Source organism: Kitasatospora sp. NPDC058184 (genome assembly GCF_042883725.1).
Classification (GTDB): Bacteria; Actinomycetota; Actinomycetes; order Streptomycetales; family Streptomycetaceae; genus Kitasatospora.
Genome location: NZ_JBHVVE010000026.1, coordinates 55,188 through 112,858, shown reverse-complemented (window position 1 = coordinate 112,858; position 57,671 = coordinate 55,188). Strand labels below are relative to the sequence as shown.

Genomic DNA, 57,671 nt, shown 5'->3' with positions numbered 1-57,671 from the left:
ACCGCCCGCGCACTGACCGGCCGAGCCGCCGGCACGTCCCCCGTCCCCCAGCCCTGGAGCCCGCCCTGAACCCGCCCATCCCGCCCGCACCGGCCACCCTCTCCCCCGCCGGCGCCCGGACCCGCCCGCGCTTCCCCGCCGACGTCGCCGCCGAGCTCAAGGCGGCCGGCTGGCACCCCGGCCGCTGGCAGATCCGGCAGGCCGAGGAGTGGGCCGACGCCCTGGTCGGGTACGGCGCGCCCACCGGCGTGACGCACGCGGTGTTCCCGGCGGCGGTGGAGGCCTGGGCCGAGTTCGGCGGCCTCGCCTTCGACCTGTCCGGCCCGGGCCGCCAGCTGGCCCGCACCCCGTTCCTGATCGACCCGCTGTGCGGCCTGCACCAGCCGCGCACCCTGCTCGACCTCGGCCGGGCGCTGGGCACCCGGCTGGCCCCGCTCGGCGAGGAGGCGTACGGGCAGGCGCTGCTGGCCGTCGACGAGGAGGGCCGGGTCTACAGCCTGGACCACACCGGCGAGTGGTTCCTCGGGCACGGCATCGACCAGGCGGTCTCCGCCCTGGTCCTGGGCACGGCCCCGGAGCGGCTGCGGACCCCGGACGAGTACTGACGAGTGCTGACGGGCACCGAGGCGTACGGAGGAGGAGCACCGGGAGCGCCGGAGCACCGGGCCCGGCTCAGCGCAGCCGCTCGGCCCGCACCGCCAGCCGGGACGGCAGCACCGCCTCGATCCGGAACCCGCCGTCCGCCTCCGGCCCGGAGGAGAAGGTGCCGCCCAGCGCGATCACCCGTTCCCGCATCCCGACCAGCCCGTTGCCCCCGCTGGGCAGCTTCGCCGCGCCCCGCTCCCCGCCCGGGCAGGCGTTCACCACGGCCACCCGCACCCCGTTCGGCGCGTACGAGAGCAGGACGGACACCTGGGCGCCGCCCGCGTGCTTGTGCGCGTTGGTCAGGCCCTCCTGGACGACCCGGTAGGCGGTCTGCTCGGCCTCGCCGGTGAACTCCTGCCGGCTGCCGCTGACCGTCAGGGTCACCGCCATCCCGGCCACCCGGGACTGGTCCACCAGCCGCGGCAGCCCGGCCAGCGAGTCCGGCTCCGGCTGCCGCTCGTCGTCCATCCGCAGCACCCCGAGGATCTCGCGCAGTTCGTTCAGCGCCTGCCGGCCGACCTCGCCCATCAGCTTGGCGCTCTGCGCCGCCTTCTCCGGGTCCTTGCCGACGATCCGCTCCAGCGCCCCGGCGTGCACCACCATCAGCGACACCCGGTGCGCCACCACGTCGTGCATCTCCCGGGCGATCCGGGTGCGCTCCTCCAGCCGGGCCCGGCGGGCGCGCTCCTGCGCCTGCTCGGCCAGCAGGTCCAGCTCGGTCTCCAGGCCGTGCGCGCGGTCCTTGAGCGACTCGATCAGCCGCCGCCGCGCGCCGACGTACAGTCCGGTCAGCACCGGGGCGACCGTCAGCCCGACCGCCACCAGCAGCGACAGCAGGATCTGACCCCACAGCGGCGGCGGGTCCACCGGCCCGTCCCCGGGCGTCATCAGCGACACCGCCATCACGGCGGCCGCCTCGGCGAAGGCCAGCGCGGACAGCGCGACCACCCGGCGGCGCCGCGAGGGCCACTCCCAGGTCGATGCCAGCGTGTACAGCGCCACCACCAGCAGCACCACGCCCAGCATTCCCGGCATCACCAGCAGCGTCACCAGCACCGGGACGGCCGGCCAGCGCCGGCGCACCACCAGGGAGCCGCCGGCCAGCGTGCCGAGCACGGCTATCCCGACCGCTCCCGCGGTGCTGACGTGGATCCGGGCGGAGAGGAAGGCGATCGTGCTGGCCGCGCACTCGACGGCGGCGAGCAACGCCAGCCCGATGTCCAGGAAAGCGCTGCGCGGCCGCTTCCACCACAAGAACGACCGGACCGGCACGCGCTCCCCAGGCGAGTTGCTCATGCCCCACAGCGTAAGCGGCAACCCCCTCCCCTCCCCACCGGGATCTCCCCGTACACCCCCCTAGGCCGTCAAGTGGTCCAGACCACAGGTGGTTTTCGGCAGCCCTGTCCGCCATCCGGCCACGTCGCGGACAGCACCCTCCCCGACACCTATGCTGGTCGCGTCGGACAGCGCGGTCCGCACGCGTCACACCCGCCACACGCGTGTGGACCTGTGACGATGAGCCGTTGCCGAACCCCACCACCACAGGGAGACAGCCGTGACCGCTCCGGTCCCCACCCCGGCGGACAGCCCCACGCCCGTCGTCGCCGATCCCGACAACGCCGCCCTGCGTGCGGACATCCGCCGCCTCGGCGACCTGCTCGGCGAGACGCTGGTCCGCCAGGAGGGCCCCCAGCTGCTGGGCCTGGTCGAACAGGTCCGCCTGCTGAGCCGCACCGACGGCGAGGCCACCGCCGAACTCCTCTCCGACATCGACCTGGACACCGCCGCGAAGCTGGTCCGGGCGTTCTCCACCTACTTCCACCTCGCCAACGTCACCGAGCAGGTGCACCGCGGCCGCGAGTTCGCCACCCGCCGCGCCCGCGAGGGCTCGCTGCTCGCGCAGACCGCCGACCTGCTCGCCGAGGCCGACGCCAAGCACCTCCAGGACACCCTGGCCCACCTCGCCGTGCGCCCGGTCTTCACCGCGCACCCCACCGAGGCCGCCCGCCGCAGCGTCCTCAACAAGCTGCGCCGGATCGGCGAACTCCTCGACCGCATCCACCGCGACGAGGTCACCTCCGGCCTGGCCGCCGCCGACCAGGCCCGCACCAGCAGCGCCAAGCGCTCCGCCGACCGCCGCCTGGCCGAGGTCATCGACCTGCTCTGGCAGACCGACGAGCTGCGCATCGCCCGCCCCGAGCCCACCGACGAGGCCCGCAACGCCGTCTACTACCTGGACGAGCTCTACCGCGAGGCCGTCCCCGAGGTCCTGGAGGAGCTGCACGAGGAGCTCGCCCGGGTCGGCCTGAGCCTGCCCGACGGCGTGCGCCCGCTCACCTTCGGCACCTGGATCGGCGGCGACCGCGACGGCAACCCCAACGTCACCCCGCAGGTCACCTGGGACGTCCTCAACCTCCAGCACGAGTACGGCATCAAGGACGCGCTCGCCGCGATCGACGACCTGCGCAACACGCTCTCCACCTCCGAGCGGCTGGCCGGCGCCTCGGTCGAGCTGCTCGCCTCGCTCAACACCGACCTGCACCTGCTCCCCGAACTCAGCCCGCGCTACAAGCGGATGAACGCCGAGGAGCCCTACCGCCTCAAGGCCACCTGCATCCGGCTCAAGCTGGAGAACACCCGCGAGCGGCTGGCCGGCGGCACCCCGCACGTCGAGGGCCGCGACTACCTCGGCACCCGCGAGCTGATCGCCGACCTGCGGCTGATCCAGGACTCGCTGCGCTCCCACCGCGGCGAGCTCATCGCCGACGGCCGCCTCGCCCGCGCCATCCGCACCGTCGAGGCCTTCGGCCTCCAGCTCGCCACCATGGATGTGCGCGAGCACGCCGAGGCCCACCACCACGCCCTCGGCCAGCTCTTCGACCGGCTCGGCGAGGAGGCCTGGCGCTACGCCGACATGCCCCGCGAGTACCGGCAGAAGCTGCTCGCCAAGGAGCTCCGCTCGCGCCGCCCGCTCGCCCCCACCCCGGCCCCGCTGGACGAGGCCGGCACCAAGACCCTCGGCGTCTTCAACACCGTCCGCCAGGGCTTCGAGCGCTTCGGCGACGAGATCGTCGAGAGCTACATCATCTCGATGTGCCAGGGCGCCGACGACGTCTTCGCCGCCACCGTGCTGGCCCGCGAGGCCGGCCTGATCGACCTGCACGCCGGCATCGCCAAGATCGGCATCGTGCCGCTGCTGGAGACCACCGACGAGCTCCAGCAGGCCGACCGCATCCTCGACGAGATGCTCTCCGACCCGTCCTACCGCCTGCTCGTCTCGCTGCGCGGCGACGTCCAGGAGGTCATGCTCGGCTACTCCGACTCCTCCAAGTTCGGCGGCATCACCACCTCCCAGTGGGAGATCCACCGCGCCCAGCGCCGGCTGCGCGACGTCGCCCACCGCTACGGCATCCGGCTGCGCCTGTTCCACGGCCGCGGCGGCACCGTCGGCCGCGGCGGCGGCCCCTCGCACGAGGCCATCCTGGCCCAGCCCTGGGGCACCCTGGAGGGCGAGATCAAGGTCACCGAGCAGGGCGAGGTCATCTCCGACAAGTACCTGCTCCCCTCGCTGGCCCGGGAGAACCTGGAGCTGACCCTCTCCGCCACGCTCTCCGCCTCCGCGCTGCACACCGCCCCGCGCCAGGCCCCCGAGTCGCTGGCCCGCTGGGACGCCGCGATGGACCAGGTCTCCGAGGCCGCCCACACCGCCTACCGCGGCCTGGTCGAGCAGGAGGACCTGCCGAAGTACTTCTTCGCCTCCACCCCGGTCGACCAGCTCGCCTCGCTCCACCTGGGCTCCCGCCCGTCCCGCCGCCCCGACTCCGGCGCCGGCCTGGACGGCCTGCGGGCCATCCCGTGGGTGTTCGGCTGGACCCAGTCCCGGCAGATCGTCCCCGGCTGGTACGGCGTCGGATCCGGCCTCGCCGCCGCCCGCGCGGCCGGCCTCGGCGACGTGCTGGACGAGATGTACGGCGAGTGGCACTTCTTCCGCAACTTCCTGTCCAACGTCGCCATGACGCTGGCCAAGACCGACCTGCGGATCGCCCGCCACTACGTCGAGCAGCTGGTGCCCGGCGAGCTGCACCACGTCTTCGACGAGATCAAGGCCGAGCACGCGCTCACCCTGCGCGAGGTGCTCCGGCTCACCGGCGAGAGCGAACTGCTGGAGCACAACCCGGTGTTGAAGCAGACCTTCGCCGTCCGCGACGCCTACCTCGACCCGATCTCCTACCTCCAGGTCGCGCTGCTGCGCCGCCAGCGCGAGGAGCTCTCGGCCGGGCGCCAGGACGACCCGCTGCGCGCCCGCGCGCTGCTGCTGACCGTCAACGGCATCGCCGCCGGCCTGCGCAACACCGGCTGACGGCCGGCCCGAGAACGGCCGAGGGCCGGTGTCCCGTCGGGGACACCGGCCCTCGGCCGTGAGGTTCCTACTCCGCGCTCTCGCCCGCGCGCTTGCGCTTCAGCCACAGCGCCGCGCCGCCGGCCGCGACCACCAGGCCGCCGCCGACCGCCAGCAGCCCCGCGTCGGGGCCCATCGAGTCACCGAGCACCGGGCCGAACTGCGCCGCCGCCGGCTCCGGGGAGACCGCCGGGTCCGACTCGGCGACCGGCTCCGCGTGCGCCACCGCACCGCCCGACAGCAGGACGCCGGCCACCCCCAGTGCACCGGCCGTACCGACCCGCCGGCCGAGCCGCCTCAGCTCGACCCCCCGGCTCCACCGCACTCGGCGGTCCGGACGCAATTCCCGCATCGAGAACTCCCCAGGACTCGTTCGCGTACCAGGCCGACGCTATCCGATCCCGCACAGGTTTCTCACACCGATTCAGGTTTGACGGGCCAAGCGTTGTACGACCGTTGCGTACCCCGCACAGGGTCCTGACGGACGGTCAGGAGGCTCAGGAGTTGTACGTCCCCTGGGCCCGCTCCAGCCCCTCGGACAGCAGCGCCTCCACCGCGTCCGCCGAGCGGTCCACGAACCACTCCAGCTCCTTGCGCTCGGTCGCGGAGAAGTCCTTCAGCACGAAGTCCGCGACCTCCATCCGGCCCGGCGGACGGCCGATCCCGCAGCGCACCCGGTGGTAGTCCGGGCCCAGCGACTTGGTGATCGACTTCAGCCCGTTGTGGCCGTTGTCCCCGCCGCCCAGCTTCAGCCGCAGCGTCGCGTAGTCGATGTCCAGCTCGTCGTGGACGGCGACCAGCGCCGAGGCCGGCGCCTTGTAGAAGTCGCGCAGCGCCGTCACCGGCCCGCCGGAGAGGTTCATGAAGGACATCGGCTTGGCCAGCACCACCCGCCTGCCCGCCAGCCGTCCCTCGGCCACCTGCGCCCGGCTCTTGTGCGCCTTGAACCTGGCACCCATCCGCTGCGCCAGCAGGTCCACCACCATGAAGCCGATGTTGTGCCGGTTCCGGGCGTACTGCTCCCCGGGGTTGCCCAGCCCGACCACCAGCCACGGGCCCTCGTACTCGTCCGCCATGCCGTCCTTCCTCTCCTTCGCGCTCGTCGTCATCATCCCGGACACGCCGCTGCCCCGGGCGCTCCGACGGGAGCGACCGGGGCAGCGGTCCGACTAACGGGGCGAGGCTCAGGCCTCGGTGCCCTCGGCCTCGGCGGCCTCGTCCTCGGCCGGGGCGGCCTGGGCGCCGATGACCTGCAGCACGACGGCGTCGGCGTCGACGGCCAGGGTGACGCCGGCCGGCAGGACGATGTCCTTGGCGTGGATGGCCGCGCCGGCCTCCAGGCCCTCGACCGAGACGGTGACCGACTCGGGCAGGTGGGTGGCCTCGGCCTCGATCGGGAGCGCGTTCAGGACGTGCTCCAGCAGGTTGCCGCCGGCGGCCAGCTCGCCCTCGGTGTGGACCGGGATCTCGACGGTGACCTTCTCGCCGCGCTTGACCAGCAGCAGGTCGACGTGCTCGATGGTGCGCTTGATGGCCTCGCGCTGGACGGCCTTCGGCAGGACGTACTCGTCCTTGCCCTCGATCGGGACGACCAGCAGGGCGTTCGGGGTCTTCAGGGCCATCATCAGGTCGTGGCCGGGCAGGTTCAGGTGAACCGGGGCGTGGCCGTGGCCGTAGACGACACCGGGGACGAAGCCGGCGCGGCGGGCGCGACGGGCGGCACCCTTGCCGAACTCGGAACGGGTCTCAGCGGCAATACGGATCTCGGACACGACTGCACTCCTCGTGGAAATGGCGCGGGGGTGCAGGCAATGCGAAAACCGCCGGGACCACACCCTCAGTACGTTCGGGGGTCACTCGGCGGCAACGGCCTGCCGGTGGACGGGAGTCCGGCACCGGCAGCGCGTCGATCACGGAGCGGGCACCCGGCAAGCAGGCGCACGGCATCCCTCGCCGAGCAGTTTCACGAGTCTAACCGCACGAACGGCCTCCCGCGAAATCGGCGGCGGCCCCGGTCCGACCGGACCGGGGCCGCCTGCACAGGCCTTCGTCAGTGCACGCCCTCGAAGAGGCTGGTCACGGAGCCCTCCTCGAAGACCTCGCGGATCGCGGCGGCGATCGACGGGGCGATGGACAGCGTGGTGATCTTGTCCAGCTGGATCGAGGCCGGGGTGGGCAGCGTGTTGGTGAACACGAACTCGCTCACCCGCGAGTTCTTCAGCCGGTCCGCGGCCGGGCCGGAGAGCACACCGTGGGTGGCGGCCACCACGACGTCCGCGGCGCCGTTGTCGAACAGCGCGTCGGCCGCGGCGCAGATGGTGCCGGCGGTGTCGATCATGTCGTCGACCAGCACGCAGACCCGGCCCTTGACGTCACCGACGACATCGGCCGACAGGATGGTGTTGGCCTGGGTGATGTCGCGGCGCTTGTGGATGATCGCCAGCGGGGCGTCCAGCCGGTCGCACCACTGGTCGGCGACCTTCACGCGGCCGGCGTCCGGGGAGACGACCGTCAGCTTGTCGCGGTCGACCTTCCCGCCGATGTAGTCGGCCAGCAGCGGCAGCGCGAACAGGTGGTCCACCGGGCCGTCGAAGAAGCCCTGGATCTGCGCGGTGTGCAGGTCCACGGCCATCAGGCGGTCGGCACCGGCCTGGCGCAGCAGGTCGGCGACCAGGCGGGCCGAGATGGGCTCGCGGCCGAGGTGCTTCTTGTCCTGGCGGGCGTACCCGTAGAACGGCAGGATCGCGGTGATGCTCTTGGCGGAGGCCCGCTTCAGAGCATCGATCATGATCAGCTGTTCCATGATCCACTGGTTGATGGGAGCCGTGTGGCTCTGCATCACGAAGCAGTCCGCGCCGCGCGCGGAGTCCAGGAAGCGGACGTAGATCTCGCCGTTGGCGAAGTCCAGGGCCTTGGTGGGGACCAGCTCGGTCCCGAGCGCCTCGGCCACCTCCTTCGCCAGCTCCGGGTGGGCACGGCCGGAGAAGAGCTTCAGCTTCTTCTCACCCGACGTCGTGATCCCGCTCACTGCACCGTCTCCTCGCGTTGCGAACGCTGAACCCTCGACCCGGTGGCGGGCAGGCAGGGCCCGCTCGCGGTACGGGTTGGGGAATTGTCGGTACGCCTGGACACGGGCGGTAAGCCCTGTGGCGCACGTATGTCCCCAAGGTTACGCGCCCGCGCAGAAACCGTCCGCCTCGGGACCGTCCCCCGGCCCCGGCCCGCCCGCTCAGGCCTGCTCGGCCCCGTCCGCCGCCGCCTTCGCGGCCTGCGCGGACACCGTCCCGGGGCGCTTGCGCTCGACCCAGCCCTCGATGTTGCGCTGCGTGGCCCGGTTCACACCGAGCGCCCCGGCCGGGACGTCGTTGGTGATCACCGAGCCGGCGCCGGTGTAGGCGCCGTCACCGACGGTGACCGGGGCGATGAACATGTTGTCCGAGCCGGTGCGGCAGTGCGCGCCGATGACCGTGCGGTGCTTGTTCACGCCGTCGTAGTTCACGGTGACGGAGGCCGCGCCGATGTTGGTGCCCTCGCCGATCGTGGCGTCGCCGATGTAGGACAGGTGCGGCACCTTGGCGCCCTCGCCCAGCTCGGAGTTCTTCACCTCGACGTAGGTGCCGACCTTCGCCTTGCGGCCCAGCCGGGCACCCGGCCGCAGGTAGGCGTACGGGCCGGCGGTGGCCAGCTCGCCGATCTCGGCGCGGTCGGCCGTGGTGTTGCTCACCCGGGCGCCGGCGCCGACCAGGGTGTCCTTGAGGGTCGAGTTCGGGCCGACCTCGCAGCCCTCGCCCAGGTGCGTGGCGCCCTGGAGCTGGGTGTTCGGCAGCACCACGGCGTCCGGCTCGTACGTGACCTGCACGTCGAACCAGGTGGTCGCCGGGTCCACCACGGTGACGCCCTCGCGCATCGCCCGCTCCAGCAGGCGGTCGTTCAGCAGCCGGCGGGCCTGCGCCAGCTGGACCCGGTCGTTGATGCCCAGGATGTCCCGGTGGTCCTCGGCCACCACGGCGCCGACCCGGTGGCCCGCCGTGCGCAGGATCTCCAGGGTGTCGGTCAGGTACTCCTCGCCCTGCGAGTTGTCCGTGGTGAGCTCGCCCAGCGCCGCGGTGAGCAGCTTGGCGTCGAAGGCGAAGACGCCGGAGTTGATCTCGGTGATCGCGCGCTGGGTGGCACTGGCGTCGCGCTCCTCGACGATCGCGGCGACGGTGCCGTCCTCGTCCCGCAGGATGCGGCCGTAGCCGAAGGGCTCCGGGACGACGGCGGTCAGCACGGTGACGCCGTTCTGCTGGGCGGTGTGCGCGTCGGCCAGCCGGCGCAGGGTCTCCCCGGTCAGCAGCGGCGAGTCGCCGGCGGTGACGATCACGGTGCCGTCCAGCACGGCGCCGTCGGCGGCCAGCGACTCCAGCGCGGTGCGCACCGCGTGCCCGGTGCCGTTCTGCTCCGCCTGCACCGCGGTGCGGGTGGCCGGGTAGTGCTCCGTCAGGTGCGCCACGACCAGCTCGCGCTGGTGGCCGACCACGACGACCAGCTGGCCAGGCGTCAGTTCCCGGGCCGCCGAGACCGCGTGACCCACCAACGAGCGGCCGCACACCTCGTGCAGCACCTTGGGCAGCTTGTTCGACTTCATCCGGGTCCCGCCACCGGCGGCGAGCACGACAACGGCGGCAAGCGAATTGGCACCCATGCGGGGAGGCTCCTCGGTAGGTTCACAGAGAGGGCAGAGCAGGCCCGGCCCGGACCCAGGCCGGTCGCCATTCGCACAGTCCGCCGAGCAGCACCGACAATACCGGCGCCACGGATAACGCCCGAACCCGAGGCGTGCAGAGGCTCCGCCGCTAGGATTCGAACCCAGACAAAGGCCTCCAAAGGGCCCTGTGCTGCCATTACACCACGGCGGACAGTCGTGTCAGACCCTACCCGAGAGGGCCCTGCCGTGGGTATCGACTTGACCGATCCACGGCCCGGATTCCAGCCCCGGCGGCCGAACCCGCCGGCCCCCCGGTTCATCCATCCAGTCGGGTGAATTCACTCAAGCGCCGCGCGGCGGTGTGTTCCCCTGGACACGGAGCGCAACCTACGATGCCGTAGGTTACGCCAACGTAGCTCCGCTTCGCTCCCGTTCCGGGACGCCGCACAAGGGACGCCCATGACCATCCAGGCAGGCGAGGCGCGCGCGGGGAACGCCGCGTCCCGCACTCCGTCTCCCGACCCCGAACCCGCCGAACCCACCGACCCCGCCGCACCCGTGGAGACCGACGACGCCGTGGAGACCGCCGACCAGACCGCCGGGACCGGCGACTCCGACACCGCCGCCACCCGGCTGTCCGCCACCCGCGGCGGCGAGAAGCAGGGCCCGGCCGAGCGGATCGCGCTCTCCCTGTTCATCCTCGTGCCGTTCGCCGCCCTGGTCGCCGCCGTCCCGGTGGCCTGGGGCCGGGGGCTGGGCTGGACGGACCTCGCGATCACCGTCGGCATGTACTACCTCACCTGCCACGGCATCACCATCGGCTACCACCGCTACTTCACCCACGGCGCCTTCAAGGCCGGCCGCCCGATGCGCCTGGCGCTGGCGATCGCCGGGAGCCTCGCCGTCGAGGGCCCGCTGGTGCGCTGGGTGGCCGACCACCGCAAGCACCACCGGTTCAGCGACAAGGACGGCGACCCGCACTCGCCGTGGCGCTACGGGGAGAGCGTCCCGGCGCTGATGAAGGGCCTCTGGTGGGCCCACATGGGCTGGATGTTCGACGAGGAGCAGACCCCGCAGCTCACGTACGCCCCGGACCTGGTGCGCGACCCGGCCCTGCGGCGGATCTCCCGGCTGTTCTGGCTCTGGACCACCATCTCGCTGCTGCTGCCCGCGCTGATCGGCGGCCTGGTGAGCCTGTCCTGGGAGGGCGCGCTCTCCGCCTTCTTCTGGGGTTCGCTGGTCCGGGTGGCGCTGCTGCACCACGTCACCTGGTCGATCAACTCGATCTGCCACGCCGTCGGCCGGCGCCCGTTCCGCTCCCGGGACCGCTCCGGCAACGTCTGGTGGCTGGCCGTGCTCTCCTGCGGGGAGTCCTGGCACAACCTGCACCACGCCGACCCGACCTCGGCCCGGCACGGGGTGCTCCGCGGGCAGATCGACTCCTCGGCCCGGCTGATCCGCTGGTTCGAGCTGGCCGGCTGGGTCCGGGACGTCCGCTGGCCGGACGCGCAGCGGATCGCCGCCCGCCGCGCCGCATGAGGCGGCGCTTCCAGCATGATGTAGGGGTGAACGGGAGCAGCGCAGACAGCAGGGGCGGTCACCACGGCACGCGGACGGACGCGGCGCCCGCCACGGCGCAGGCCCGTCCGCGGGCCGCCGCACCGGCGGCCGGCACCGACGACGGAGGTCCGGACCGGGGCGCCGGCGGCGGCCCGGCCCCGACGGCCCGCCGCCGGGGCGGCCGGGTCCGGATGACCGGCAAGCAGCGGCGCGAACAGCTGCTGGAGATCGGCCGGACGGTCTTCGCCGAGCGCGGCTACGACGGCACCTCGGTGGAGGAGATCGCCGAGCGCGCCGGGGTGTCGAAGCCCGTGGTGTACGAGCACTTCGGCGGCAAGGAGGGGCTGTACGCGGTGGTCGTCGACCGCGAGATGCAGCTGCTGCTGGACATGGTCACCGGGGCGCTGACCGGCGGGCACTCGCGCGAGCTGCTGGAGCAGGCCGCCTTCGCGCTGATGGACTACATCGACACCTCGACGGACGGCTTCCGGATCCTGGTCCGGGACTCCCCGGTGGCCCAGTCGACCGGCACCTTCGCCTCGCTGATCAGCGACATCGCCACGCAGGTCGAGGACATCCTGGGCCTGGAGTTCAAGTCCCGCGGCTTCGACGCCCGGCTGGCCCCGATGTACTCGCAGATGCTGGTCGGGATGGTCGCGCTGACCGGGCAGTGGTGGCTGGAGGTCCGCAAGCCGGACAAGGCGACGGTGGCGGCGCACCTGGTGAACCTCGCCTGGCACGGGCTGGAGGGCCTGGAGCGGCACCCGCGGCTGGTCGGCGAGCGCAAGGGCTGACCGGCCGGGCCGCCCGGGCCGACCCGGCCCCGCGGCCGCCTCACCCGTACGGCCGTCTCACCCCCGCGGCCGCCTGGTCCCCACGGCGAAGATCCGCCGGAACGGGAAGACCGTCCCGTGCGGCCCGGCCGGGTAGGCCTCGCGCAGCAGCCGCCCGTACTCGGCCAGGAAGGCGGCCCGGTCGGCCGGGTCGGTGAGCCGGGTGAGGACCGGGCGCAGCGCGGTGCCCTTGACCCACTCCAGCACCGGGTCCGGCCCCGGCAGCAGGGTGCGGTAGGTGGTCTCCCAGACGTCCGGCAGGCAGTCGGCGGCGACCAGGGCGTCGAGGTAGCGCTCGGGCGGGTGGACGCCGGCCCGGACGGCCTCCTCGCCGAGCAGGCCCCGCCAGCGGGCGCTGCGGCGCAGGTCGGCGAGCAGGGTGTGGCTGGGGGCGTCGAAGTTGCCGGGCACCTGGAAGGCGAGCACCCCACCAGGTTCGAGGGCCGCCGCCCAGCGCGGCAGCAGCGCCAGGTGCCCGTCCACCCACTGGAGGGTGGCGTTGGAGACGATCAGGTCGGGCCCGGCCGGGGCCGGGTCGTACTCGCGGGCGTCGGCGAGCAGGTACTCGGCCGTGGGCTCGCCCCCGGTACGGGCGGTGGCCAGCATCGGGGCGGAGTTGTCGACGCCGGTGAGGCGGGCGGTCGGCCAGCGCTCGCGCAGCGCGGCGGTGGAGTTGCCGGGGCCGCAGCCGATGTCCAGGATCACCTCGGCACCGGGGTGCGGGAGGGCGGGGACGCGGGCGAGCAGTTCGCGCAGCGGACGGTTGCGTTCGTCGGCGAAGCGCAGGTACTGCTCCGGGTCCCAGACGGGGGTGGTCATGGTTCACCTCGCAGGTATCTCGATATCAAGATATCCAGCGTTAGCCTTGCTGGCACATTTCTCGATGTCAAGAGACTTCACATCGACACATCCACCGATACACTGATCGCCATGGAGGACGAGGTCGACAGGCTGGTCGCAGCGTGGCGCCGGGAGCGCCCCGACCTCGACGTGGAGCCGCTGGAGGTGCTCAGCCGGGTCAGCCGGCTCGCCCGGCACCTGGACCGCGCCCGCCGCACCGCCTTCGCCGAGCACGGGCTGGAGCCCTGGGAGTTCGACGTCCTGACCGCCCTGCGGCGGGCCGGCTCCCCGTACCAGCTCTCCCCCGGCCAGCTGCTCACCCAGACCCTGGTCACCTCCGGCACCATGACCAACCGGATCGACCGCCTCACCGGCAAGGGCCTGGTCAAGCGCCTGCCCGACCCGGACGACCGTCGCGGCGTGCTGGTCAGGCTCACCGACGACGGCCGCGACCGCGCCGACCAGGCGCTCGCCGGACTGCTCGCGCACGAACGCGAACTGCTCGCCCAGCTCACCTCCGGCCAGCAGACCGAACTCGCCGCGCTGCTGCGCGTGCTGGTCGCCCCGTTCGACAACATCCCGGGCTGACGGCTCCGGGCTGACGGCTCCGGGCCCGGGCTTGCGGGTCAGGGCCGTTCGACGGTGCCGACCACCGGGGACGGCGGGGGCGCGGCCGGCTCGGCCGGGCTGACCCCGGCCCGGCGGGCGACCGCGACGGCCGCCAGCGTGGAGTGCACCCCGAGCTTTCCCAGCACGTTCTGCATGTGCGTCCGGACGGTGTGCGGCGACAGGTAGAGCCGCTCCGCGACGGCCTGCCGGCCGAGGCCCGCGACCATACAGCGCAGGATCTGCTTCTCCCGCGGCGTCAGGGTGTCCACCAGCCGCTCGCTCTCGGTGCGGTCCCGCCGGGCGGTGGTGAGCTCGCGGATCACCCCGGTGAGCAGCGCGGGCGGCAGGTGCGTCTCGTCCCGCAGCACGCCCCGGACCACCGCCAGCAGCCGGGCCAGTGAACTCTCCTTGGCCACCCAGCCGGTGGCGCCCGCGTGCAGGGCGCGGGCGGCGCGGTGCGGGTCGTCGGCGGTGGCCAGGACGACGGCGCGCAGCCCGGGGTGGGCGCGGCGGAGCCGGGCGAGCAGGGTGATGCCGTCCGGTGGTGGGGCGGCGGGTCTGAACTGATCGCCCCGCAGCGGGTCCACCACGGCCCGCACCCCGGTCGGCAGCCCGCCCGACAGCGGAACCGGCACCCCCACCGGTACGGCCGGCCGGCGCGGCTGCGGCACGGGCGGGGCACCGCGGCCGCGCCGGGCCTCGTCGCCGTACTCCGCGCCGGGCCGACGGCGGGCCGGCACTCCGCCGCCCGCCTGCGCTCCCGGCACGCCCGCCTGGCCGCCAGTCCCGATCGTCCCGGCCGCACCGACCGTCCCGACCGGCTCGACGCCCAGGTCGGCGTCGATCAACGCCACGTCGTAGGACCGGCCCTCGCCGGCCGCCCGCTCCAAGGCCCGCTCGGCGGCGGCGGCACTGCCGGCCGCCCCCACCTCCACGTCCGGCTCGGCGGCCAGCGCCGCGGCCAGTGCCTCGGCGAAGATCCGGTGGTCGTCGACCACCAGGACGCGAATCCGCCCCATCGTCCCTCCCCCTGCTCGCACCGCCCGAGCCCGGGGGCGGGGACCGGCCCGGCATCCGCGTTCCGGACCCGCCGTTCCGCCCGCCCACCGGTGGCCGGTGAGGCCGAATGGGCGCCGGCCCCCACCGGTACCGCACTCAGCGTACGGGGCGGGATACGCGCTCGTGGCGATTCGGTGAAGTTTCGTCAGAAGGTGCGTGAGTGGCCGGACTTGGACCGTCCGACCCCCACTCCACCACTGCTCACCGGCCGTTGCTCACCGGCCTTTCTCACCGGCCTTTTCTCACCGGCCGTTCTTCGCCAGGGTGAACGTCCAGGCGTCGGCGACGATCTCGTCCAGGTTCGGGCGGCGCGGGGTCCAGCCCAGCGTCTCGTGGGCGCGGGCGGCCGAGGCCACCAGCACCGCCGGGTCGCCGGCCCGGCGGCCCGCGACCTGCACCGGGATCTCCCGGCCGGTGACGCGCTTGACCGACTCGATCACCTCGCGCACCGAGAAGCCGCTGCCGTTGCCCAGGTTGCAGATCAGGTGCTCGCCCGGCTTCGCCGCGTCCAGCGCCAGCAGGTGCGCCTCGGCCAGGTCCGCGACGTGGATGTAGTCGCGGACGCAGGTGCCGTCCGGGGTCGGGTAGTCGTCGCCGTACACCGCGATGTGCGGACGCTGCCCCAGCGCGGCCTGGAAGACCAGCGGGATCAGGTGCGACTCGGGGTCGTGCCGCTCACCGTAGGACCCGTACGCACCGGCCACGTTGAAGTAGCGCAGCGAGACGGCGGCCAGGCCGTGCGCGACGGCCTCACTGGTGATCAGGTGGTCCACCGCGAGCTTGGTGGCGCCGTAGGTGTTGGTCGGCGCGGTGCGGGCGGTCTCGGCGATCGGCACGGCCTCCGGCTCGCCGTAGGTCGCGGCGGTGGAGGAGAACACCAGCTTGCGCACGCCCGCCGCGCGCATCGCGCTGATCAGCTCCAGCGAGCCGGCCACGTTGTTGCGCCAGTACTTCTCCGGGTCCGCGACCGACTCGCCCACCTGCGAGGAGGCGGCGAAGTGCAGCACGCCGTCGAAGGAACCGTCCAGCACCTTGTCGGCCTCCTGGATCCGGCCCTCGACGAACTCGGCACCGGCCGGGACGCCCTCGCGGAAACCGGTGGAGAGGTCGTCCAGGACGGTCACCCGGTGCCCCGCCTCCAGCAGGTGGGCGGCGACCACACTGCCGACGTAGCCGGCGCCACCCGTGACCAGGTACTTACTCATGTTGCGACCTCCAGCGAACGACGGTCCGCCCGGTCGGGCGGAAGCCGTCGACGGAATCCGTACGACTGGGGTCATTCTCCCAATCCCACCGGGGTGCTCCGCGCCACCCGGACGACTGCTTCCAGCCTTCTCACCAACTCCTCAGCCGCCGGCCATCCGCTCCAGCAGACCGGTGCGCGCCGCCACCGCGGCCGCCTCCAGCCGGGTCCGTGCGCCGAGCTTCATCAGCACCCGCTGGACGTGCGTCCGGGCGGTGCTGGCGGCGATCCGCATCCCGGCGGCGATCGCCGCGGTGTCCTCGCCGTCCGCGATCCGGGCCAGCACCTGCACCTCACGGCGGGTCAGCAGCCGCAGCAGCCGGACGGCCTCGTCGTCCGGTTCGGCCGCCGGGCGCAGCAGTTGGTCGAAGGCGCCGCGCAGGATGTCCACCGCGACCGCGGCCTCGCCCGCGCGCGCCCGCCCGATGGCCCGCTCGACCACCTCGATCCGCTCGTCGCTGGGCACGTACCCGGCCGCGCCGGCCGCGAACGCCCCTGCCACTCCGCGCAGTTCACCCACCGGACCGAGCACGATCACGGCCACCTCAGGGCGCTCCCGGCGGATCCGGCGCAGCCCGTCGAAGGCACCCGACTCCCCCGGCGCGGCCACCCCCAGCAGACACACCTCGGGCCGCCGCCCAACCACCAGGTCGGCGGCGACACCGGCCGGGGAACCGACCGCCAGCACCCGGTGGCCGCGCAGCTGAAGTGCGGTGGCCAGCGCTTCGGCCAGCAGCCGGTGGTCGTCCACCACAACGAGTCGAACACCCATGACACCCTCCCGGTCGGGGTTCGGCTCGCGCCCGCACCCCTCGGGCGGGCGGCCGATGACGCACCATCACAGCGCATTCCGTACCCGACCCGCTAGGCCGTGGCGTGTCGGGCCGCGGAACCGGTCGGGAAACGCGAAAGACCCCCGCCGTGAGGCGAGGGTCTTTCAGTGGAGCCCCCATGCGGAATCGAACCGCAGACCTTCTCCTTACCATGGAGACGCTCTACCGACTGAGCTATAGGGGCTTGCCGGGCTTTTCACCGGGCCGGTCGAACAAGGAAGACATTACACGGCTCCGGGCCCGGAAGGGAAATCGGCCTCCGGCCCCCGCCGCCGGTCGGCCCGGACCTCACCGCGCCGGCCCTCCCGGTCCTCACCGCGCGCCGGCTCAGTCCTCGCCGTGCACCGCGTCGAACTCCTCGCGGGCCGCCATCATCCGCCTGGCGCGGTGCTCCGTCCACCGGCCGACCGGCGTGAGCAGCTCGGCCAGTTCGCGACCGAGCGGCAGCAGGTCGTAGACCACCCGCGGCGGCGTCTCCGGGAAGACCGTACGGAGCACCAGCCCGCTGCGCTCCAGGTTGCGCAGCGACTGGGTGAGCATCTTGCGGCTGACCCCGCCGACCCCGCGCTGGAGTTCGGAGAAGCGCTGCGGCCCGCAGCCGAGGAGGCTCATCAGGATCAGCATCGACCACTTGTCGGCCAGCTCGGCGAAGACCGCGCGGCTGGGACAGAGCTGGGCGAACACGTCGTACTCCAGCTCGTCCGACTCATCCGGCTCCCCCCGTGCGTCCCGCGCTTCCTTCGCGTCCCGTGCTTCCTGCGCGGTCCGCACTTCCTTCGCGTCCTGCTCCGCGGGTTGTCCGGTCCCGGCCCGGGCCGCTTGCTCCGTCGTCATGCGTCCAGGGTAGCCCTGCGGTCTCCAATCCACCCTTGGTAACCATTGGAGACCTGGTCTATATTGGAGACCAACGGAGCCGGGGCCCGCCGCCACCGCGGTGCGCCCGCCCCGTCCCGTCCCCACGCCTGCCCGCCGGCCACCGCGCCGGCCCGCACCCGTCCCCTGGAGCGCCGCATGACCGCCGTCCGTCCGACCGTCGCCCTCGCCTACCACTCCGGCTACGGCCACACCGCCGTGATCGCCGAGGCCGTCGCCCGTGGCGCCGCCGCCGCGGGTGCCGAGGTCGTCACGATCGCCGTCGACACCATCACCGAGGAGCAGTGGGCCCAGCTGGACGCCGCCGACGCGATCGTCTTCGGCTCCCCCACCTACATGGGCACCGCCTCCGGCGCCTTCCACGTCTTCGCCGAGGCCACCAGCAAGCGCTGGTTCTCCGACTCCTGGAAGGACAAGGTCGCGGCCGGCTTCACCAACTCCGCCTCCAAGAGCGGCGACAAGGCCGGCACCCTCTTCTTCTTCCAGACCCTCGCCGCCCAGCACGGCATGAGCTGGGTCAACCTCGGCCTCAAGCCCGGCTGGAACGCCACCACCGCCTCCGAGGACGACCTCAACCGGCTCGGCTTCTCCAACGGCGCCGCCGCGTCCTCCCCGGCCGACGCCGGCCCGGAGGCCGTCCACAAGTCCGACATCGCCACCGCCGAGCACCTCGGCGACCGCGTCGCCCGGCACACCGCCGTCGTGCTGGCCGGCCGCGCCGCCCTGGCCGGCTGAGCCCACCCCTCGTCAGGCCGCCGGATCCGTCCCCAACCGGGGCGCCCGGCGGCCTCCGCCGTCCACCGGGCCGTCCGCCGCACCGAGTTCGGCACCGTCCGCCGCACCGCCCGTCACCCCGCCCGTCACACCGTCCAGCGAACCGAGCTCCGCGCCGGTGTTCTCCGGCAGCATCCGCAGGCACCCCAGGGCCAGCACACCCAGCACCGCCAGGTACCAGCCCACCGGCTGCGCCGTCCCGTACGCCCCGGTCAGCCGGGTGGCCACCAGCGGCGTCGTCGCACCGCCGACCACACCGCCCAGGTTGTACGTCAGCGCCGCGCCCGTGTAGCGCACCCGGGTCGGGAACAGCTCCGGCAGGAACGCCGCCAACGGCCCGAACATGCAGCCCAGCACCACCATCGCCCCCGCCAGCCCGACGAACATCAGCGGCCGGCTCACCGTCTCCAACAGCGGGAACAGCACCGGCGACCAGACCGCGGCCAGAGCCGTCGCCCACCGCAAGGTCCGCCGCCGCCCCCAGCGGTCACTGCGCGAGGCGCTCAACCACACCGTCGCGGCCATGCCCACCGCCCCGACCAGCAGCATCGACAGCACCACCGTGCTCGCCACCCCGAGCCCGGTCGTCGCGTACGCCAGCGCGTACGTCGTGGTCAGGTAGAACAACGCGTACCCCACGGTGATCGCCCCGCCGCCCGCCAGCACCGGACGCCAGTGCCCCCGCAGCACCTCCAGCACCGGCAGCCGCTCCCGCCGCCCCTCCGTCCGGAACAGCGGCGACTCCTCGACCCGCAGCCGCACGAACAGCCCCACCGCGACCAGGACGAACGAGGCCAGGAACGGCACCCGCCAACCCCACGCGCGGAACGCCCCCTCGTCCAGGCCGAGTTGCAGCGCCAGGAACACCCCGTTCGCCAGCACGAACCCGATCGTCGGCCCCAGTTGCAGGAACCCCCCGTACCGCCCCCGCCGCCCGGCCGGCGCGTTCTCCGCGATCAGCAGCGCCGCCCCGCCCCACTCCCCGCCCAACCCGACGCCCTGGCACACCCGCAGCACCACCAGCACCGCCGGCGCCCACCACCCCCACGCCCCGAACCCCGGCAACAGCCCCACCGCCGCCGTCGCCAACCCCATCAGCAGCAGCGACACCACCAACGTCGCCTTCCGCCCCACCCGGTCCCCGAAGTGCCCGAACACCACCGCCCCCACCGGCCGGGCCAGGAACGCCACCGCGTACACCGAGAACGCCGCCAACAGCGCCCCCACCGTGCCCAACCCGGGAAAGAACACCGGCCCGAACACCAACGCGGCCGCCGTCCCGTAAATGAAGAAGTCGTAGAACTCGATCGCCGTCCCGATCAGCGCCGCAGCCGCCGCCCGCCGCACCTGCCCGACCCGCCAAGCACCCTCCGCATCCATACCACCACCCTCGCCACCCCCACCCCGCCCCCACCAGCCTCCACCCGAGTGACCCCGGCGCACACCCGCCGCCCCACGCCCCCGACGTGCGCGAGGGCGCCAGGATGCACCTGACGCCCTCACACCTCAGCCGACCCGCCTGCGCGGCTGCCCGGCAACGCGGCAACCCGGCTACCTCGCGTACGGGTTGTCCTCCGGCGGCACCTGCGGCCGGTACGCCGGCAGGTCCGGCGGCGGCACCAGCGACACCTGAGCCACCCGAGGCCGCACAGCCGACTTCCGCCGCCACACCACCGCGAACACCACCCCCGCCACCAACACCAACCCGGCCACCACCCCCGCGACGACCGGCAACGCACCACTGCCCGAACCCGACGCCACCTCAGCCTTCGGCCGCGCCGACGGCACACCAGCCGGGCTCTCGACAGGAACCGGCACCACCGAGGCAGCAGCAGACCCACTCGCCGACGGCACCGGAGCCGCATCAGCCGGAAGCGGCGACACGTCGGCGGGACCGGGATCCCCCGGATCCGTCAACGCGATACGCGGCCGCACCGCACCCCAGCCGGCATCGTCCGTGCGAACCGTCCCCCCGTTCGGCCTGCTCGCCGTATTGATGAGGACCCGCAGGACCTGATTCGCCGTCCAGTCCTTGTGAGCCGCCCAAACCAGTGCCGCCGAGGCGGAAACCAGAGCTGCCGCGTCCGACGTCCCGTGGCTCTTGCAGTACTCCGTCTCCGAGGTGCAAGCCGCGAGGATCTCCGCACCCGGCGCGACCAGCGCGACATGAGAACCGGTTTCCGACTCGTCCGCAACGGTCCCTTGGCGGTCGATGGCCCCCACACCCACGACGTTGGGCAACCCGCCCGGGTATGACACCAGGTTTCCGGTTTTCGCCTCATTCCCGACACTGGACACCACAAGAACACCCTTGGATCGCGCAGTGGCCAGAACCCTGTTCAGCCTGGCCACATCATCCGGCGAGGCTGTCACTGCCGGAATCCCCTGCGAGATGTTGACGACCTTTGCCCCCTGGTCAACCGCATAGGTGACGGCTTGCCCGATCTGATCCAGGAAATCGGCCGACACAACGGACCCGGCCGTCCCATTGTTGATCTTGAGTGGCAGAATCTTGACGCCCGGCGCCAAACCGTAGGCGCCGGTTCCCCCCACGCCCTTTCCGGTGCCCGCGATCAAACTGGACATCTCCGTGCCGTGGCCGTTCTTGAACGATCCCACCCCGCCGGGAATGCCGCTGAAGTCCTTTCCTTGCAGGAACTGCCCCACAAGGTCAGGGTGGTCCAGCCTGAATCCTCCGTCGACCACCGCAACAGTGACCCCCTGCCCCGTGGAGACCTTCCACATCTCAGGGGCATGCATCGCATCCAGGTGCCACTGCTGCTGCCGAATCGAGCCATCGGCGACAGCCGGCGTCACCGCGGTCCCCACCACGCACAGGCTCACAGCCCCCAGAGCCACAAGCCGACGAACCCACATCCCGTACTCCCCCAACAACGTGACCTACCTCGCGTACGGGTTGCCCTCCGACTGCACCCGAACCGCCTCGGGCTGTACGGCCGGCTTCCGGCGCCGCACCACTGCGAACACCACACCGGCCACCAACATCAACCCGGCCGCCACACCCCCCATGATCGGCAACGCACTGCCCGAACCCGACGATGCCTCAGTCTTCGGCTGCGCCGACGGCGCACCGGCGGCCACGTCGGTCGGGCTTCCGGCCTGGCCTGGAACAGTAGATGCGGCAGCCGAGGCGATTGCCGAAGGCGACGGAACCGACGATGGTGTCGCCGCATCACCCGGAACCGGCGAAACATCCGCCGGACCCGGGTCTCCCGGATCCGTCAACGCGATACGCGGCCGGACAACGCCATAACCAATGATGTTGTTGCGATCGGAACCGTCGTTCGGCTTCCCCGCGGTATTGATGAGGACCCGCAGGACCTGATTCGCGGTCCAGTCCTTGTGCACGGACCAGATCAATGCGGCCGAGGCTGAAGCCAGAGCAGAAGAGTCCGATGTGCCATGGCCCTTGCAGTACCCGGTATTCCCGGTGCATGCCTCGACGATGTCAACACCAGGCGCGGAGAGAATGACCTGCGCCCCCTGCTGGGACTCCGAAGTCACGGTGGCGTTGCGGTCGATCGCGCCCACCCCGACCACGTTCGGCAGGCCGCTCGGATACTCGAGAAGATTTCCTGACTGGTAGGAGTTACCCACACTGGAGAACACCAGAACACCCTTCGCCCGCGCCCAGGCCAGGGTCTTGCTCAGTTTCTCCGCGTCAGCAGGAGATGCGGTGACGGCAGAGATTCCCTGCGAGATATTGACGACCTTGGCACCCTGCTCGACCGCATACGTGACAGCCTGCCCGATCTGCCCCAGAAAATCCGCCGAAACCACGGCCCCTACGGACCCGTTATTGATTTTCAGTGGAAGGACCTTGGCAGCAGGAGCAAGGCCGTACGCCCCCGTGCCGCCACTGGCCTTTCCGGATCCTGCGACGAGGCCGGCCATCGCCGTACCGTGGCCGTCAGCGTACGAGCCGACGCCGCCCGGGCTCTCACTGAAGTCCTTACCAGGGAGGAGCTGTCCCACGAGGTCCGGATGGTCCAGCTTGAACCCGCCATCGATCACCGCGACAGTGATGCCCTGGCCCCTGGAAACCTTCCACACCTCAGGTGCGTGCATCGCGTCCAGGTGCCACTGATCAGCACGAATCGAGCCATCGGCGGCAGCCGGTGTCACCGCGCTCCCCAGCATGCTCAGGCTCACAACCCCCAGGGCCACAAACCGACGACCCCACATCCCGCGTTCCCCCAACAACGTGAACTACCTCGCGTACGGGTTGTCCTCCGGCGGCACCGGCGGCTGGTACGACGGCGGAGCCGGCGGCACCGCCCCCATCGGCTGCTGCAACGGCACCGGCGGCACCTGGGCCGCCTCGGGCTGCGCGGCCGGCTTCCTTCGCCGCACCACCGCGATCACCACACCCGCCACCAGCACCAACCCGGCCACCACACCCGCCACGATCGGCAACGCACTGCCGGAGCCCGAGGACGCCTCAGCCTTCGGCTGCACCGACGGCGCACCGGCGGCCACATCGGTCGGAGTCTCGACCGGGATCGGCACCGCAGACCCAGCAGCAGGCGCGGTCGCCGAAGGCGACGGGGCCCCCGACGGTGCAGGCGTGCCAACCGGGAGCGGTGACACGTTCGCGGGACCAGGATCTCCCGGATCCGTCAAAGCAATACGCGGCCGCACCGCACCGAAACCGATGAGGTCATTGCGACCGGACCCGTCATTCGCCTTCCCTGCGGTATTGATGAGCACCCGCAGGACCTGGTTCCCCGTCCAGTCCGGATGCGCCGCCCACACCAATGCCGCCGAGGCCGACACCATCGCGGTCGAGTCAGAGGTCCCGTGACTCTTGCAATAGCCCGTGGGTGAGGTGCAAGCCGCGATCATATCCATGCCAGGCGCGACAAACACCACCTGGGGGCCCCGTTCGGACTCCGCCGTAACAGTGCCATTTCGATCCGAAGCTCCCACGCCGACCACCCCGGGAAGCGCTCCGGGATACTCGACCGGATTCCCCTTCTCGGCTTCATTTCCGACGCTGGCGAATACTAGGACTCCCTTGTCCCTGGCTGCCGCGATGATCCCGTTCAGTTTCGTGACGTCCGCCGGGTAGGCCGTTACCGCGTCAATCCCCTGCGAAATATTGATGACCTTGGCGCCCTGATCGACCGCATAGCTGATGGCCTGCCCGATCTGACCAAGGAAATCAGTCGAGACGATTGAGCCGACCTTGCCGGTGTTGATCTTCAACGGAAGTACCTTGACACCCGGCGCCAACCCCAGCGCACCCGTCCCCCCGTTTCCCTTGCCCGTTCCGGCGATGAGGCTGGACATACCCGTGCCATGGCCGTCCGCGGCCGAACCCACACCTCCGGGGCTTCCGCTGAAGTCCTGGCCCGGCAGGAACTGCCCCTCCAGGTCAGGATGATCCAGCTTGAACCCGCTGTCGATCACCGCGACAGTGATGCCCCGCCCCTTGGTGACCTTCCACATCTCCGGAGCGTGCATCGCCTCCAGATGCCACTGCTGCTGCCGGATCGTGTCCTCGGCAACTGCGGGTGCTGCGACCGGGCCGACCACGATTCCCGCCGCCAGAAGCGCCGCAGCAGCAGCCCGCCAACGCGCCCGCGCGTTCGTCCGCCCCATCACAACTCCTCGTCAATCTCTCCGTCGACCGGGAAGCGTGCCCCGAACAAGACTGCCCGGCCACTGGGGATGCCCAGTGGCCGGGCAGTCGTTGCCGTCCTACTCAATCACGTCCGGATTGCTGTGCGGCGTACCGCTGGTCCAGGTCTCCTCGTCCTCGTGCAGGTAGTCGGCCCGCTGGCGGCGGTCGCGCTCCTTCCGGCCGCCGTGGCCCGCCGCTCCGGGGGCCATCATGCCGTTCTGCCTGGCCTGGGGGCCGCTCTCGCCAGCACCCGCCGCGCGGTTGCGCAGACCGGTACCGCCCGGCGTGAACTCCCCGCCGGCCGTCGGGCCCTTGCGGCCACCGACCGTGCCACCCGTGGTCGAGGACAGGCCCCGGCCGCGCGAGCCTCCGCCGGCGCCGACCGCACCGCCGTGGGCACCGCCCATGCCGGGGTGCATGCCGCCGCCCATGCCACCGGGGCCGCCGACCCGGCCGCCGCCTCCCGGCCCCGCCTCACGGGCGCCGAAGACCGTCCCGCTGGGCAGGCCGGGGGTGCCGCTCCTCCCCTGCCCGGGGCCGCCACCGAACGGGGTCGTGCGCACCGGGATCTGGCCGCCGCCCTTGCCCGGGACGTACCCGGTGCCACCGCCCTTGGTCGGGACGGTGCCGCCGCCCGGTCCACCCGGGATGCCCGTGACCGGGCCGCCACCGGGAACGCCGGGCCCGCCGCCCGGGCCACCCGGCCCGTTCGGGTAGCCGGGAAGGGTGGTCGGTCCGTCCGTCGGCAGCTGGCCGCCGCCGGGGCCGTACGGGCCGGTCTGCGTGGGCAGGGTCGGCAGGGTGGGCAGGCTGTTGAGGTCGGTGCCCGGACGGTTGACCGGGTCCGACGGGTACGACGGCGGGGTCGAGGTCCCCGGGTCCTGCGGCGCGGGCGGCAGCTGGCCGCCGCCACCGTGCGGCGGGGGCGGGGTGTTGCCCGGGTTGGACGGGCCGGGGCCGCCCGATCCCGGGTCACGGGGCAGGACCTTTCCTCCGCCGTAGCCGCCCCCACCGGACGGGTCGGAGCCACCGCCGACGCTTCCGCCGCCCGAACGCGGATTGCGGACGGGGCCGCCAGAGCCTACCGAGCCACCGCTGCCACCCGTAACAGTTGACGCATCGTCCTTGCCGGTGCCGTCACCAGGTGTCCCGGGCAGCACCACGTCCGACGGAATCCCGTTCAGCGTCGTCGTCGCCGCGCTGTACGCCTGGGCCAGCTTCTCCATCTGGAGAACGGCCTCCTGGTGCTCCTTCTCGACCTTCGCCTTCGCCTGGACGTACTCCGTCGACGTCACCCACTTGGGGTTGACCGTCTTCATGTACTCGTCGACGGTCTGGCCGACGGCAAGCTGGGGAACATTGAGCAGGTTCGACTGGCTGTTGTGCCTGTCGACCGCCTGGATCTCCGTCTGCGGAGGCTCCGGCACAGCGACCTTGGCGGTGCTGAGTGCCTCCCCGGCCTGGTGCATCGCATCGCCCGCGGTCGTGGCGTGGTCACCGATGATCTGCGCCGACTGCTGGAGGTTGTTCACCCAGGTCTTGAAGCTCTCGGCAGCCGGGCCTTCCCAGGTGACGTTGCCGACATGCGACTTGAGCGCCGTGCTCAGTTCCTTCAGCACCCGCCCGGCCGACTGCAGCTGGGTGCCGCGACTGAGGACCGTCGTCGGGTCCGTGCTGTCCACCATCTTCCGCAGGTGGGCGTGTTCCATGCTTTCGAAGTTCGTGCTGCCTGACACTACTTGCTCCCCGTCTCCCCGTAGGACTCTCCCCAGACCGCCATCAGTACTTTCCGTCGCCCGACCCAGGTGCCGACGTGGTGACACCCGCGTTCTTCGCGACGGCGTTCTGCGCGGCCGTCGTGTGGTCCTCGTTGGTCGCGTAGATGCTGGCCGTCCGCGTAACCGCCGTCTGCATCGCCTGGATCTGCGACACGAAGTCCTTGTGCAGCTGGACGAGCTGGGCGTGCACCTTCCCGTAGGCGGTGGTCAGCGCCGTCGCCTCGGCGAAGTCCGCGCTCGCGAAGCTCTTGCCCGTCAGCTTCTGCTCCTGGAGCTTGTACGGCGCGGCCGGCGAGCCCTCCATCGCGGCGAGCAGGGCCTCGATCTTGCCCACGAACGTCGTGAGCGTGTCGAGCTCGACCTGGACGTTCTGCTTCCCGAAGGCCGCCACCAGGTCACTGGCGCTGACGTTGGTCTGCACCGTGCTGACGACGGGGGCGATGTTGATCCCGCCCAGCGGCCACGGGAGCTTCTGGTCCAGCATGAACGGTGCCGAGTCGTTCGCAGGCGCCTGGCTGCCCGGGTCGGCCCCCGACGCGCTGGGTGCCGGGTTGGCCGAAGGGCTGGGCGCGGCAGTCGTCGTAGGGCTCGGGGCCGGGCTCGGCGACGGGCTGGGCGTAGGACTCGCCGAGGGTGTCGGCGTAGGACTGGGCGACGGACTCGCTGACGGAGTCGGCGTCCCCGAACTAGTTGCACCATTGCCTGCCACGGCAGTTCACCTCTCCCCCGTACGGCCCGCCGCGCCCGGGGCGTCCCGGGCGGCCGCGTTCCGCAACACACCGTCAACTTCTGGGTCGTACCGTCCTGGTCGGTACACCGTCCGCCCTGTGGACGGTTTCCGCCTCCGTCATCGTAGCCATCGCCTCTGTCGGACCGGCAGGGACCTTGGCCCGCCCGTACGCGATCGGTACGAACTTGACATGTGGGAGCCGCCGCGGACGGCCTGGGTAGACTGACCCGGTACGCCCCATCTGCCGCGCAATGTCGCACAGCAGCGACCCCAGGCCGCAGAACGGACGTGACCGCGTGAGCTCTCCCGACGTCTCCCCTTCCCCCTGGTGGGCCCGTGCCGCGCGGCCCGCGCGGCCGCCGGTGCCGGTGGCGCTGATGGTGCGGGCGGCGGTGGGCATGGCGGTGCCGTTGGCGGTGGGGCTGCTGGTGCACCGGCTGGATCTGGGAGTGTTCGCGGGGCTCGGGGCGATGCACGCGACGATGAACGACCGGGCCGAGCCGGGCAGGTTGCGGGCCGCCCGGATCGGGACGGCGGTCCTCGCCTCGGCGCTCGGCATGCTGATCGGCACCGCGCTCCAGCACGTGGACGCGGACGGCCTCGTCCTGGGTGTCGTGCTGACGCTGACCGCTTTCGCCTCGGGTGCATTGAGTGCGACCGGTCCGCGCGGGTCGGCGGCAGGGATGCTGCTGCTGGTGTCGGCGGCGCTGGGCAGTGGGATGCCGTTGCCGCAGCCGTGGTGGGCGGCGGCGCCGATGCTGCCGGTCGGGGCCGCGTTCGTGGTGCTGCTCGGGCTGCCGGCGGGTGCGCCGAACCGGCCTGCGGCGGATCCGCGCAACCGGGCGCTGGCCGCCGCGTACGACGCGCTCGGCCGTACTCTCGCCGACCTGGGCGGCCCGCGGGCGGGGGCCTCCCGCCAGGTGTTGACGGCCCGCCTGAACCAGCTCCAGGACCTCCTCGGCACGCATCGGAGGGACCGCCGGGAACGGCAGGACCACCGAAGCAGGCAGAACCGCCGGGCCCGGATGTACGAGGCGGCCCTCGCCGCCACCGAGGCGGCGACCGGCCTGCTGTGGGCGCGCCGCCCGGTCCCGCCCGAGGTGGCCGAGGTGCCGAACCGGCTGGCGGCCGCCGTGCGGCGGGGCGGCGGCGAGGTCGCCGTCCCCGACTGGCGGCCCGACACCCCCTCGCGGCAGGCCCTGGACGTGGCCCTGCGCGCCGCCGCCGACACCGTGGCCGGCCGCGACACCCGGCTCGGCACCGCCCCCGCGCCGCCGCCGGACCCCTGGCGGCTGCGGGTGCGGCTGCTGTCCCGGGGTTCGGTCCGGTACGGGCTGCGGGTCGCGCTGTGCATCGCGGTCGGTTCGGCGGTCACCGCCAACTACCCGCTCAGCAAGAGCTACTGGGTGCCGATGACGATCGCCTTCGTGCTGAAGCCGGACCTCGGCTCGGTGTTCCTACGCGCGGTGAGCCGCTCGGTCGGCACGGTGCTCGGGGTGGCGGTGACCGCGGCGCTGCTCATGGCCACCACCGACGAGTGGGCGCTGACCGCGATGGCCGCCGGCTGCGTGGCCCTGCTCCCGTACGCCACGGCGGCGCACTACGGGCTGAACACCGTGGTGATGACGCCGATGGCGCTGGTCCTGCTCCAGCTCGGCGGGCAGAGCAGCGCCGCCGAGTTCTGGCCCCGGGTCCTGGACACCGTGCTGGCCAGCGCGATCGTGCTGCTCTTCGGCTACCTGCTGTGGCCGGAGCGCCCGCGCCACCGGATCGAGCCCAGGCTGGTCGACGCGACGACGGCGCTGCGGGCCTACCTGGACGCCGTCGTCCGCGGCGCCGGCCAGGACGACGGCCCGGACAGCGGCCCGAACAGCGGCCAGGACGGCGGCCGGACCGGCACCGCCCAGGTGTGGCTGCGCCGTACGGCCTACCGGGCGCTGGCGGACGCCCGCCGGGAGGTGCAGCAGGGACTGGCCGAGCCGCCGCCCACCGGCCGGCTGGCCGAGCGGTGGCTGCCGGCGACGGCGGCGCTGGAGCGGCTGGGCGGCGCGGTGGCGGCCTTCGCGGCGCAGATCCGGTACGGCGGCCGGGTGCCGGACCCGGCCGAGGTCGACCGGGTGCGGCGCGCGTTGGACGAACTGACCGCCAGCGCCCGCGCGCACCGCCCGCCGACGGCCCCAAGCGCGCCGACACCCCCGACGTCCCCGGCAGCCGCGGCGACCCCGACAGTCGCAACACCCGCCCCGCACGACCCGACGCGCAGCGCGCTGGGCCGTGCGGCGGAGGAGCTCGAAGCGCTCCTCCGTACCCGACCGGACGACTAGCTCAGACCTGCTCGGCCAGCTCCAGCCAGCCCATCTCCAGCTCCTCCTTCTCGTCCCGGACCGCGCGCAGCTGCGCGTCCAGCTCCGCGACCTTGGAGAAGTCGGCGGCGTGCTCGGCGAGTTGGGCGTGCAGCTTGGACTCCTTCTCGTCCAGCTTGGCGATCTGCCGCTCCAGCTTCTGCATCTCCTTCTTCGCCGCCCGCAGGTCCCCGCCGGACAGCGCGGGGGCCGCGCCCCCGTCCTCCGCGACGGCCGTGGCGGTCGGGGCGGCGGCGCCGGCCTGAGCGGCGGCGGTGGCCGCGGCGGCCATCCTGGCCCGGCGCTCCAGGTACTCGTCGACGCCGTTCGGCAGCATCCGCATCTTCTTGTCACCGAGCAGCGCGTGGACGGTGTCCGTGGTGCGCTCGATGAAGAAGCGGTCGTGGCTGATGACGACCATCGAGCCGGGCCAGCCGTCGAGCAGGTCCTCCAGCTGGTTGAGCGTCTCGATGTCCAGGTCGTTGGTGGGCTCGTCCAGGAACAGCACGTTGGGCTCGTCCATCAGCAGCCGCAGCAGCTGGAGGCGGCGCCGCTCGCCACCGGACAGGTCGCCGACCGGCGTCCACTGCTTGTCCTTGCCGAAGCCGAACTGCTCGCACAGCTGGCCGGCGCTCATCTCCCGGCCCTTGCCGAGGTCGACCCGCGAGCGGACCTGCTCGACGGCCTGGAGCACCCGGGTCGCCGGGTCCAGTTCGGCGACCTCCTGCGACAGGTAGGCCAGCCGCACGGTCTTGCCGACCTTGATGACGCCCGACGTCGGCTGGACGTCGCCCTCGGAGGCGTACGCGTCGCGCATCGCGCGCAGCAGCGAGGTCTTGCCGGCGCCGTTGACGCCGAGCAGGCCGATCCGGTCGCCGGGGCCGAGCTGCCAGGTGAGGTTCTCCAGCAGCAGCTTCGGGCCGGCCGTGACGGTCACGCCCTCCAGCTCGAAGACGGTCTTCCCGAGCCGCGCGTTGGCGAACTTCATCAGCTCGGACTTGTCGCGCGGGTCCGGCACGTCCGCGATCAGGGCGTTGGCGGCCTCGATCCGGTAGCGCGGCTTGGAGGTGCGGGCGGGGGCGCCGCGGCGCAGCCAGGCCAGCTCCTTGCGGGCCATGTTCTGGCGCTTCTGCTCCTCGACGGCCTCGATCCGGGAGCGCTCGGCGCGGGCGAAGACGTAGTCGGAGTAGCCGCCCTCGTACTCGTGCACCTCGCCGTTCTGGACGTCCCACATCCGGGTGCAGACCTGGTCGAGGAACCAGCGGTCGTGGGTGACGCAGACGAGCGCGGAGCGGCGCTTCTGCAGGTGCTGGGCGAGCCAGTTGATGCCCTCGACGTCGAGGTGGTTGGTGGGCTCGTCCAGGATGATCAGCTCGGGCGAGCCGAGCAGCAGCTTGGCGAGGGCGATCCGGCGGCGCTCGCCGCCGGAGAGCGGGCCGATGACGGTGTCCAGGCCGTCGGCGAAGCCGGGCAGGTCGAGGCCGCCGAAGAGGCCTTCGATGATGTCGCGGATGCGGGCGTCGCCGAGCCACTCGTGGTCGGCCCGGCCGGCGATCACCTCGTGCCGGATGGTGGCCTTCGGGTCGAGCGAGTCGTGCTGGGTGAGGACGGCCGGTTCGAGGCCGCCGTTCCAGGTGATCCGGCCGCCGTCGGGCTCCTCCAGCTTGGCGAGCATCCGGATCAGGGTGGTCTTGCCGTCGCCGTTGCGGCCGACGACGCCGATCCGGTCGCCCTCGCTGACGCCCAGGCTGACCGCGTCCAGCAGGGCGCGGGTGCCGTAGACCTTCGTGACGGACTCGATGGTGGCGAGGTTGACGGCCACGTGTGCTGCGCTCCAGGGTTCGGCGGTCGCGGGGCGGCCCGCCGCTCGACGGCCGGATGCCCCTCTCGGGACACCCCGATCTCCCCAGCCTAATGGGCCCGCCGCGGCGGCCTCACCGCGTCAGCCCGCGACGGACGCCCCCGGGACCGGCCCGTGGGTGGCGTGCGCGGTCCGGCAGGTGCCGGAGGCCCGCAGCGCCCCGGCGACCGCGGCGGCGGCCTCGGCGTCCTTGACCAGGAAGGCGCAGGTCGGCCCGGAGCCGGAGACCAGTGCCCCGAGCGCGCCCGCCTCGGTGCCGGCCCGCAGGGTGGCGGCGAGTGCGGGGCGCAGTGAGAGCGCGGCGGGCTGGAGGTCGTTGGCGAGGGCGGCGGCCAGGGCGACGGGGTCGCCCTCGGCGAGGGCGGCGAGCAGCGCCGGGTCAGCGTCCGGGGTGGGGACGTCGGTGTCGCTGGAGCCGGTGCCGGCCTCCTCGCGCAGCCGGTCGCACTCGCGGAACACGGCGGGGGTGGACAGGCCGCCCTCGGCGACCGCGAAGACCCAGTGGAAGGTGCCCTCGACGGCCAGCGGCTCCAGGATCTCGCCGCGGCCGCGGCCGAGGGCGACGCCGCCGACCAGGGCGAACGGCACGTCGGAGCCGAGTTCGGCGGCCAGCTCGAGCAGCACGGGGAGCGGGGTGCCCAGCTGCCAGAGCGCGTCGCAGGCGACCAGCGCGGCCGCGCCGTCGGCGCTGCCCCCGGCCATGCCGCCGGCCACCGGGATGGCCTTGGCGATGTGCAGGTGCACGCCCGGGTCGGCGATGCCGTGGTGGGCGGCGAGCAGCCGGGCGGCGCGGGCGGCGAGGTTGCTGTCGTCCAGCGGGACGGCGGCGGCGTCCGGCCCGGAGCAGCTCAGCGTCACGCCCTGCGCCGCGGTGGCGGTGACCTCGTCCCCGAGGGCGACGGCGAAGAAGACGTTGGCCAGGTCGTGGAAGCCGTCGGCGCGCAGCCCGCCGACCCCCAGCTGGACGTTGACCTTGGCCGGTACCCGTACGGTGATCACTCGCTGTCCTCGGTCGTCTGCTCGGCGGACGCGGGCGCCTGCTCAGCGGGCTCGGCGGGCTCGGCGGCCCCGGGCTCGGCGGCCCCGGGCTCGGCAGCCGCGGACCGGACCGGCTTGCGCTCGGCGGCCCCGGCCCGGCCGGTCCGCTGACCGGCCCCCTCGGCCCCCTCGGCCTGGGCGGGCTTGTGCTCGGCGATCGCGGCGAACTGCTCCACCGTCAGCATCTCGCCGCGCAGCCTGTGGTCGATGCCGGCCGCCGCGAGCGCCTGCTCGGCCCCGGCGGCGGAGCCCGCCCAGCCGGCCAGCGCGGCGCGCAGGGTCTTGCGCCGCTGGGCGAACGCGGCGTCGACCACCGCGAACACCTCCTCGCGGCTGGCGCTGGTCTTCGGCGGCTCGCGGCGGATCAGCGAGACCAGCCCGGAGTCGACGTTGGGGGCGGGCCAGAACACGTTCCGCCCGATGGCGCCGGCCCGCTTCACCTCGGCGTACCAGTTGGCCTTGACCGACGGGACGCCGTACACCTTGTTGCCCGGCTTGGCGGCGAGCCGGTCGGCGACCTCGCTCTGCACCATCACCAGGGTCCGCTCGATGCTGGGGAAGGTCGCCAGCATGTGCAGCAGGACGGGCACCGCGACGTTGTACGGGAGGTTGGCGACCAGCGCGGTGGGCGCCGGGCCGGGCAGCTCGGTGACCTCCATGGCGTCGCTGAACACCAGGTCGAAGGCGTCCGCCTTGCCGGGCATCCGGGCGGCGACGGTGTCCGGCAGGTGCCGCGCCAGCACCGGGTCGATCTCGACCGCGGTCACGTGCCGCGCGACCTCCAGCAGCGCCAGCGTGAGCGAGCCGAGCCCGGGCCCGACCTCCACCACCGCGTCCTGCTCCGTCACCTCGGCGGCCCGGACGATCCGCCGCACGGTGTTGCCGTCGATGACGAAGTTCTGCCCGCGCTGCTTGGTCGGCTTCACGCCGAACGCGGCCGCCAGCTCCCGGATGTCGGCACTGCCCAGCAAGGGGGTCCCCCCGGCCGGAGGCTGGGGGCGGCTGTCAGAGGTGGGGTCGGTGGTGCTCACGCGCCAAGGATACGGGCGCCGGGGCCGCCGTCCGGACGCGCCGATCCGGACGGGGCCCGACCACGCGCCGATCCGGACGGGGCCCCGACCGCGCGCTCGGGCCCCGGGGCCCCGGCGTCAGTACCCGAAGGCCCGGGCGGTGTTCGCCGCGATGGCCGTGGACAGCTCGTCCTCGGCCAGGCCCAGGGTCGCGGCCATCGAGCGCACCGTGACCGGGATCAGGTACGGGGCGTTCGGGCGGCCGCGGTACGGGTGCGGGGTGAGGAAGGGGGCGTCGGTCTCGACCAGGACCCGGTCCAGCGGCGTGGCGAGCAGGGCGTCGCGCAGCGGCTGGTTGGCCTTGAAGGTGACCGGGCCGGCGAAGGAGAGGTACCAGCCGTGCTCGGCGCAGGTCTTCGCCATCTGCGCGTCGCCGGAGTAGCAGTGGAAGACCGTCCGCTCCGGGGCGCCCTCCGCCAGCAGGACGGCGATGACGTCCTCGTGGGCGTCCCGGTCGTGGATGACCAGGGCCTTGCCGTGCCGCTTGGCCATCTCGATGTGGCGGCGGAACGACTCCTTCTGGATGTCCACGCCCTCCGGCCCGGTGCGGAAGTAGTCCAGGCCGGTCTCGCCGACCGCCACCACCTGCGGCAGCGCGGCGAGCCGGTCGATCTCGGCGAGCGCCTCGTCGAGCGCGGCGGCGCCGCCGGCCTTCCGCTGCTGGCCGGACCAGCCGTCCGCGTCGCCGAGGAAGATCCGCGGCGCCTCGTTCGGGTGCAGGGCGACGGCCGCGTGCACCTGCTCGTACTGCGCCGCCAATTCGGCGGCCCAGCGCGAGCCGGGCACGTCGCAGCCCACCTGGACCACCGTGGTGACCCCGACCGAGGCGGCCTTCGCCAGGCCCTCGGCGGGGGTGCCGGACTGCATGTCGAGGTGGGTGTGCGAGTCGGCCACCGCCACTGCCAGGGGTTCCGGCAGCGGCGGCGGGGTCGACCGGGCGTCGTCCTTGGCGGCCATGTCAGGCGGTCGGCTTCTCTTCGAGGCGCGGGAAGAGGATCTCGCCCTTGGTGACGGTGGCACCGGCGGGCAGCCGGCCCCAGTCGGCGACGGTGGCGACGGTCTGCGCGGAGAGCGCGCCCAGCCCGGCGGCCTCGGCGCCCAGCGAGACCCACAGCTTCTCGGCGGTGGTCGGCATCACCGGGTTGAGCAGCACGGCGGTGGCGCGCAGCGCCTCGGCGGCGGTGTAGAGGATGGTGGCCAGGCGGGCCCGGCCCTCGGCCGAGTCGTCCTTGGCGACCTTCCAGGGCTCCTGCTCGGTGAGGTAGCCGTTGACCTGCTTGACGAACTCGAAGATCGCCGCGAGGCCGCCGGCGAAGTCCAGCTCCTCGCCGATCTTCCGGTCGGCCGTCTCGACGGCCCTGGTCAGCCCGTCGGCGACGGCCTGCTCGGCGTCGCCCGCGGCGGTGGCGGCGGGCAGCACCCCGTCGAAGTACTTGCCGACCATCGCGGCGACCCGGGAGGCCAGGTTTCCGAAGTCGTTGGCCAGCTCGGAGGTGTACCGGGCGGTGAAGTCCTCCCAGGAGAACGAGCCGTCGGTGCCGAACGGGATCGCCCGCAGGAAGTAGTAGCGGTACGCGTCCACGCCGAAGTGCGAGGTCAGGTCGGTGGGCGCGATGCCGGTCAGGTTGGACTTGGACATCTTCTCGCCGCCGACCATCAGCCAGCCGTTGGCGACGACCCGCTTGGGCAGCGGCAGCCCGGCGGCCATCAGCATGGCGGGCCAGATGACGGCGTGGAACCGCAGGATGTCCTTGCCGACGAGGTGGACCGAGGCGGGCCACAGCTCGGCGAAGCGCTCCGGGTCGCTGCCGTAGCCGGCCGCGGTGATGTAGTTCTGCAGCGCGTCGACCCACACGTAGAGGACGTGCTTCTCGTCCCAGGGCAGCGGCACGCCCCAGTCGAAGGTGGAGCGGGAGATCGAGAGGTCCTTGAGGTCCTGCTCGACGAAGCGCAGCACCTCGTTGCGGGCCGAGGCGGGCTGGATGAAGTCCGGGTTCGCCGCGTAGAACTCCAGCAGCTGCGGGCCGTAGGCGGAGAGGCGGAAGAAGTAGTTCTCCTCCTCCAGCCACTCGACGGGCCGCTTGTGCACGGAGCAGAGCTTCTCGTCCCCGGTGGCGCCGTCGAGCAGCTCGGAGGGGAGCTTGAACTCCTCGCAGCCGACGCAGTACGGGCCGGAGTAGCCGCCCTTGTAGATCTCGCCCTTGTCGTACAGGTCCTGGACGAACTCCTGCACCCGGGCGGTGTGCCGCTCCTCGGTGGTGCGGATGAAGTCGTCGTTGGCGATCTCCAGGTGCTGCCAGAGCGGCTTCCAGGCCTCCTCGACCAGCTTGTCGCACCACTCCTGCGGGCTGACGCCGTTCGCCTCGGCGGTCCGCATGATCTTCTGACCGTGCTCGTCGGTGCCGGTCAGGTACCACACCTTCTCGCCGCGCTGGCGGTGCCAGCGGGTGAGGACGTCGCCCGCCACGGTGGTGTACGCGTGGCCGAGGTGCGGGCGATCGTTGACGTAGTAGATCGGGGTGGAAACGTAGTACGCCGGGGTGCTCGCCCCGGTGGTGCTGTGGTCTGCAGTGGCCGCCATGGTCGGAAAGCTTAGTCGGGCACGCGGACCGCCCTCGACCGAGTTGTTCCCGGCCGGGGGCGGTCCCTGCTCCGTCGCCCCGGTGTCAGCCCAGCAGCCGCGACCAGAACCGGGCCCAGCGTCCGCGCGGCCGGGTGGGCTCGGCCGCCGCGGGCGTCCCGGCCGGCTCGGCGTGCGCCGGGTAGCCGGGGGCGTGCTGCCAGGCCTGGTCGGCGGAGGCGACCCGGCCCTCGCGCATGATCCGCACGGTGTGGCCGCCGCAGCCCGGGCAGGTCGGCTTGAGCAGCGGGGACGGCACCCGGACGCCGTTGGCGTGGTACTCGAACACGACGTGCCCGTCGTTGGCCACGTGGTGTTCGATGTCGTACGCCTGCTCCCAGCCGTACCCGCAGCGCAGGCACGCGAAGGAGTAGGCCTCCCGTACGGTCTCGACGGGAGTGTGCGGCCGGCCGGCCAGACCGGCGGTGCTCAGTGCGCTGCCACTGCGGGGGGTACCGACTACATCGCTCATGGCCGTCTCCCAGCGCCCGCCGGACGCTCGTCCGGCTGGGTCTTTCCCTTCCAGGAAATGCCCGGACCGCCCCGGCCGATGCCCGGCTTGTGAAGACTTGGATGCGCGTTGGTCAGACCTATACGAAAATCCTCGCAGGGTCCGGGAAGCGCGGCCGAAACTTCAGCTCAGCTGGTGTTTACCGGGGCCTTCTCTCCACGGTACGACTCCCCGTGAGCAACGCAACCCCCGGGATTCACCCCTTTCCCAGGCCGCTTTCCAGGCCTTCCCGCTTCGCCGCCACGACCGCGTCGAAGACCTCCCGCTTGGGCAGCGAGAGCTCCACCGCGACGGCCGCGATGGCCTCCTTGCGGCGCTCCCCGGCCTCCTCGCGGACGGCCACCAGCCGGGCCAGCTCGGCCGGGGTGAGCTCCTGGGGCGCGGCCGGCGGGGCGCCGGCGACCACGACGGTGATCTCGCCCCTGACGCCCTCGGCCGCCCAGGCGGCCAGCTCGCCGATCGGCCCGCGCTTGACCTCCTCGTAGGTCTTGGTGAGCTCGCGGCAGACGGCGGCCGGCCGCTCCGGCCCGAACGCCCCGGCCATCGCGGTCAGCGCCTCGGCGATCCGGTGCGGCGCCTCGAAGAAGACCATGGTGCGCGGTTCGGCGGCGATCGAGGCGAGCTGCCGGGCCCGGTCGCCGCTCTTGCGCGGCAGGAAGCCCTCGAAGGTGAAGCGGTCCACCGGCAGGCCGGACAGCGCGAGGGCGGTGAGCACCGCCGAGGGCCCGGGCACCGCGGTGACCTTGACGTCGGCGGCCACGGCGGCGGCGACCAGCCGGTAGCCGGGGTCGGAGACCGAGGGCATGCCGGCGTCGGTGACCAGCAGCACCCGGGCGCCGCCGAGCAGCGCCTCGACCAGTTCGGGGGTGCGGCCGACCTCGTTCCCCTCGAAGTAGGAGACCACCCGGCCCGCCGGGGTCACCCCGAGTGCCTGGGTGAGCCGGCGCAGCCGCCGGGTGTCCTCGGCCGCGATCACGTCCGCCGTGGCCAGTTCGTCGACGAGCCGGGGCGGGGCGTCCGAGACGTCGCCGATGGGGGTGCCTGCGAGAACGAGTACTCCTGTCACGGTCCCCATCCTCGCAGCTGTCGGGCGCCCGGGGTTTTTGGTGACGATTCGGTCAGCTTCCGAGGGAGCGGACACGCGTGCGAAGAGCGCCCCTACGATGTGGCGGATGAACGGCGACACGGCGGCCCAGGCGCCCACTGGTACGGACCACTCCGCGTACGGCGGCGTCGGCCTGCCGTCCCCCCGCCCACCGCAGGACGGGCCGGCCGGCTGGCGCGAGCGCCTGGCCCGGTTCGGCTACACGGCCCGCCCCACCGGGACGCTCACCGAGCGCCTGGCCCCGCCGATGCCGGACGGCCCCCAGGTGACGCCCCGGGACGTGCCGCAGTCGCCGCTGCTGCTGCGGCTGGGCGTCTCGCTGCCGCAGGGCCTGTGGTTCTTCCTCTGCCGCTGGGCCGGCTGGCTGGGTCCGGTCGCGGTGGCGGTCTTCGCCGGCCTCCTGCGGTTCACGAACCTGGGGCAGCCGCACGCGATCATCTTCGACGAGACGTACTACGCCAAGGACGCCTACGCGCTCTGGCACGGCGGCTACGAGATCAACTGGCCGGAGGACGCCAACACCACGATCATGACGCCGGGCGCGGCCGTCCCGTACCGGGCGACGCCCTCGTACGTGGTGCACCCGCCGGTCGGCAAGTGGATCATCGGCCTGGGCGAGCAGCTGTTCGGCATGAACCCCTTCGGCTGGCGGTTCGCGGTGGCCCTGCTCGGCACCCTGTCGGTGCTGATGGTGGCCCGGATCGCCCGCCGGATGTTCCGCTCCACCCTGCTGGGCTGCGTGGCGGGCCTGCTGCTCGCGGTGGACGGCCTGCACCTGGTGCTCAGCCGGGCCGCCCTGCTCGACCTGGTGGTGATGTTCTGGACCCTCGCCGCCTTCGGCTTCCTGCTGCTGGACCGCGACCGCACCCGGGCCCTGCTGGCCCGGCGGCTGGGCGGGGTCGAGGACGCCCGGCTCGCCCAGCGGCTCGGCCTGGGCTGGCGCCCGTACCGGATCGCGGCCGGCGCCTGCGTCGGCCTGACCTGCGCCACCAAGTGGAGCGGTCTGTACGTCGCGGCGGCCTTCGGGCTGCTCACGGTGCTCTGGGACGTCGGCGCCCGCCGCCTGGCCGGCGCCCCGCGCCCGTTCGTGGCGGTGCTCGCCCGGGACGTCCTGCCGGCCTTCGTCTCGGTGGTCGTGGTCGCGGTCGCGGTCTACATCGCGTCCTGGTGGGGCTGGTTCGCCAGCAGCACCGCTCCCGGCCAGGGCGGCTGGGGCCGGGACTGGGCGGTCGGCCGCTCCACCGACTTCCCGTGGATACCCGAGGCCCTGCGATCGCTGTGGCACTACCACACCACGGTCTACGAGTTCCACGTCGGCCTGAGCGACCCGCACACCTACCAGTCCAACCCGTGGTCCTGGCTGGTGCTGGGCCGGCCGGTGTCCTTCTTCTACGAGTCCCCCAAGTACGGCCAGGCCGGCTGCACCGCCGCCGACTGCGCCCGCGAGGTGCTGGGCATCGGCACCCCGCTGCTGTGGTGGACGGGCATCGCGGCGCTGGCCTACTGCCTGTGGCGCTGGGCGGCCCGGCGGGACTGGCGGGCCGGCGCGCTGCTCTGCGGCCTGGCCGCCGGCTACCTGCCCTGGTTCGCCTACCAGCAGCGGACGATCTTCCTCTTCTACGCGGTGGTCTTCGTCCCGTTCCTGGTGCTCGCGGTGACGATGCTGATCGGCGCCCTGATCGGGCCGGCCGGCGCCTCCCGGGACCGCCGGATCATCGGCTCCGCGGCGGCCGGACTGCTGGTCCTGCTGATCGTCTGGAACTTCCTCTTCTTCTACCCGCTGTTCACCGGGCAGACCATCCCGCTGGAGGACTGGCGCCGCCGGATGTGGTTCAACACCTGGATCTGACCCGCCGCCCCGGGCACACCGCGTTCCCGCGAACCGTCCGTATGCGGTGCACAACACGTACCAGATCCGTCACAAGTGCCGGGCGATTCGCCGGCGCACCGATCCGCGCTGCCTAGGGTGGAGGGGTACCGCGTTTCCGGCCCCGCCGGTTGCGCCCGGCCGCGAGACCCCTGGGGGACCTGCACCATGCGCAGTGGCGCGAAGATCGGCATCATCACCGGCGTGTCCATCGCCGTCCTCGCGGGCGGCGGCTACGGCGTGTACAGCCTGGTGAGCGAGTCGGACGGCGTATCCGGTGGCAAGAAGCCGCGCACCGTGGTCGCCGAGCCGCCGACCGCCGACCAGGCGACGGCCGGACTGAAGGACTTCCTGACGGCCTGGGCGGCCGGCGACATCGCCAAGGCGGCCTCGCTGACCGACGACCCGGCCGCGGCCACCGCCGGTCTGACCGCCTTCCGGGACCAGGTCAAGCCGAGCGCGCTGACCCTCACCCCCTTCGGCCCGACCACCCAGCAGGTCTTCTCCGCCGCCACCGGCACCCCCGCCCCGGCCGCCAAGCCGACCGCCGGGGCCTCCGCGACCCCGGGCGCCACCGGCACGCCGGGCGCCGGCGACTCGCCGTCCGCCGCCGCCACGCCCGCGCCCACCGGCACGCTGATGTCCTACAAGGCGCGCGCCGAGTTCGCGGGCACCAACCGGGCCTGGGACTACCAGGGCTTCCTGGGCGTCGTGAAGATGAGCGACAACACCCCGGCCGTGCACTGGGCGCCGTCGGTGATCCACCCCCACCTGTCCGGCAACGAGACCATCGCCGTCCAGCCGGTCTTCGCCCCGCCGTCCACCGTGGTCGACCGCAACGGCAAGCCGGTCCAGGGCGCCTCGCTCACCCAGTCGCTGCTGACCACCCTCCAGGACAACGCCAACAAGCTGCTGCCGCCGGACCCGGCCAAGGACCAGGACGCGGGCAGCGCGGTGGTGATCTCCGACCCGGCCGGCAAGGGCCCCCAGGACAAGCTGTTCACGATCGTCGAGCCGAAGCCCGGCAAGCCGTTCAAGCTCACCATCGACAACACCCTCCAGGCCGCCGCCGAGAAGGCGATGACCGACCTGGCGGGCAAGCCCGGCTCCATCGTCGCGATCGAGCCGAGCACCGGTCAGGTGCTGGCCTTCGCCAACTCGCCGGCCACCGGCCAGAACCGGGCCTTCGCCGGGCTGCTCGCCCCTGGCTCGACGATGAAGATCGTCACCTCGGCGGCGCTGCTGGAGAACGGCGTCAACCCGGACACCGTGGTGGCCTGCCCGGAGAAGAGCAGCAACCCGCACGCGATCCCGAACTCGTTCCCGGGCGCCTTCCCGAACAACACGCTCCAGCAGGACTTCATGATGTCCTGCAACACCGCCTTCATCAACCAGGGCCTGACCAGCCTCAAGCCCGAGACGCTGAACGGCACGGCCAAGGACGTGTTCGGCATCGGCCTGGAGTGGAAGACCGGCCTGCCGAACACCGACGGCAAGGTTCCGGCGGCGCCGGGCAGCAAGGACGAGCAGGCCATGAACTACATCGGCCAGGGCAAGGTCCAGATGAACCCGCTGGCCATCGCCTCGGTCACCGCCACCGTGCAGAGCGGCGAGTTCAAGCAGCCGATCCTGGTCGCCGAGCTGCCGCAGCAGAAGGCCGCCCGCCCGCTCTCCCCGGACGTCGACGCCAAGCTGAAGGCGATGATGGCGGCCACCGCCACCGGCGGCACCGCCAGGGACGTGATGGCCGGCATCACCGACAACGCGGGCGCCAAGACCGGCTCCGCCGAGGTCGCCGGGGTCGACGTCACCAACAGCTGGTTCACCGCCTACCGCGGCAACGTCGCGGTGGCCGCCGAGGTGCAGGGCGGCGGCCACGGCGTGGACGCGGCCGGCCCGGCCGTCGCCTCCATCCTGAAGGCCGCCGGCGGCCGCTGAGCCCCCGCAAGCCCCCGCCCGCCCGGAGCCGGGCGGGCCGCCGACAGCCCGCTCAGCCTCGCGGCAGGGCGGGCTGTGGCCTTCCCGGCCGCACCCGGCCCGGCGGGACCGGGCGCCGGCTGCTCCAGCGCCGGGCCGCCAGCCGGGGCCAGATCACCAGCACCGCCGGCAGCGCCAGGTACCCGAACCGCCCGGCCGGGGCCAGCATGAAGGCGATCGCGAGCCCGGCGGCCAGCAGGTCGGCCGCGGCGATCGCGGAGACCGGCGGCCGGGCCAGCAGCCAGATCGCCACCGCGACCAGGGCCACGGTCATCAGCGCCAGCGAGATCGCGTGCCCGGTCGGCCCGAAGCCGGCCAGCACCTTGCCGGGCAGCGGGCTGCCCGCCGGGGTGCGGATCGCCGTCATCCCGAGCGGGAAGCGCACCACCTGTTCGCGCAGCGCGTCGGCCTGGGTCAGCGCGGAGGGCAGGATCACCAGCGCGCTCACCCCGACCCCGATCAGCGCCGTCCGGGCCGCCGGGCGCCGGCCGTACAGCCGCCAGAGCAGCAGGACGGCCACCGGCAGCGCGGGCCAGGCCGTCCACTTCAGGGTGCAGGCGAGGGCGAGCACCAGCCCGGCGGCGACCGTGCGGTCCCGCTCGGCGAGCGCCATGGCCAGGCAGCAGACGCCGATCAGCGGCAGGTCCACCCCGCCGACCACCAGGGCGAGCGCGATCAGCGGCGAGGCGGTGAGGACGGCCAGCGGCAGCAGCGGCGCGCGCCCGTCGCCGCCGGGGCGGGCGGGCCGCAGCAGCCGCCAGGCGGCCAGCATGCAGACGAAGAAGGTCAGCGCGAACCAGATCCGGGCGTCCCCGGCGACCCGCGCGACGGCGGTGGAGTCGCCGAACAGCTGGCGCGGCATCCCGAACAGGGACATCGCCGGCAGGTACGGGTTGTAGTCGGTGACCACCGCCGGGTGCGGCAGGTACGCGGTGCCGGTGGTGAGCAGCAGGTGGGCCGAGCGTTCGACCACCATGACCTCGGACTGGTGGCGGCCCTGCAGGGCGAGCAGCCCGAGCGGCACCAGGACGGCCCCGACCAGGGCGACCGAGGCGGCCGCCTTGGCCGCGAAGCGGCGCGGCAGGGTCAGGCAGAGCACTCCGGCCAGCACGTAGCCGGGGGCCGCGATCAGGCCCCACTGCCGCTGGTTGGGCAGGTCGGAGACGAGCGGGAAGGCGGCGGCCCAGCCGGCCGCGACGAGGCAGCCGAGCAGTTGGACGGTCCGCGTCGAGGCGAGCCCGGCCAGCCGGGCGGTGTTCAGCCGGGCGGGCGTGGGCGGAAACGTGCTCTCGCCGCGCTGGCGGGGAAAGGGCCGGACGGAGAGGCCGCGCTGCGGCCGTCGTGGCCTGGCCGGCGCCTCGGTCGTGGAGGTCTGGGCCGGCGTTCCGCCGCGGCCGGTGAAGCGGCCGCGCGGGCGGGGGTAGCCGGGCGTGCGGGTGCTCACCATGGTGGAAGGTTATGGGTGGGAGCCGGGCCCTGTCGCCATGGTGTCGGACACCGGACGGGCGTTGGCGTGAAAAGGGCCGCCGGACGCGGTGGCGGTCGGCGGCCCTTCACGCGGGGTTTGCCTCCGGGTCAGCCGGCGGCGCTGTCCGAGGGCGTGGACTGCGGCTCGGCCTGCTCCAGTCGGGAGTGCTTGATGCTGTAGCCGAAGTAGACGACCACGGCGATGACGAGGGCGATCGCCCCGGCCCGGAAGGTGTCGGCGTGCAGGCCGGTGATCAGGTAGACGCAGAAGCCGACGCTGATCAGCGGGACGACGGGGTAGCCGGGCACCTTGAAGCCGCGCGGCAGGTCGGGCTGGGTGCGGCGCAGCACGATCACGCCGATCGAGACCACCGAGAAGGCGATGAGCGTCCCGAGGCTGGTGATGTCGGCCAGGACCCGCAGCGGGATGAACGCGGCCAGCGCGCCGACGCCGAGGCCCACCACGACGGTGTTCCAGACCGGGGTGCCGCTGCGCGGGGAGAGCCTGGCGAAGCGCTTGGGCAGCATGCCGTCGCGGCCCATCGAGTACAGGATGCGGGTCTGGCCGTAGATCACCACGAGGGTGATGCTGAAGATCGAGACGATCGCGCCGATCGCGAAGACGATCGCGGGCCAGCTCTGGCCGGTGATGTCCTGGAGGATCTGGGCGAGGCCGGCCTCCTGGCCGTCGAACTTGGTCCACGGCTGGGCGCCGATGCCGGCCAGCGCGACCAGGATGTAGAGCAGGGTCACCACGACCAGCGAGATGATGATCGCCAGCGGCAGGGTGCGGCGCGGGTTCTTGACCTCCTCACCGGCGGTGGACACGGCGTCCAGGCCGATGAAGGAGAAGAAGATGCTGGACGCGGCGATCTGCACGCCGCTGATGCCGAGCGGCATGAACGGGGTCAGGTTGCCGGAGTGGAAGCCGGTGAGCGCGATGCCGATGAACATCAGCAGGATCGCGATCTTGATCGCGACCATCACCGCGTTGACCTTGACCGACTCGCTGACGCCGCGGATCAGCAGGAAGCAGACCATGAAGACCAGCAGCAGCGCCGGCAGGTTGAACCAGTGGCCGCTGTCCGGCGCCCCGGAGAGCTGCTCGGGGATCGTGACCCCGAAGGTCAGGTCGAGGAACTTGTTCAGGTACTCGGCCCAGGTCACCGCGATCGCGGATGCGGAGACGCCGTACTCCATCAGCAGGCAGATGCCGACGGCGAAGGCGACGCCCTCGCCGAGGGTGGCGTAGGCGTAGGAGTACGAGGAGCCGGAGACCGGGATCGCGGAGGCCATCTCGGCGTAGCAGAGCGCGGTGAGTCCGGCGGTGACCGCGGCGATCACGAAGGACAGGATGACGGCCGGGCCGGCCGAGGGCACCGCGGTGTTCAGCACGAAGAAGATGCCGGTGCCGATGGTCGCGCCGATGCCGATCGAGGACAGCTGCCACAGGCCGATCGAGCGGCGCAGGTGGATGCCGGAGCGCCCGCCCTCCTCGGGTGCGCCGGCCGGGAGGACGTCCTCGCCTTCGGTCTCGGCGATCAGTGTCGAGACGGGCTTGCGTCGCAGCAGACGCGCACCGATGGTGTTGCTGGCCAAAACCACGGTCCTTCTGGGCGGGGGAGGGTGTCCTTGCAGTCGGTCACCCGACGTGCCAGGGGGTGTCATCGGGGACCAACCGAACAAACATGGGACAGTACCCCGCGAAAGCACCAGTGTCGCAAACGAACAGTCCCAACCAGCGCATTGTACGAATCGGCGCATATCGATGTACAAACCGGACACTTCGTAAACGGCGCATCCTCCGCCCGGTCGCTAAAGCAGCAGCTCAGCGCACCTGCGGAGATCATCCGCCGAGCACCGCCCGCATCACCGACCGGGCGATCGGCGCCGCCAGCGCGCCACCCGTGACGTCCGTGGCCCCGCTGTCCTCGACCACCACGGCGACCGCCACCGGCGGCACCGCGTCCGAGCCGGCCGGCGCCGCCCAGGCGATGAACCAGGCGTACGGCGTCCCGCTGTTGCCCACCCCGTGCTGGGCCGTCCCGGTCTTGCCGCCGACCACCGCCCCGGCGATCCGGGCGTTGCCGCCGGTGCCGTTCTCCACCACGCCGGTCATCAGCCCGCGCACCTGCCCGGCCACCGCCGGGGTCATCGCCCGCCGGTACACGGCCGGCTTCATCAGCTGCACCGTGGTGCCGTCGCTCCTGGTCAGCCGGTCCACGAGCTGTGGCCGCATCACCGTCCCGTCGTTGGCCACCCCGGCCGCGACCATCGCCATCGTCAGCGGGGTGGCCGCCGTGTCGAACTGCCCGATCGAGGAGAGCGCCAGCTGCGACTCGTCCATCCGGGTGTCGAAGTTCGACCGGGCCGCCCGCACCGGGACGTCCAGCCTCGCGTCGTTGAAGCCGAGGTCCCCGGCCATCTCGGCCATCCGGTCCAGCCCGGTCCGCACCCCCAGGTAGCCGAGCACGCTGTTGCAGCTGGCGGTCATCGCGGCGGCCAGCGACAGGTCGGCCCGGTCGCAGGCCGGGGTGTCGTTGACCAGCGGCGTGGTCGTGCCGGGCAGCACGTACGGGAAGGGCGCCCCGGTCGGCGCGGCCGGGTCGGTGACCACCCCGGCCGCCAGCGCGGCCGCGGCGGTGACCACCTTGAAGGTCGAGCCCGGCGGGTAGGTCTGGCGCAGCGCCCGGTTGAGCATCGGCTGGTCGGCGTCGGCCTGCAGCCGGTTCCAGGCCTCCTGGTCGTCGGCGCCGTACCCGGCGAAGGAGCCCGGGTCGTAGGAGGGCGTGCTGGCCAGCGCCAGGATCCGCCCGGTGGCCGGCTCGATCGCGGCGACCGCGCCCTTCTGGTCGCCGAGCCCGCGCATCGCGGCCTGCTGGGCGGCCCGGTTCAGCGTGGTGTGGACGTCCCCGCCGGGGTTCTGCCGGCGGGAGACGGCGTCCCAGACCGACCAGCCCGCCAGCCGGCCGTCGGTGCCGGTCAGCAGCTCGTCCTCGGTCCCCTCCAGCTGGGTGGTGCCGTACGCCTGCGAGGCGAAGCCGGTGACCGCCGCGTAGGTCGGGCCGTCGGTGTAGCTGCGCTTGTACGCGTACCGGCCGCCGGTCGGCTCGGAGCCGGTCACCGGGTCCGGGCCGACCAGGATGTCGCCGCGCGGCTGGGCGTACCGCTCGACGGTGAGCCGCTGGTTGGCGCTGTTGCGGTCGAGGTCCTGCGCCTGGAACACCTGCACCCGGGTGGCCTGCACGCACAGCGCCGCGACCAGCAGCAGGCAGAAGGTGCCCGCCCGGCGCCCGGTGACCGAGATGCCGGGCAGCCCCTGCGGGCCGTTCCCCCTGGACGGGACGCGCGCCATCAGACCTCCCCGGTCACGGGCCGGCGGGCGTCGTCGCTCATCCGCACGAGCAGCGCGACGATGATCCAGTTGGTGACCACCGAGGAACCGCCCTGGGCGATGAACGGCATGGTCATCCCGGTCAGCGGGATCAGTGCGAGCACCCCGCCCGCCACCACGAACACCTGGAGGCCGACGATCGCGGCCAGCCCGATCGCCAGCAGCCGCCCGAACGGGTCGCGCAGCGCGATGCCGGTCCGGAAGCCCCGCGAGACCAGCGCCGCGTACAGCAGGAACACCGCGGTCAGCCCGGTCAGCCCGAGCTCCTCGCCGATCGTGGCGAGGATGAAGTCCGACTTGGCGGCGAAGCCGATCAGCACCGAGTGCCCGTTGCCGAGCCCGGTGCCCAGCTCGCCGCCCCAGGCGAAGGCGAACAGCGACTGGGCGATCTGGTTGGCGCCCCGGCCCGCCTCGATCGAGCCCAGCGGGTCCAGCCAGTCCGCGACCCGGCTGTGCACGTGCGGCGAGAGCCAGCCCACCGTCACCGCCCCGACGGCGGCCAGGCCCAGGCCGATCGCGATCCAGCCGGTGCGCGCGGTCGCCACGTAGAGCATCACCACGAACAGGCCGAAGAACAGCAGCGAGGTGCCGAGGTCGGTCTCCAGCACCAGGACGCCGACGAACGCCGCCCAGATCAGCAGCACCGGTCCGAGCACCCGCCCGCGCGGCAGCTGCCAGCGCCAGACCCGGCGGCCGGTCAGCGCCAGCGCGTCCCGGTGCACCGCCAGGTACGCGGCGAAGAAGACCGCCAGCAGGATCTTGGCGAACTCCCCGGGCTGGAAGGAGAGCGGCCCGATCACGACCCAGATCCGGGAGCCGTACACCGGCGGGAAGAAGATCGGCAGCACCAGCAGGACCAGCGCCACCAGCGCCCCGACGTACGCGTAGCGCCGCAGCCGCCGGTGGTCGCGCACCAGCAGCACCACCGCGATGAACAGCGCCACCCCCAGCGCCGACCAGAGCAGTTGGGTGGAGGCGGCGCCGCGCCCCGGGGTGGCCCGGTCGAGCCGGTAGATCACCACCAGCCCGATCCCGTTCAGCAGCACCGCGATCGGCAGCAGCAGCGGGTCCGCGTACCGGGCCCGCCACCGGACCACGGCGTGCGCCGTCAGGGCGAGCACGCCCAGCGCGGCGCCGTACTCGGCCGCGTCGGCCGGGACGTGGCCGTCCAGGTTGACGCCGACCTCGACGTAGCCGAACACGGCGATCAGGACGGCGCCGACCACCAGGACGAGCTCGGTGGTGCGCCTGGTCGGCACCGGCCGGCTCGGCCCGGCGGCGGATCTCGGCACGGCGGAGGGTGTCGCCACGGACCGTCCTGGGGGTCGCGGTCTAGCGGGGAGGGTCCGGGCGCCGGTGCGGCGGCGCCCGTGTCCCGGTTCGTCACCCTAACGAGTGCTATCCGTATTTTTGACACTCCGCCACGGTGTGTCCGCCGATGCCCGAATCACCCGGGCCCGCCGATCAGCCCCCGGCCCTCACTCCGGCCGCCGCCCGGCCAGCGCCGCCACCCCCGCGCCGACCGCCGCCAGCAGGACGGCGGCGGCCAGCAGGCTCGGCCACGGCACCGCGACCCGGCCGGTCCGGGCCGCCGACACCAGCCCGCGCACCGCCGCGTTGGCCGGCGAGGCCGGCACCACCAGCAGCAGCGTGGCCAGCCCCAGCGCCGCCGGGATGCCGTACTGCGCGTGGACCAGCACCGGACGGTTCGCCACCGCCCCGGCCAGCACCCCCAGCAGCGCGCAGACCACGGAGGCCACCAGCCCGGCCAGCACCGCCGGCCCGGTCCCCGGTTCCTGCCGCGCCCCCTGGCCGACCACCGGCCCACTGGTCCACCAGACCGCCGCCACCTGACCGACCGCCAGCACCAGCGACACCGTCAGCGCCGCCAGCAGCGCCCCCAGGTGGACCCGGACCGGGCCCGCCGCCGCCACCAGGCAGGCCCGCGAGGCCGGCGGCTCCGCGCTCAGCGCACTGCGCACGTACCAGGCGCTCACCGGCAGCAGCACCCCCGCGCCGAAGCCGAGGCCGCCCAGCAGCGGGTCCCCCGCCGCCACCCCGACCACCAGCAGCACCGCGTACGCCAGGAACGGCGGCAGCCAGGCGTGCGAGCGCAGCAGCAGCTCCAGGTGGTACCGGGTCAGCGCACCGATCCGCGCCGTCACCGCTCCCCCTCCTCGCGCCGACGCACCGCCAGCACCCGGACCGCCGGGCGGCCCAGCAGCAGCCGGCGCAGCAGCGCGTCCGAGTGCGCGGCCGGCACCGCCAGCCGCACCGCCGTCCCGGCCAGCGCGGTGACCTCCGGCGCCCCCGGCAGCGCCGTGGGAAGCGGGGCGCCGTCCGGGACGTCCACCTCGACCTCCATCACCGGGCCGCCCGCCGCCGGCTCCGGCACCCCGTCCTCGACCGGCCGCAGCACGCCGTCCGCACCGACCCGGTACGCGGCGCTGGTCAACCCGGCCAGCCGGGCCGGGTCGTGGTCGACGAACAGCACCGTGCCGCCCGCCGCCGCCCGCTCGGCGGCGGCCTCGTCCAGCACCGCCCGGGCCTCCGGGTCCAGCCCGGTCCACGCCTCGTCCAGCAGCAGCACCCGCGCCTCGGGGAGCAGCGCCTGGGCGACCGCGACCTTCTGGCAGGTGCCCTTCGACAGCCGGCTCAACGGCGTGCCCGCCCGGTCCGCGACACCGAACCGGTCCAGCAGCTCCCCCGCCCGCCGCCGCGCCCGCTCCGCCGACAGCCCGTGCACCCGCCCCACCCGCAGCAGGTAGGAGGCGGCGTCGAAGGGCAGCGCCGGCGGGAAGCGCTCGGGCACGTACGCCGCCGGGCCGGGCCGCGCCACCCGCCCCGTGCTCGGCCGCTCGATCCCGGCGACCAGCCGCAGCAGCGTCGACTTGCCGCTCCCGTTCCGCCCGGCGATCCGCACCAGCTCGCCCGGCCCGACCGCCAGATCGACCCCGCGCAGGATCCACCGCTCCCGCCGCCCGTACCGCTTGCCGACCGCCGTCAGCTCCATCGCTCCCCCGCCCCAGTCCGTCGTGAAAGGAAGGCTATCCACGCCGCGTAAGACCGCTGTGAAAGCACGGATTCCCAAGCTGTGCGCCGGAGTTCGCGCCGGAGCTGGTTGAGGCACGATCCGGACTCGTTTCGCCATGACGAACTGATGATCCCCAGGGCGTGTCCGACAATTGGCGTCGGATCAGGGCGCGGCGTCGGGGTGCGTGCATCGCAAGGCGGAGGAGGGAGTCCATGCGGAGCATCGGCGACCGACGACAACGCGGCGAGGTGCGTGCACCGGCGTCGCGCACCCGGCGGGAACTGTCGGACACGCCCTAGGATCGGCCGGGTGACTACCGGACGACGACCACAGACCAGGCTCGGCAGCCTGCTGGCAGCAGTGGCGATAACGGGCGCCTCGCTGCTCCTCGGCCTGCCCGCCCACGCCGACGAACCATCAGCCGGCGCCGCTCCCGCGACCAAGGAGGCGCCCCGGGTCGACCTCGTCCTGGACGTCAGCGGCTCCATGCGCGAGGCGGACATCCAGGGCAAGAGCCGCATCGCGGTGGCCCAGCAGTCGCTGAACGAGGTGATCGACGCGCTGCCCGCGGAGACCGAGTTCGGCATCCGCACCCTGGGGGCGAACTACCCCGGCAACGACAAGGCCCAGGGCTGCCAGGACACCAAGCAGCTGTACCCGGTCGGCAAGACCAACAAGGTCGAGGCCAAGACCGCCGTCGCCACCCTGCGCCCCACCGGCTGGACCCCGATCGGCCTGGCGCTGCGCGGCGCCGCGCAGGACCTCGGCAAGGGCGAGACCACCCGCCGGGTGGTGCTGATCACCGACGGCGAGGACACCTGCACCCCGCCCGACCCCTGTGACGTCGCCCGCGAACTCGCCTCCCAGGGCATCCACCTGGTGGTCGACACCCTGGGCCTGGCCCACGACGACAAGACCCGCCAGCAGCTGCTCTGCATCGCCAACGCGACCGGCGGCACCTACACCGACGTCCGCACCCAGGAGCAGCTCACCGACAAGGTGAAGCAGCTGGTCGACCGCTCCAACGACACCTACACGGTGACCCCGGTCAAGACCACCGGCACCGACAAGTGCGAGAGCGCCCCGGTGCTCGCCCCGGGCGTCTACACCGACCGCGAGAAGTTCTCCGAGCACCGCGTCTACAAGGTCCCGGTCAAGTCCGGCCAGGAGCTGCGCGCCTCGGTCAGCGTCGCCCTCGACCGCCCGGTGGCCCGCGACTACGGGGTGCTGCTCCAGGCCACCAGCGCGACCGGCCAGGAACTGGTCCGCGGCACCGACGCCGGCAGCAGCCGCACCGACGTGGTCTCCACCGGCCTGCGCTGGTCCACCGACGACTCCAAGGGCTACGTCACCGCGAGCCCCACGGCGACCAAGGACTCCAAGGAGAAGCCGGAGACCACGGTCTGCCTGGTCGTCAGCAACTCGCTGGCCCCGCAGGCCGGCGTGCTGGCCGACCCCGGCCTGCCGCTGGAGCTGACCGTCGACCTGGCCTCCGCCTCGCCCGCCCCGGAGGGCGCCGCGATGGGCCTCGGCCGCGGCTGGATCCTGCTGCTCACCCTCACCCTGGCCGGCCTGGCCTTCGGTCTGGTCTTCGGCTGGATCGCGCGCTGGCGGATCGCCGTCTGGCGGGAGAACTGACCATGCGTACGACGATCCGCGGCACCCTCGCCGCCCTCGCCCTGCTGCCCGCCCTGGCCCTGAGCGCCCTGGGCGCCCCGGCCGCCTCGGCCGCCTCGCCGTCCCCCTCGGCCAGTGCGAGCGGCACCCCGGCCCCGGCCACCAAGGCCGGCACCTCCTTCCTGACCGCGGTCAACCTCTCGCCCAACCAGGACGCCAACGTCTCCGTCTCCACCGGTGACTACCTGTACTGGGCGTTCGGCGCCGCCGAGGGCCAGACCCCGACGGTCAACCTGACCGTCGGCCTGGCCCCCTCGGCCGACCGGCACGGCCCGCAGACCTGGTCCGTCGAGGTCTTCGACGGGCTGCGCCGCCGCCAGGCGTGCACCGCCGGCACCCAGAACGCCACCGCCGAGCAGAGCGCCGGCTCGCTGGCGCTGAACTGCACCCTGCGCGAGGTCCGCACCTGGGCCGAGCCGTGGTCCGGCGACCCGCTGCCCGGCACCTACTACGTGCGGCTGTCGGTCAGCGACGTCCCGCAGCCGGACCTCGGGCTGGCCTCCTCGGTGCAGCTGCACGTCGCCGCCAAGGGCGACGCGGACAACGCCCAGCCGGAGGGCGGCGAGCTGAAGGCCCCGCTGGTCCCGCCGGCCGGCGGCGGCGCGAGCACGGCCAAGGCGGCCGCCCCGGTGGCCCAGGAGGAGCACTGGTACACCGGCTGGTTCTCCGGCTGGAACAGCCGCTGGTACTGGACGATCGGCGGCGGCTTCCTGGCCGCGCTGGCCGGCATCCTCGGCTACCGGCTGACCCGGCACCCGCGCGGCCACCGGCCCGGCCACTACGGCGCCGTCCCGTCCCAGGGCTCCCACCAGAGCGGCCACTACACCGGCTCGGACCGCCCCTGACCCGCCCCGGAGGGCCGGCCGGACGTCGTTCCGGCCGGCCCTCCGGCGTGTCCGGGCCCCGCGCTCAGCCGCGGAACAGGTTGTGTCCGACGTCGGTCGGGACCTCGTCCTGGACCGGCTTGCTGCCCGGCCCCGGCACGTGCTCGCCGGGGACCGGCTCGTCGCCCTCCCGGTGCAGCAGCACGACCCCGTCCTCGGCCCACAGCTGCCGGTAGCCGTGCGCCAGCAGCAGCTGGATCCGCTCGGCCTGCTCCTTGTCCGTCTTGAACGGGAAGGACCGCTTGTCGCCCCGGGTGAGCACGTACTCGCGCCCGCGCGGTGTGCCGTCCACCAGCACCACGTCCGTCCGGGCGGTCAGCCGCGGCGCGATCTGGTTGTCCGCCTCGACGGACGCCCCGTCCGGGATCAGCGCGGCCGCCCGGACCAGCGCCGCCTCGCTCGGCTTGGGCGCCCAGGAGGTCGGCAGGACCAGCGGCACCAGCCCGATCGGCACCGCGGCCACCAGCGCGATGCCGGCCACGCCGAGGCCCAGCCGGCGGGCCCGCCGCAGGCTCCGCTCCGGCCGCCCGGTGGCGCTCAGCCGGCCCAGCACCTCGATCGCGGCGGTGAGCAGGACCGGCCACAGCAGCGCGTCGTAGTGCCGGGCGATCGACCAGTGGTTGGGGTTGCTGGACAGGATCCGTTCGGCCAGCAGCGGCACCGCGCACAGCACGGTGGCCGAGCGCAGCGGCAGCAGCAGCATGGTGCCGAACAGCCACAGCAGCAGCAGCGGCTTGAGCGGCTGGTCGAAGGCGGCCTGCACCAGCAGGAACGGGTCGTGCAGCAGGTTGCGCAGCGCGTCGCCGCCGTCCGCGCCGAGCGAGCCGTAGTTCCAGTAGTAGCCCGGTTCCCCGCCCATCGCCGGGATCAGCCAGGTGATGGCGGCGGCCGAGGCGACCGGCCCGCCCAGCAGCAGTCCCAGCCCGGTGCGGCGGCCCGCCCGGTCGTCGGTGCGGCGGGTGCGCAGCAGCAGCACCAGCCCGTACGCCCCGACCAGCAGGCCGAGGTCCTCCTTGGTGCAGCACAGCAGCAGGGCGGCGAGCAGCACCGTGCCGTACCGGCGGGCCAGCCCGCGCTCCAGCATCAGCAGGGTCAGCGGGACCGCGAAGGCGACCTCGTGGAAGCCCACCCGGGCGGCGACCAGCAGCGGCCAGCCGAGCCCGTAGACCAGGCCGGCCAGGTCGGCGGCCCGGCGGGCGGTGCGCGGCTCGGCGCCGGCGAAGGCGTACCCGGCGATCCGCCGGATCAGCGGCACGCCGGCCGCGAACAGCAGCGACTGTCCGATGATCAGCGAGCGCGGGTCGTCCCAGATCCAGTACAGCGGCGCGAGCATCGCCAGCACCGGCGAGAAGTGGTCGCCCAGCAGCGAGAAGCCGGGCGGGAACTCGTGGTGGAAGCTCTTCAGCGTCGAGACGGGCAGCCCGAAGTGGGCGTAGCCGCGCACGCCCTGGTCGAAGATGCCGAGGTCGAAGCCGCCGAGCGAGACGGACGTCCAGCCCTGCAGGCCGATGGCGCAGGTCACCGTGAAGCAGAGCGCGGTGAGCAGCGCGGTGCGCCGGGCGGGGCCGAGCAGGACGGCGGCGGCCATCCGGCGGACGGCGGGCCCGGCGGCGGCCGGCGGCGGGGGTGCGGTCTGGGTGGTCACGTCTGGTCTGGTCCGTCCGGTCTGGGGTCCGTGGGTCCGGTCCGTCAGGTCCGGTTCGTCAGCGCGGGGTCGCGGTCCAGCCTGGCGGTCAGCAGGGTCAGGGCCCCGCCGCTGGCGGCGTCCACGGCCTGCCGCCGGGCGCGGTACAGCCGCACGCCCAGGACGACCAGGACGGCGATCGCGATCGGCGGGTAGATCGCGCCGGGCAGCTGCCAGTACCAGGCGACCCCGCGGCCCCAGCGGTGCGGCACCGCCCACATCACGTGGGAGAGGAAGACCGCCGCGGTCACGCCGAACAGCACCCGCCGGGCCGTGGTCCTGGCCTCCACCGCCAGCAGGGCGAGCAGCGGGATACACCAGACCCAGTGGTGGGTCCAGCTGATCGGCGAGACCAGCAGCGCGGTGAGCGCGGCGCAGACCGCGCCCCAGGCGTCGGCCCGCCGCAGCACCCGCGCCGAGCGGCCGGCCAGCACCGCCACCCCGAGCCCGAACACCGCGACCAGCGCCGAGGCGACGACCCCGACCAGGCCGGGGTCGTTGACGTCGAGCAGCCGGCAGACGGCGCCGCGCAGCGACTGGTTGTCCACCAGGACGGTCACGCCGACCCGGCTCGGGTCCCAGAGGTAGGTGGTCCAGAACCCGTACGAGGCGTCGGGCAGGAGGGCCCAGCCGATCAGGCCCGCCGCCAGGAAGGTGCCGGCCGAGACGAAGGCGGCCCGGACCCGGCCGGTCAGGAACAGGTAGACGGCGAACAGGCCCGGGGTGATCTTGATGGCGGTGGCCAGGCCGATGCCCACGCCCTTGAGGCGGTGGCTGTCCGGCCGGGTCAGGTCCCACAGGACCAGGCAGAGTATGCCGAGGTTGACCTGGCCGTACTGGAAGGTGGTGAAGACCGGCTCCAGCCAGACGCCGAGGCCGGTGGCCAGGACCACCACGGCCGCGCGGTGCCGCTTCGGCCAGCCGGCCAGCTTGAGCGACAGGTGCACGGCCGCGGCGAGCAGCGCGTAGTTGAGGAGCATCACCAGGACGCGCAGGGTGCTCACGTCGAACCAGGTGCTCGGTACGAAGAGCATCGCCGCGAACGGCGGGTAGGTGGCCGGCAGGTCCCAGCCGGGCAGCCGCATCGCGTACAGGTCCTCGCCGCGGACCACCGCCTGGCCCTCGGCCCGGTAGACCAGCATGTCGACCATGGTGGCCCCGTGGACGTGCCGGAACCAGGCGAACACCGCCAGCGAAACCGCCGCCGCACAGGCCGCCGGAAGGGTCCAGGAATTCGGCCTTCCGGTTTCCGCCGCGTCGCCGGACCCTTCCGGACCGGACCGCCGCACCCACCGTTTCAGACCGAACTCGCGCACCGCGATGGCACCCCGTCGAGATAGACCAGATCGTTCCCTCGTCGCCGTCTGGGCCCACCCACCATAACCGACCCCCCTGAGCCCCAAACCGCGTCAGAAACGGGCCCGGAGGGGCGATGTGACCTCCCCCACACCGGGCCCCGGGTCGGGGTCGGCACCGGACCCGGACCCCAAAACGCGAAATCCCGCCGGGAGTTGCCTCCCGGCGGGATTTCCTCGACCGGCCGGAGCCGGTCTGTTGGGTGGAGCTGAGGGGATTCGAACCCCTGACCCCCTCGATGCGAACGAGGTGCGCTACCGGACTGCGCCACAGCCCCAACGAGAAGAAACTCTAGCACCTTTCGGAGGGGGTCCGTGACCACCCCCGGATCACGGTGCCGGCCGGGGTGGCCAGGGGGCTCGCCCCGAACGCGGACCGCCCCGCCCGCGGTGGCGGGCGGGGCGGCATCGGGCGGGTGCGTCGCGGCGTACGGGCGGGCCGGGGGCCGACCCCCGGCCCCCGTCACTCGTTGGCCGCGCGCGGGCGCGACTCGGGAGCCTGGGGCTCGGCGTACTGGTCGAAGAGCGGGGTCTTGCGGGACTCGGCGGGGCGCCCGGCGGTCCAGGTGCCGGGGGCCGACAGGTCGAGGCCGCGGGAGACCCGGGGGGCGACCGGGGCGGTCACGTAGGTCGGCAGCGGGACGGGCACCGGCTCCCAGGAGTCCGGCCCGGCCGCGCCGCGCTCGCGCATGCCGTCGACCCACTCCTCGTGCTCGGTCGCCTCGGCCACCGCGGAGGCGGAGGGCACCGAGACGGTGGCCTGCTCGGGGTCGGCGGCCAGCCGCAGGTGGGAACGGCGCGCGGGCCGCTCCCCGGCGGGCGCGGCCGGGGCCGGCTCCGCGGCGGGGGCCTCGGCCGGGGCGCCGGCCGGCGGCCGGGCCTCGGCGCGCTGCTGCTCGCGCTTGCGCAGCCGCTCGGCGGCCTGGGCGGCCCGGACCCGGTCGAGCTTCACCTCGTACCGCTGGCGCTCCAGCCGGCGCAGGTGGCCGATGTACAGGGTGAGGAGGACCGCCGGGACCGCCGGGACCCAGAGGAAGGCGAGTCCGGCCACCGCGGCGACCACCGCGCCGAGCGCGAAGGAGAGGAAGAGGGCGGTGACCATCCGGCGCCGGCGGGCCAGCAGCCGCGCCCGGCGCTCGGTGCCGACCCGCGGTTCGGGGCCCGGCCGCTCGGCCGGGCGCTGCACCGGGGGTTCGGGCTCCCGTGCGGGGTCGCCGGAGGCGGCCTCGTCCCGTTCGGGAGGACCGTCGTCGCTCTGCTCGTCACGCGGTTCGTCACCCAGGGCCCGGGCTGCCCGCCGCTCCAGCCCCGAACGCCCGGCCAGCAGGCGGATGGCGGTGCTGAAGCGTTCCGTCGGGCGCGCCTCGTTGAGTTCGTCCTGCCTGCGGAGCCACATCGGCACCAGATAGGCGGCCCAGGCCCCTACGATGACGGCGTAGATAAGGCCGCTACTGCTCACGATTCACACCGTACGGGCGCCGGGGAAGGCCTGGCAGCAATTTGGTGCGGCGTGTCGTGTGATCAAGCTGATTCTCCGACTATTTTGCCGCTATTTGTGCGGGTCCGGTGCCCCGACGATGCCATATCGATATTTCTTTCGAACATACATTCAATTACGTGTCCCGCGCCCGGAACTGAGCGCGCGCCAGCGCTCCAGCATCCCCTCCGGGACCTCCTCGTCGGTCAGCGCGTAGACGAGGTGGTCGCGCCAGTCGCCGTCGATGTGGAGATAGCGCGGACGGATTCCCTCCGAGCGGAAGCCGAGCTTTTCCACCACCCGTCGGCTCGGGCCGTTCTCCGGGCGGATGCAGACCTCGATCCGGTGCAGTCCGAGCGTGCGGAAGCAGTAGTTCACCGAAAGGGCCACGGCGGTCGGGATGATGCCCCGGCCCGCCACCTCCTCGTCCACCCAGTACCCGATGTTCGCCGAGCACATCGATCCCCAGGTGATCCCGCCGACCGTCAACTGGCCGACCAGCTGGCCCTTGTGGACCACGACGAAGGGCAGCATCCGGCCGGCCGAGGCCTCGCCGCGCAGGAAGCGGACCATCTGCCGGTAGGTCGGCCGGGCGCCGGCCGCCTGACCCGCCGGGCCGGGCGGCACGGTGGCCTCCCAGCGGCGCAGCCAGTCCCGGTTGCGGCGGCTCACCTCCTGCCACTCGCGCTGGTCGCGGGCCCGGATGGGGCGCAGCACGACCTCACCCTCGTGGAGTTCTACCGGCCAGCCGGCGTTCAGTGCCCTCTCCTGGATGCTGGAGCCCCGGGTGTCGGGGCGTCGGTCCGGGGGTGGTCCCCGCCGCCGAGCTGGTCGACGGCGTGGGCGAGCAGCGGCTCCAGGACGGCGAGGCCGTCCCTGACGCCGCCGGTCGAGCCCGGCAGGTTGACGATCAGGGTACGTCCGGCGAGGCCGGCGAGCCCGCGGGAGAGCGCCGAGGTCGGCACCTTCTCCCGGCCGTACGCACGGACGGCCTCGGCGATGCCGGGGACCTGGCGGTCGATCACCCGGGCGGTCATCTCGGGGGTGAGGTCCATCGGCGAGATGCCGGTGCCGCCGGTGGTCAGCACCACGTCGTAGCCGGCCGCGACGGCCTCGCGCAGCACGGCCTCCACCGGCTCGCCGTCCGGGACGACCCGGGGGCCGTCGGCGGTGAAGCCCATCGCGGTCAGGCCGGCCACCAGCAGCGGGCCGCCCCGGTCCTCGTAGACCCCGGCCGAGGCCCGGTTGGAGACGGTGACCGCCAGGGCCCTCACTGCGCCACCTCCGGGGCGAACCAGTCGCCGCTCTTGCCGCCGGTCTTGCTCAGCACCCGGACGGACTCGATCGTGGCGCCCTTGTCCACCGCCTTGACCATGTCGACGACGGTCAGCCCGGCCACCGCGACGGCGGTCAGCGCCTCCATCTCGACGCCGGTGCGGTCGGCGGTCTTCACGGTGGCGGTGATCTCGACCGCGTCGTCCGCGACGGCGAGGTCGACCTTGACGCCGGAGACCGCGATCGGGTGGCAGAGCGGGATCAGCTCCGGGGTCTTCTTGGCGCCCATGATCCCGGCGATCCGGGCCACCGCGAGGGCGTCGCCCTTGGGCACGCCCTCGCCGCGCAGCAGGTGGACCACCTGCGGGGAGACCCGCACCCGGCCGGCCGCCACGGCGGTGCGCGCGGTGGCGGCCTTCTCGGACACGTCGACCATCCGGGCCGCGCCCTGGTCGTCGACGTGGGTGAGGCGGTCGCCGGGGGGAGGTGTCGTCACGGGTAACTCCAGGGGCGCGCAGGTCGA

The 57,671-nt window shown here is 73.2% G+C and carries 48 protein-coding genes and 3 tRNA genes (1 of these 51 only partly in view); 12 read left to right on the top strand and 39 right to left on the bottom strand.

Annotated elements, in window-relative coordinates:
* Nucleotide 1, top strand: partial view of a YwqJ-related putative deaminase gene (locus ACFVXH_RS34875; protein ID WP_049653632.1) — a 1-nt sliver only. 461 nt of this gene lie to the left of the window's left edge; a 1-nt sliver of its 462-nt coding sequence is all that appears in the window; its start codon lies off the left edge, out of view; the stop codon is cut by the window's left edge — 1 of its three bases falls inside, at nt 1.
* Between the two features lie 76 nt (nt 2-77).
* Entirely contained in the window at nt 78-605 is a 528-nt protein-coding gene (locus ACFVXH_RS34870; protein ID WP_049653631.1) for an SUKH-3 domain-containing protein, read from the top strand.
* 67 nt (nt 606-672) lie between these two features.
* Here ACFVXH_RS34870 and ACFVXH_RS34865 read toward each other — a convergent pair whose 3' ends face one another.
* Entirely contained in the window at nt 673-1,941 is a 1,269-nt protein-coding gene (locus tag ACFVXH_RS34865) for a sensor histidine kinase (protein ID WP_049653628.1), read from the bottom strand.
* Nucleotides 1,942-2,200: 259 nt separating this feature from the next.
* On the opposite strand from ACFVXH_RS34865, the gene ppc reads away from it, so the two are divergent.
* Nucleotides 2,201-5,005: a phosphoenolpyruvate carboxylase gene (gene ppc / locus ACFVXH_RS34860; protein ID WP_049653627.1), complete on the top strand. Its 2,805-nt coding sequence runs from the start codon at nt 2,201-2,203 to the stop codon at nt 5,003-5,005.
* Nucleotides 5,006-5,072: 67 nt separating this feature from the next.
* Here the strand turns inward: ppc and ACFVXH_RS34855 are convergent, their stop codons facing one another.
* The 6 genes from ACFVXH_RS34855 to ACFVXH_RS34830 all read right to left on the bottom strand — a co-directional run bounded on the left by ACFVXH_RS34855 (nt 5,073) and on the right by ACFVXH_RS34830 (nt 9,942).
* Nucleotides 5,073-5,396: a hypothetical protein gene (locus tag ACFVXH_RS34855; protein ID WP_387829895.1), complete on the bottom strand. Its 324-nt coding sequence runs from the start codon at nt 5,394-5,396 to the stop codon at nt 5,073-5,075.
* A 145-nt stretch (nt 5,397-5,541) separates the two neighbouring features.
* On the bottom strand, nt 5,542-6,120 hold the full coding sequence (pth, locus tag ACFVXH_RS34850; protein WP_074001289.1) for an aminoacyl-tRNA hydrolase: 579 nt from the start codon (nt 6,118-6,120) through the stop codon (nt 5,542-5,544).
* A 108-nt stretch (nt 6,121-6,228) separates the two neighbouring features.
* On the bottom strand, nt 6,229-6,816 hold the full coding sequence (locus ACFVXH_RS34845; RefSeq protein WP_049653621.1) for a 50S ribosomal protein L25/general stress protein Ctc: 588 nt from the start codon (nt 6,814-6,816) through the stop codon (nt 6,229-6,231).
* Nucleotides 6,817-7,094: 278 nt separating this feature from the next.
* Entirely contained in the window at nt 7,095-8,072 is a 978-nt protein-coding gene (locus ACFVXH_RS34840; RefSeq protein ID WP_049653615.1) for a ribose-phosphate diphosphokinase, read from the bottom strand.
* Nucleotides 8,073-8,273: 201 nt separating this feature from the next.
* Nucleotides 8,274-9,728: a bifunctional UDP-N-acetylglucosamine diphosphorylase/glucosamine-1-phosphate N-acetyltransferase GlmU gene (glmU, locus tag ACFVXH_RS34835; RefSeq protein WP_387829891.1), complete on the bottom strand. Its 1,455-nt coding sequence runs from the start codon at nt 9,726-9,728 to the stop codon at nt 8,274-8,276.
* A gap of 143 nt (nt 9,729-9,871) precedes the next feature.
* A tRNA-Gln gene (locus ACFVXH_RS34830) sits at nt 9,872-9,942 on the bottom strand.
* Nucleotides 9,943-10,190: 248 nt separating this feature from the next.
* Between ACFVXH_RS34830 and ACFVXH_RS34825 the strand changes: the two genes are divergently transcribed.
* Nucleotides 10,191-11,270, top strand: a complete 1,080-nt coding sequence (locus ACFVXH_RS34825; protein ID WP_079271852.1) for a fatty acid desaturase — start codon at nt 10,191-10,193, stop codon at nt 11,268-11,270.
* Nucleotides 11,271-11,482: 212 nt separating this feature from the next.
* Nucleotides 11,483-12,085: a TetR/AcrR family transcriptional regulator gene (locus ACFVXH_RS34820; RefSeq protein WP_063780418.1), complete on the top strand. Its 603-nt coding sequence runs from the start codon at nt 11,483-11,485 to the stop codon at nt 12,083-12,085.
* Between the two features lie 57 nt (nt 12,086-12,142).
* On the opposite strand, the gene ACFVXH_RS34815 is transcribed toward ACFVXH_RS34820, so the two are convergent.
* On the bottom strand, nt 12,143-12,943 hold the full coding sequence (locus tag ACFVXH_RS34815; protein ID WP_387829887.1) for a methyltransferase domain-containing protein: 801 nt from the start codon (nt 12,941-12,943) through the stop codon (nt 12,143-12,145).
* 111 nt (nt 12,944-13,054) lie between these two features.
* On the opposite strand from ACFVXH_RS34815, the gene ACFVXH_RS34810 reads away from it, so the two are divergent.
* A complete protein-coding gene (locus ACFVXH_RS34810) occupies nt 13,055-13,552 on the top strand; it encodes a MarR family winged helix-turn-helix transcriptional regulator (RefSeq protein WP_049660288.1) in 498 nt (165 codons plus the stop codon).
* A 38-nt stretch (nt 13,553-13,590) separates the two neighbouring features.
* Here the strand turns inward: ACFVXH_RS34810 and ACFVXH_RS34805 are convergent, their stop codons facing one another.
* The 5 genes from ACFVXH_RS34805 to ACFVXH_RS34785 form a co-directional block, all read right to left on the bottom strand.
* Nucleotides 13,591-14,592 carry a response regulator transcription factor gene (locus ACFVXH_RS34805; protein WP_117489296.1) on the bottom strand — a complete coding sequence of 334 codons (1,002 nt, stop codon included), beginning with the start codon at nt 14,590-14,592 and terminating at the stop codon, nt 13,591-13,593.
* A 282-nt stretch (nt 14,593-14,874) separates the two neighbouring features.
* Nucleotides 14,875-15,837: a UDP-glucose 4-epimerase GalE gene (gene galE, locus ACFVXH_RS34800; protein WP_049653698.1), complete on the bottom strand. Its 963-nt coding sequence runs from the start codon at nt 15,835-15,837 to the stop codon at nt 14,875-14,877.
* Between the two features lie 141 nt (nt 15,838-15,978).
* Nucleotides 15,979-16,647, bottom strand: a complete 669-nt coding sequence (locus tag ACFVXH_RS34795; RefSeq protein WP_049653699.1) for a response regulator transcription factor — start codon at nt 16,645-16,647, stop codon at nt 15,979-15,981.
* A gap of 169 nt (nt 16,648-16,816) precedes the next feature.
* Nucleotides 16,817-16,892 (bottom strand) — tRNA-Thr (locus tag ACFVXH_RS34790).
* Nucleotides 16,893-17,035: 143 nt separating this feature from the next.
* Nucleotides 17,036-17,542, bottom strand: coding sequence for a helix-turn-helix domain-containing protein (locus ACFVXH_RS34785; protein WP_079271851.1), 507 nt, complete (start codon nt 17,540-17,542; stop codon nt 17,036-17,038).
* Between the two features lie 177 nt (nt 17,543-17,719).
* On the opposite strand from ACFVXH_RS34785, the gene ACFVXH_RS34780 reads away from it, so the two are divergent.
* Nucleotides 17,720-18,316 (top strand): flavodoxin family protein, encoded by a 597-nt coding sequence (locus ACFVXH_RS34780; RefSeq protein ID WP_049653702.1) that lies wholly within the window; start codon nt 17,720-17,722, stop codon nt 18,314-18,316.
* A 12-nt stretch (nt 18,317-18,328) separates the two neighbouring features.
* Here the strand turns inward: ACFVXH_RS34780 and ACFVXH_RS34775 are convergent, their stop codons facing one another.
* The 6 genes from ACFVXH_RS34775 to ACFVXH_RS34750 form a co-directional block, all read right to left on the bottom strand.
* Nucleotides 18,329-19,735, bottom strand: coding sequence for an MFS transporter (locus ACFVXH_RS34775; protein ID WP_387829882.1), 1,407 nt, complete (start codon nt 19,733-19,735; stop codon nt 18,329-18,331).
* A gap of 171 nt (nt 19,736-19,906) precedes the next feature.
* Entirely contained in the window at nt 19,907-21,184 is a 1,278-nt protein-coding gene (locus tag ACFVXH_RS34770) for a S8 family serine peptidase (protein ID WP_387829880.1), read from the bottom strand.
* A 72-nt stretch (nt 21,185-21,256) separates the two neighbouring features.
* On the bottom strand, nt 21,257-22,528 hold the full coding sequence (locus ACFVXH_RS34765; RefSeq protein WP_387829877.1) for a S8 family serine peptidase: 1,272 nt from the start codon (nt 22,526-22,528) through the stop codon (nt 21,257-21,259).
* Nucleotides 22,529-22,585: 57 nt separating this feature from the next.
* Nucleotides 22,586-23,980 (bottom strand): S8 family serine peptidase, encoded by a 1,395-nt coding sequence (locus tag ACFVXH_RS34760; RefSeq protein WP_387829874.1) that lies wholly within the window; start codon nt 23,978-23,980, stop codon nt 22,586-22,588.
* A 99-nt stretch (nt 23,981-24,079) separates the two neighbouring features.
* Nucleotides 24,080-25,711, bottom strand: a complete 1,632-nt coding sequence (locus ACFVXH_RS34755) for a WXG100 family type VII secretion target (protein WP_387829871.1) — start codon at nt 25,709-25,711, stop codon at nt 24,080-24,082.
* Between the two features lie 70 nt (nt 25,712-25,781).
* A complete protein-coding gene (locus tag ACFVXH_RS34750) occupies nt 25,782-26,264 on the bottom strand; it encodes a hypothetical protein (protein WP_387829869.1) in 483 nt (160 codons plus the stop codon).
* A gap of 542 nt (nt 26,265-26,806) precedes the next feature.
* Between ACFVXH_RS34750 and ACFVXH_RS34745 the strand changes: the two genes are divergently transcribed.
* The gene (locus ACFVXH_RS34745; RefSeq protein ID WP_387829866.1) at nt 26,807-28,834 is read left to right on the top strand and encodes an FUSC family protein; all 2,028 of its coding nucleotides are present in this window, start codon (nt 26,807-26,809) and stop codon (nt 28,832-28,834) included.
* Between the two features lies 1 nt (nt 28,835).
* Here the strand turns inward: ACFVXH_RS34745 and ACFVXH_RS34740 are convergent, their stop codons facing one another.
* From ACFVXH_RS34740 to rsmI, 7 genes are all read right to left on the bottom strand, one after another.
* Complete coding sequence (locus tag ACFVXH_RS34740; RefSeq protein ID WP_375876020.1) at nt 28,836-30,674, bottom strand: ABC-F family ATP-binding cassette domain-containing protein; 1,839 nt, start codon at nt 30,672-30,674, stop codon at nt 28,836-28,838.
* 120 nt (nt 30,675-30,794) lie between these two features.
* A complete protein-coding gene (locus ACFVXH_RS34735; protein ID WP_387829863.1) occupies nt 30,795-31,712 on the bottom strand; it encodes a 4-(cytidine 5'-diphospho)-2-C-methyl-D-erythritol kinase in 918 nt (305 codons plus the stop codon).
* The gene (rsmA, locus tag ACFVXH_RS34730) at nt 31,709-32,782 is read right to left on the bottom strand and encodes a 16S rRNA (adenine(1518)-N(6)/adenine(1519)-N(6))-dimethyltransferase RsmA (protein WP_387829861.1); all 1,074 of its coding nucleotides are present in this window, start codon (nt 32,780-32,782) and stop codon (nt 31,709-31,711) included. The genes ACFVXH_RS34735 and rsmA overlap by 4 nt, the downstream gene beginning before the upstream one ends.
* Before the next feature lie 117 nt (nt 32,783-32,899).
* The gene (locus ACFVXH_RS34725; protein ID WP_375876018.1) at nt 32,900-33,778 is read right to left on the bottom strand and encodes a TatD family hydrolase; all 879 of its coding nucleotides are present in this window, start codon (nt 33,776-33,778) and stop codon (nt 32,900-32,902) included.
* Between the two features lies 1 nt (nt 33,779).
* On the bottom strand, nt 33,780-35,402 hold the full coding sequence (gene metG, locus ACFVXH_RS34720; RefSeq protein WP_049655605.1) for a methionine--tRNA ligase: 1,623 nt from the start codon (nt 35,400-35,402) through the stop codon (nt 33,780-33,782).
* Between the two features lie 85 nt (nt 35,403-35,487).
* Nucleotides 35,488-35,913 (bottom strand): hypothetical protein, encoded by a 426-nt coding sequence (locus ACFVXH_RS34715; protein ID WP_387829858.1) that lies wholly within the window; start codon nt 35,911-35,913, stop codon nt 35,488-35,490.
* A 235-nt stretch (nt 35,914-36,148) separates the two neighbouring features.
* Nucleotides 36,149-37,018, bottom strand: coding sequence for a 16S rRNA (cytidine(1402)-2'-O)-methyltransferase (gene rsmI, locus ACFVXH_RS34710; RefSeq protein WP_117489273.1), 870 nt, complete (start codon nt 37,016-37,018; stop codon nt 36,149-36,151).
* A 106-nt stretch (nt 37,019-37,124) separates the two neighbouring features.
* Here rsmI and ACFVXH_RS34705 point away from each other — a divergent pair, with 106 nt between their 5' ends.
* Both ACFVXH_RS34705 and ACFVXH_RS34700 read left to right on the top strand, forming a co-directional pair.
* Nucleotides 37,125-38,906 (top strand): dolichyl-phosphate-mannose--protein mannosyltransferase, encoded by a 1,782-nt coding sequence (locus ACFVXH_RS34705; protein ID WP_387829856.1) that lies wholly within the window; start codon nt 37,125-37,127, stop codon nt 38,904-38,906.
* 186 nt (nt 38,907-39,092) lie between these two features.
* Nucleotides 39,093-40,862 carry a penicillin-binding transpeptidase domain-containing protein gene (locus tag ACFVXH_RS34700; protein ID WP_074001273.1) on the top strand — a complete coding sequence of 590 codons (1,770 nt, stop codon included), beginning with the start codon at nt 39,093-39,095 and terminating at the stop codon, nt 40,860-40,862.
* A gap of 52 nt (nt 40,863-40,914) precedes the next feature.
* Here ACFVXH_RS34700 and ACFVXH_RS34695 read toward each other — a convergent pair whose 3' ends face one another.
* The 6 genes from ACFVXH_RS34695 to ACFVXH_RS34670 all read right to left on the bottom strand — a co-directional run bounded on the left by ACFVXH_RS34695 (nt 40,915) and on the right by ACFVXH_RS34670 (nt 48,775).
* A complete protein-coding gene (locus ACFVXH_RS34695; RefSeq protein WP_387829853.1) occupies nt 40,915-42,348 on the bottom strand; it encodes a glycosyltransferase 87 family protein in 1,434 nt (477 codons plus the stop codon).
* 128 nt (nt 42,349-42,476) lie between these two features.
* Nucleotides 42,477-44,036: an amino acid permease gene (locus ACFVXH_RS34690; RefSeq protein ID WP_387829851.1), complete on the bottom strand. Its 1,560-nt coding sequence runs from the start codon at nt 44,034-44,036 to the stop codon at nt 42,477-42,479.
* 178 nt (nt 44,037-44,214) lie between these two features.
* Nucleotides 44,215-45,723: a penicillin-binding transpeptidase domain-containing protein gene (locus tag ACFVXH_RS34685; protein ID WP_387829849.1), complete on the bottom strand. Its 1,509-nt coding sequence runs from the start codon at nt 45,721-45,723 to the stop codon at nt 44,215-44,217.
* Nucleotides 45,723-47,072 (bottom strand): FtsW/RodA/SpoVE family cell cycle protein, encoded by a 1,350-nt coding sequence (locus ACFVXH_RS34680; RefSeq protein ID WP_387829847.1) that lies wholly within the window; start codon nt 47,070-47,072, stop codon nt 45,723-45,725. The genes ACFVXH_RS34685 and ACFVXH_RS34680 overlap by 1 nt, the downstream gene beginning before the upstream one ends.
* Before the next feature lie 168 nt (nt 47,073-47,240).
* Complete coding sequence (locus tag ACFVXH_RS34675) at nt 47,241-47,927, bottom strand: ABC transporter (protein ID WP_375876012.1); 687 nt, start codon at nt 47,925-47,927, stop codon at nt 47,241-47,243.
* Nucleotides 47,924-48,775 carry an ATP-binding cassette domain-containing protein gene (locus ACFVXH_RS34670; RefSeq protein WP_380775262.1) on the bottom strand — a complete coding sequence of 284 codons (852 nt, stop codon included), beginning with the start codon at nt 48,773-48,775 and terminating at the stop codon, nt 47,924-47,926. Before ACFVXH_RS34670 ends, ACFVXH_RS34675 begins: the two co-directional genes overlap by 4 nt.
* A gap of 330 nt (nt 48,776-49,105) precedes the next feature.
* On the opposite strand from ACFVXH_RS34670, the gene ACFVXH_RS34665 reads away from it, so the two are divergent.
* Together ACFVXH_RS34665 and ACFVXH_RS34660 are read left to right on the top strand one after the other, a co-directional pair.
* On the top strand, nt 49,106-50,434 hold the full coding sequence (locus ACFVXH_RS34665; RefSeq protein ID WP_074001269.1) for a VWA domain-containing protein: 1,329 nt from the start codon (nt 49,106-49,108) through the stop codon (nt 50,432-50,434).
* Between the two features lie 2 nt (nt 50,435-50,436).
* Nucleotides 50,437-51,318 carry a peptidase gene (locus ACFVXH_RS34660; protein ID WP_387829844.1) on the top strand — a complete coding sequence of 294 codons (882 nt, stop codon included), beginning with the start codon at nt 50,437-50,439 and terminating at the stop codon, nt 51,316-51,318.
* A gap of 64 nt (nt 51,319-51,382) precedes the next feature.
* Here the strand turns inward: ACFVXH_RS34660 and ACFVXH_RS34655 are convergent, their stop codons facing one another.
* The 7 genes from ACFVXH_RS34655 to moaC all read right to left on the bottom strand — a co-directional run bounded on the left by ACFVXH_RS34655 (nt 51,383) and on the right by moaC (nt 57,584).
* Nucleotides 51,383-53,002, bottom strand: a complete 1,620-nt coding sequence (locus ACFVXH_RS34655; protein WP_387829842.1) for a DUF2079 domain-containing protein — start codon at nt 53,000-53,002, stop codon at nt 51,383-51,385.
* Nucleotides 53,003-53,046: 44 nt separating this feature from the next.
* Nucleotides 53,047-54,228, bottom strand: coding sequence for a glycosyltransferase 87 family protein (locus tag ACFVXH_RS34650; protein ID WP_387829839.1), 1,182 nt, complete (start codon nt 54,226-54,228; stop codon nt 53,047-53,049).
* A 372-nt stretch (nt 54,229-54,600) separates the two neighbouring features.
* Nucleotides 54,601-54,674, bottom strand: a tRNA-Ala gene (locus tag ACFVXH_RS34645).
* A 185-nt stretch (nt 54,675-54,859) separates the two neighbouring features.
* Entirely contained in the window at nt 54,860-55,855 is a 996-nt protein-coding gene (locus ACFVXH_RS34640; protein WP_380775255.1) for a hypothetical protein, read from the bottom strand.
* 150 nt (nt 55,856-56,005) lie between these two features.
* A complete protein-coding gene (locus ACFVXH_RS34635; RefSeq protein WP_369808369.1) occupies nt 56,006-56,590 on the bottom strand; it encodes a GNAT family N-acetyltransferase in 585 nt (194 codons plus the stop codon).
* Nucleotides 56,591-56,628: 38 nt separating this feature from the next.
* A complete protein-coding gene (locus ACFVXH_RS34630; protein ID WP_387829836.1) occupies nt 56,629-57,147 on the bottom strand; it encodes a molybdenum cofactor biosynthesis protein B in 519 nt (172 codons plus the stop codon).
* Entirely contained in the window at nt 57,144-57,584 is a 441-nt protein-coding gene (gene moaC, locus ACFVXH_RS34625) for a cyclic pyranopterin monophosphate synthase MoaC (protein WP_241852779.1), read from the bottom strand. Before moaC ends, ACFVXH_RS34630 begins: the two co-directional genes overlap by 4 nt.
* Between the last annotated feature and the right edge of the window lie 87 nt (nt 57,585-57,671).

Coding starts and splice junctions, on each gene's coding strand:
- ACFVXH_RS34725 (WP_375876018.1), bottom strand. CDS start 33,778: ATGGCCGCCAAGGACGACGCCCGGTCGACCCCGCCGCCGCTGCCGGAA.
- ACFVXH_RS34690 (WP_387829851.1), bottom strand. CDS start 44,036: ATGACACCCCCTGGCACGTCGGGTGACCGACTGCAAGGACACCCTCCC.
- ACFVXH_RS34695 (WP_387829853.1), bottom strand. CDS start 42,348: ATGGTGAGCACCCGCACGCCCGGCTACCCCCGCCCGCGCGGCCGCTTC.
- ACFVXH_RS34825 (WP_079271852.1), top strand. CDS start 10,191: ATGACCATCCAGGCAGGCGAGGCGCGCGCGGGGAACGCCGCGTCCCGC.
- ACFVXH_RS34670 (WP_380775262.1), bottom strand. CDS start 48,775: ATGGAGCTGACGGCGGTCGGCAAGCGGTACGGGCGGCGGGAGCGGTGG.
- ACFVXH_RS34805 (WP_117489296.1), bottom strand. CDS start 14,592: ATGGGGCGGATTCGCGTCCTGGTGGTCGACGACCACCGGATCTTCGCC.
- galE (WP_049653698.1), bottom strand. CDS start 15,837: ATGAGTAAGTACCTGGTCACGGGTGGCGCCGGCTACGTCGGCAGTGTG.
- ACFVXH_RS34760 (WP_387829874.1), bottom strand. CDS start 23,980: ATGGGGCGGACGAACGCGCGGGCGCGTTGGCGGGCTGCTGCTGCGGCG.
- ACFVXH_RS34750 (WP_387829869.1), bottom strand. CDS start 26,264: ATGCTGGACCAGAAGCTCCCGTGGCCGCTGGGCGGGATCAACATCGCC.
- ACFVXH_RS34700 (WP_074001273.1), top strand. CDS start 39,093: ATGCGCAGTGGCGCGAAGATCGGCATCATCACCGGCGTGTCCATCGCC.
- ACFVXH_RS34660 (WP_387829844.1), top strand. CDS start 50,437: ATGCGTACGACGATCCGCGGCACCCTCGCCGCCCTCGCCCTGCTGCCC.
- ACFVXH_RS34795 (WP_049653699.1), bottom strand. CDS start 16,647: ATGGGTGTTCGACTCGTTGTGGTGGACGACCACCGGCTGCTGGCCGAA.
- ACFVXH_RS34685 (WP_387829849.1), bottom strand. CDS start 45,723: ATGGCGCGCGTCCCGTCCAGGGGGAACGGCCCGCAGGGGCTGCCCGGC.
- ACFVXH_RS34715 (WP_387829858.1), bottom strand. CDS start 35,913: ATGAGCGATGTAGTCGGTACCCCCCGCAGTGGCAGCGCACTGAGCACC.
- ACFVXH_RS34780 (WP_049653702.1), top strand. CDS start 17,720: ATGACCGCCGTCCGTCCGACCGTCGCCCTCGCCTACCACTCCGGCTAC.
- moaC (WP_241852779.1), bottom strand. CDS start 57,584: ATGGTCGACGTGTCCGAGAAGGCCGCCACCGCGCGCACCGCCGTGGCG.
- ACFVXH_RS34820 (WP_063780418.1), top strand. CDS start 11,483: ATGACCGGCAAGCAGCGGCGCGAACAGCTGCTGGAGATCGGCCGGACG.
- metG (WP_049655605.1), bottom strand. CDS start 35,402: ATGGCGGCCACTGCAGACCACAGCACCACCGGGGCGAGCACCCCGGCG.
- glmU (WP_387829891.1), bottom strand. CDS start 9,728: ATGGGTGCCAATTCGCTTGCCGCCGTTGTCGTGCTCGCCGCCGGTGGC.
- ACFVXH_RS34705 (WP_387829856.1), top strand. CDS start 37,125: ATGAACGGCGACACGGCGGCCCAGGCGCCCACTGGTACGGACCACTCC.
- ACFVXH_RS34815 (WP_387829887.1), bottom strand. CDS start 12,943: ATGACCACCCCCGTCTGGGACCCGGAGCAGTACCTGCGCTTCGCCGAC.
- ACFVXH_RS34775 (WP_387829882.1), bottom strand. CDS start 19,735: ATGGATGCGGAGGGTGCTTGGCGGGTCGGGCAGGTGCGGCGGGCGGCG.
- ACFVXH_RS34865 (WP_049653628.1), bottom strand. CDS start 1,941: ATGAGCAACTCGCCTGGGGAGCGCGTGCCGGTCCGGTCGTTCTTGTGG.
- ACFVXH_RS34755 (WP_387829871.1), bottom strand. CDS start 25,711: ATGGAACACGCCCACCTGCGGAAGATGGTGGACAGCACGGACCCGACG.
- ACFVXH_RS34810 (WP_049660288.1), top strand. CDS start 13,055: ATGGAGGACGAGGTCGACAGGCTGGTCGCAGCGTGGCGCCGGGAGCGC.
- pth (WP_074001289.1), bottom strand. CDS start 6,120: ATGGCGGACGAGTACGAGGGCCCGTGGCTGGTGGTCGGGCTGGGCAAC.
- ACFVXH_RS34785 (WP_079271851.1), bottom strand. CDS start 17,542: ATGACGACGGAGCAAGCGGCCCGGGCCGGGACCGGACAACCCGCGGAG.
- ACFVXH_RS34855 (WP_387829895.1), bottom strand. CDS start 5,396: ATGCGGGAATTGCGTCCGGACCGCCGAGTGCGGTGGAGCCGGGGGGTC.